43 protein-coding genes, 1 pseudogene and 1 riboswitch (1 of these 45 running past the window's edge) are annotated in these 45,850 nt (G+C 48.8%); of the genes and pseudogenes, 20 read left to right on the forward strand and 24 right to left on the reverse strand.

What is annotated here, in order from left to right; all coding sequences use genetic code 11:
- The 5 genes from alaS to B3A20_RS14100 form a co-directional block, all read right to left on the reverse strand.
- A protein-coding gene (gene alaS / locus B3A20_RS14080) for an alanine--tRNA ligase (protein WP_290766085.1) crosses the window boundary here: on the reverse strand, window positions 1-646 show its 5' portion. It extends 2,003 nt beyond the left edge of the window; only the first 646 of its 2,649 coding nucleotides appear in the window; its start codon is at window positions 644-646; the stop codon falls past the left edge of the window.
- Between the two features lie 113 nt (window positions 647-759).
- Window positions 760-1,245, reverse strand: coding sequence for a hypothetical protein (locus tag B3A20_RS14085; protein WP_290766089.1), 486 nt, complete (start codon window positions 1,243-1,245; stop codon window positions 760-762).
- 83 nt (window positions 1,246-1,328) lie between these two features.
- Window positions 1,329-1,847, reverse strand: a complete 519-nt coding sequence (locus B3A20_RS14090) for a hypothetical protein (RefSeq protein ID WP_290766091.1) — start codon at window positions 1,845-1,847, stop codon at window positions 1,329-1,331.
- Complete coding sequence (locus B3A20_RS14095) at window positions 1,847-2,335, reverse strand: hypothetical protein (protein WP_290766093.1); 489 nt, start codon at window positions 2,333-2,335, stop codon at window positions 1,847-1,849. Before B3A20_RS14095 ends, B3A20_RS14090 begins: the two co-directional genes overlap by 1 nt.
- Window positions 2,336-2,482: 147 nt before the next feature.
- Complete coding sequence (locus tag B3A20_RS14100) at window positions 2,483-3,457, reverse strand: family 16 glycosylhydrolase (protein WP_290766094.1); 975 nt, start codon at window positions 3,455-3,457, stop codon at window positions 2,483-2,485.
- Window positions 3,458-3,844: 387 nt separating this feature from the next.
- On the opposite strand from B3A20_RS14100, the gene pflB reads away from it, so the two are divergent.
- A complete protein-coding gene (gene pflB / locus B3A20_RS14105) occupies window positions 3,845-6,100 on the forward strand; it encodes a formate C-acetyltransferase (protein ID WP_290766095.1) in 2,256 nt (751 codons plus the stop codon).
- Window positions 6,101-6,253: 153 nt separating this feature from the next.
- On the opposite strand, the gene B3A20_RS14110 is transcribed toward pflB, so the two are convergent.
- Window positions 6,254-6,967 carry a hypothetical protein gene (locus tag B3A20_RS14110; RefSeq protein ID WP_290766097.1) on the reverse strand — a complete coding sequence of 238 codons (714 nt, stop codon included), beginning with the start codon at window positions 6,965-6,967 and terminating at the stop codon, window positions 6,254-6,256.
- A 99-nt stretch (window positions 6,968-7,066) separates the two neighbouring features.
- On the opposite strand from B3A20_RS14110, the gene pflA reads away from it, so the two are divergent.
- Window positions 7,067-7,846, forward strand: a complete 780-nt coding sequence (pflA, locus tag B3A20_RS14115) for a pyruvate formate-lyase-activating protein (RefSeq protein WP_290766099.1) — start codon at window positions 7,067-7,069, stop codon at window positions 7,844-7,846.
- A gap of 315 nt (window positions 7,847-8,161) precedes the next feature.
- On the opposite strand, the gene B3A20_RS14120 is transcribed toward pflA, so the two are convergent.
- Together B3A20_RS14120 and B3A20_RS14125 are read right to left on the reverse strand one after the other, a co-directional pair.
- Window positions 8,162-9,364, reverse strand: coding sequence for a type II secretion system F family protein (locus B3A20_RS14120; protein ID WP_173560917.1), 1,203 nt, complete (start codon window positions 9,362-9,364; stop codon window positions 8,162-8,164).
- 3 nt (window positions 9,365-9,367) lie between these two features.
- Window positions 9,368-10,435, reverse strand: coding sequence for a type IV pilus twitching motility protein PilT (locus B3A20_RS14125; RefSeq protein WP_088631124.1), 1,068 nt, complete (start codon window positions 10,433-10,435; stop codon window positions 9,368-9,370).
- A 51-nt stretch (window positions 10,436-10,486) separates the two neighbouring features.
- Here B3A20_RS14125 and B3A20_RS14130 point away from each other — a divergent pair, with 51 nt between their 5' ends.
- Window positions 10,487-11,005: a TlpA family protein disulfide reductase gene (locus B3A20_RS14130; RefSeq protein WP_290766104.1), complete on the forward strand. Its 519-nt coding sequence runs from the start codon at window positions 10,487-10,489 to the stop codon at window positions 11,003-11,005.
- 160 nt (window positions 11,006-11,165) lie between these two features.
- Here B3A20_RS14130 and epmA read toward each other — a convergent pair whose 3' ends face one another.
- Together epmA and B3A20_RS14140 are read right to left on the reverse strand one after the other, a co-directional pair.
- Window positions 11,166-12,137 (reverse strand): EF-P lysine aminoacylase EpmA, encoded by a 972-nt coding sequence (epmA, locus tag B3A20_RS14135; protein ID WP_088660795.1) that lies wholly within the window; start codon window positions 12,135-12,137, stop codon window positions 11,166-11,168.
- Window positions 12,137-13,516 (reverse strand): FISUMP domain-containing protein, encoded by a 1,380-nt coding sequence (locus B3A20_RS14140; protein ID WP_290766110.1) that lies wholly within the window; start codon window positions 13,514-13,516, stop codon window positions 12,137-12,139. Before B3A20_RS14140 ends, epmA begins: the two co-directional genes overlap by 1 nt.
- Before the next feature lie 199 nt (window positions 13,517-13,715).
- Between B3A20_RS14140 and B3A20_RS14145 the strand changes: the two genes are divergently transcribed.
- Window positions 13,716-14,939 carry an aminotransferase class V-fold PLP-dependent enzyme gene (locus tag B3A20_RS14145; protein WP_290766113.1) on the forward strand — a complete coding sequence of 408 codons (1,224 nt, stop codon included), beginning with the start codon at window positions 13,716-13,718 and terminating at the stop codon, window positions 14,937-14,939.
- Window positions 14,940-14,963: 24 nt separating this feature from the next.
- Window positions 14,964-15,797 carry a tRNA threonylcarbamoyladenosine dehydratase gene (locus B3A20_RS14150; protein WP_290766116.1) on the forward strand — a complete coding sequence of 278 codons (834 nt, stop codon included), beginning with the start codon at window positions 14,964-14,966 and terminating at the stop codon, window positions 15,795-15,797.
- 135 nt (window positions 15,798-15,932) lie between these two features.
- Here the strand turns inward: B3A20_RS14150 and B3A20_RS14155 are convergent, their stop codons facing one another.
- The 9 genes from B3A20_RS14155 to B3A20_RS14195 all read right to left on the reverse strand — a co-directional run bounded on the left by B3A20_RS14155 (window position 15,933) and on the right by B3A20_RS14195 (window position 21,960).
- Window positions 15,933-16,376, reverse strand: coding sequence for a hypothetical protein (locus B3A20_RS14155; RefSeq protein WP_290766119.1), 444 nt, complete (start codon window positions 16,374-16,376; stop codon window positions 15,933-15,935).
- Window positions 16,373-16,708, reverse strand: a complete 336-nt coding sequence (locus B3A20_RS14160; RefSeq protein ID WP_290766122.1) for an Rpn family recombination-promoting nuclease/putative transposase — start codon at window positions 16,706-16,708, stop codon at window positions 16,373-16,375. Before B3A20_RS14160 ends, B3A20_RS14155 begins: the two co-directional genes overlap by 4 nt.
- Window positions 16,709-16,779: 71 nt before the next feature.
- Window positions 16,780-16,929: a hypothetical protein gene (locus B3A20_RS14165; protein WP_170861499.1), complete on the reverse strand. Its 150-nt coding sequence runs from the start codon at window positions 16,927-16,929 to the stop codon at window positions 16,780-16,782.
- A 124-nt stretch (window positions 16,930-17,053) separates the two neighbouring features.
- On the reverse strand, window positions 17,054-17,755 hold the full coding sequence (locus B3A20_RS14170) for a hypothetical protein (RefSeq protein WP_290766127.1): 702 nt from the start codon (window positions 17,753-17,755) through the stop codon (window positions 17,054-17,056).
- 11 nt (window positions 17,756-17,766) lie between these two features.
- Window positions 17,767-18,003: a hypothetical protein gene (locus B3A20_RS14175; RefSeq protein WP_290766129.1), complete on the reverse strand. Its 237-nt coding sequence runs from the start codon at window positions 18,001-18,003 to the stop codon at window positions 17,767-17,769.
- A gap of 160 nt (window positions 18,004-18,163) precedes the next feature.
- Entirely contained in the window at window positions 18,164-18,829 is a 666-nt protein-coding gene (locus B3A20_RS14180) for an EcsC family protein (protein WP_290766131.1), read from the reverse strand.
- A gap of 11 nt (window positions 18,830-18,840) precedes the next feature.
- Window positions 18,841-19,464, reverse strand: a complete 624-nt coding sequence (locus tag B3A20_RS14185) for a hypothetical protein (RefSeq protein WP_290766133.1) — start codon at window positions 19,462-19,464, stop codon at window positions 18,841-18,843.
- Window positions 19,465-19,938: 474 nt separating this feature from the next.
- Window positions 19,939-21,225, reverse strand: a complete 1,287-nt coding sequence (locus tag B3A20_RS14190; protein WP_290766135.1) for an ATP-binding protein — start codon at window positions 21,223-21,225, stop codon at window positions 19,939-19,941.
- Between the two features lie 213 nt (window positions 21,226-21,438).
- Window positions 21,439-21,960: a phospholipase D-like domain-containing protein gene (locus B3A20_RS14195; protein WP_290766137.1), complete on the reverse strand. Its 522-nt coding sequence runs from the start codon at window positions 21,958-21,960 to the stop codon at window positions 21,439-21,441.
- Between the two features lie 392 nt (window positions 21,961-22,352).
- On the opposite strand from B3A20_RS14195, the gene B3A20_RS14200 reads away from it, so the two are divergent.
- The 14 genes from B3A20_RS14200 to B3A20_RS14265 all read left to right on the forward strand — a co-directional run bounded on the left by B3A20_RS14200 (window position 22,353) and on the right by B3A20_RS14265 (window position 37,281).
- Window positions 22,353-23,354: an Rpn family recombination-promoting nuclease/putative transposase gene (locus tag B3A20_RS14200; protein WP_290766138.1), complete on the forward strand. Its 1,002-nt coding sequence runs from the start codon at window positions 22,353-22,355 to the stop codon at window positions 23,352-23,354.
- Window positions 23,355-23,436: 82 nt separating this feature from the next.
- Entirely contained in the window at window positions 23,437-23,649 is a 213-nt protein-coding gene (locus B3A20_RS14205; protein WP_290766140.1) for a hypothetical protein, read from the forward strand.
- Between the two features lie 48 nt (window positions 23,650-23,697).
- Entirely contained in the window at window positions 23,698-24,450 is a 753-nt protein-coding gene (locus tag B3A20_RS14210; protein ID WP_290766142.1) for a helix-turn-helix transcriptional regulator, read from the forward strand.
- A gap of 440 nt (window positions 24,451-24,890) precedes the next feature.
- Window positions 24,891-26,177, forward strand: coding sequence for an O-acetylhomoserine aminocarboxypropyltransferase/cysteine synthase family protein (locus B3A20_RS14215; RefSeq protein WP_290766144.1), 1,287 nt, complete (start codon window positions 24,891-24,893; stop codon window positions 26,175-26,177).
- Between the two features lie 125 nt (window positions 26,178-26,302).
- Window positions 26,303-27,235 carry a cysteine synthase A gene (cysK, locus tag B3A20_RS14220; RefSeq protein ID WP_290766148.1) on the forward strand — a complete coding sequence of 311 codons (933 nt, stop codon included), beginning with the start codon at window positions 26,303-26,305 and terminating at the stop codon, window positions 27,233-27,235.
- Between the two features lie 241 nt (window positions 27,236-27,476).
- On the forward strand, window positions 27,477-28,583 hold the full coding sequence (gene mnmA, locus B3A20_RS14225) for a tRNA 2-thiouridine(34) synthase MnmA (RefSeq protein ID WP_290766151.1): 1,107 nt from the start codon (window positions 27,477-27,479) through the stop codon (window positions 28,581-28,583).
- Window positions 28,584-28,779: 196 nt separating this feature from the next.
- Complete coding sequence (locus B3A20_RS14230) at window positions 28,780-29,766, forward strand: PLP-dependent cysteine synthase family protein (RefSeq protein ID WP_290766154.1); 987 nt, start codon at window positions 28,780-28,782, stop codon at window positions 29,764-29,766.
- 111 nt (window positions 29,767-29,877) lie between these two features.
- Window positions 29,878-31,041, forward strand: coding sequence for a trans-sulfuration enzyme family protein (locus B3A20_RS14235; protein WP_290766156.1), 1,164 nt, complete (start codon window positions 29,878-29,880; stop codon window positions 31,039-31,041).
- Between the two features lie 2 nt (window positions 31,042-31,043).
- Window positions 31,044-32,264, forward strand: a complete 1,221-nt coding sequence (locus tag B3A20_RS14240) for a MalY/PatB family protein (RefSeq protein WP_290766159.1) — start codon at window positions 31,044-31,046, stop codon at window positions 32,262-32,264.
- A 136-nt stretch (window positions 32,265-32,400) separates the two neighbouring features.
- Window positions 32,401-33,345, forward strand: coding sequence for a LysR family transcriptional regulator (locus B3A20_RS14245; protein WP_290766162.1), 945 nt, complete (start codon window positions 32,401-32,403; stop codon window positions 33,343-33,345).
- A 164-nt stretch (window positions 33,346-33,509) separates the two neighbouring features.
- Window positions 33,510-33,938 carry a DUF4418 family protein gene (locus B3A20_RS14250; RefSeq protein ID WP_290766165.1) on the forward strand — a complete coding sequence of 143 codons (429 nt, stop codon included), beginning with the start codon at window positions 33,510-33,512 and terminating at the stop codon, window positions 33,936-33,938.
- Window positions 33,919-35,109 (forward strand): ABC transporter permease, encoded by a 1,191-nt coding sequence (locus tag B3A20_RS14255; RefSeq protein WP_290766168.1) that lies wholly within the window; start codon window positions 33,919-33,921, stop codon window positions 35,107-35,109. Before B3A20_RS14250 ends, B3A20_RS14255 begins: the two co-directional genes overlap by 20 nt.
- Complete coding sequence (locus tag B3A20_RS14260; protein WP_290766170.1) at window positions 35,109-35,792, forward strand: ABC transporter ATP-binding protein; 684 nt, start codon at window positions 35,109-35,111, stop codon at window positions 35,790-35,792. Before B3A20_RS14255 ends, B3A20_RS14260 begins: the two co-directional genes overlap by 1 nt.
- A gap of 70 nt (window positions 35,793-35,862) precedes the next feature.
- A complete protein-coding gene (locus B3A20_RS14265; RefSeq protein WP_290766172.1) occupies window positions 35,863-37,281 on the forward strand; it encodes a sodium:solute symporter family protein in 1,419 nt (472 codons plus the stop codon).
- A 91-nt stretch (window positions 37,282-37,372) separates the two neighbouring features.
- Here B3A20_RS14265 and B3A20_RS14270 read toward each other — a convergent pair whose 3' ends face one another.
- The gene (locus B3A20_RS14270) at window positions 37,373-39,490 is read right to left on the reverse strand and encodes a glutamine synthetase III (RefSeq protein WP_290766174.1); all 2,118 of its coding nucleotides are present in this window, start codon (window positions 39,488-39,490) and stop codon (window positions 37,373-37,375) included.
- Between the two features lie 386 nt (window positions 39,491-39,876).
- On the opposite strand from B3A20_RS14270, the gene B3A20_RS14275 reads away from it, so the two are divergent.
- Window positions 39,877-41,016 carry a sigma-54 interaction domain-containing protein gene (locus B3A20_RS14275; RefSeq protein ID WP_290766177.1) on the forward strand — a complete coding sequence of 380 codons (1,140 nt, stop codon included), beginning with the start codon at window positions 39,877-39,879 and terminating at the stop codon, window positions 41,014-41,016.
- A 41-nt stretch (window positions 41,017-41,057) separates the two neighbouring features.
- On the opposite strand, the gene B3A20_RS14280 is transcribed toward B3A20_RS14275, so the two are convergent.
- The 4 genes and pseudogenes from B3A20_RS14280 to B3A20_RS14295 form a co-directional block, all read right to left on the reverse strand.
- Window positions 41,058-42,134, reverse strand: a complete 1,077-nt coding sequence (locus B3A20_RS14280; RefSeq protein ID WP_290766179.1) for a hypothetical protein — start codon at window positions 42,132-42,134, stop codon at window positions 41,058-41,060.
- 71 nt (window positions 42,135-42,205) lie between these two features.
- Window positions 42,206-44,269, reverse strand: coding sequence for a TonB-dependent receptor (locus tag B3A20_RS14285; protein ID WP_290766182.1), 2,064 nt, complete (start codon window positions 44,267-44,269; stop codon window positions 42,206-42,208).
- 54 nt (window positions 44,270-44,323) lie between these two features.
- Window positions 44,324-44,559: riboswitch (cobalamin riboswitch) on the reverse strand.
- Window positions 44,560-44,584: 25 nt separating this feature from the next.
- Entirely contained in the window at window positions 44,585-45,547 is a 963-nt protein-coding gene (locus B3A20_RS14290) for a DMT family transporter (protein ID WP_290766185.1), read from the reverse strand.
- 31 nt (window positions 45,548-45,578) lie between these two features.
- Window positions 45,579-45,850 (reverse strand): annotated as a pseudogene (locus tag B3A20_RS14295) (hypothetical protein); the annotation flags it as partial.

Genomic DNA, 45,850 nt, shown 5'->3' on the forward strand with positions numbered 1-45,850 from the left:
GCATGAACACGTTATTCCAAATTTCGATGTAGCGGTCGTTTTCGCCGTTCACGCCCTTGATCGGGTCCTTGAACGTTTCGGCCTGCGTAGCAAGGTCACCGCGATCGTAATGGATTTCGGAGCAAGGACCGCACGGACCGGTGTCGCCCATTTCCCAGAAGTTGCTGTGGGCGTCAAAACGCATGATGCGGTCATCCGGGAGGCCGGACACGTCCTTCCAAATCTGCCAGGCTTCGTCATCGTCCTGATAAACGGTCGCAAAGAGGCGTTCCTTCGGGAGCTTCCAAACTTCAGTGAGGAGTTCCCATGCCCAGGAAATAGCTTCCTTCTTATAATAGTCACCGAAGCTCCAGTTACCGAGCATTTCGAAGAAGGTGTGGTGGTAGTTGTCGCGGCCCACGACGTCGAGGTCGTTGTGCTTACCAGAAACGCGGAGGCACTTCTGGCTGTTGCATACGCGCTTCCAGCCCTTCGGATTGTCGCCAAGGAAGATGGCCTTGAACTGGTTCATGCCCGCGTTCGTGAACATGAGCGTCGGGTCGTCATGCGGAACCACCGGCGAAGAACGCACGAAGAGGTGGCCCTTGGATTCGAAGAACTTGATAAAGGATTCGCGCACTTGCGCAGAAGTCATTTTTTCGGACATAGCTATTCCTTTGATTTTTTACGAGCCCAAATTTAGAAAAAAAGGAGATGCCCGCACGGAGGCGGGCATGACAAAGCACCAATAACTATTGACTAACGACTATTGACCAACTACTAGTACAGTTTTTTCATATCGGTGAGATGGCCTTCTTTTTCGTGGAAGAGCGTAAGCGAGCCACCCTGAATTTTTTGGAAAATCTTGGTGAGCTTCGCGACAGCGGCCGCCTCGTCAAATCCGACTTCGTTGTACGCCGTCTCGCCAATCACGACGCCCACGTTCATCATGTCCGGGGCCTTGCGGCGCAAGTAATTCAAGAATTCCTCGTCGCTATTGAGCACATCTGTCGGCGTGAGCTTTTCGAATTCCGACGGGTCGCGTGTACTCGCGTGCAGCGGGTACATGTCATCGGCCACAATCTGCCTAGAGTTCAAATAGAAAACGTTACCGACATACAAACTAATTGAATCATTCAGTACCTGACGCACTTCAATCAGCACATCGCTCGTAATCGAAGCTTCCTGAATGTCAAGCTTAGAAGGGGCGCAAGCCATAAAAGCGAGCGAAATTGCGGCAATAGCCGTAAGGAAAAATTTTTTCATGATTACCTCTATATTTAAAATCAATATATAAAAAAGGGCGAGCACACAGCCAGCCCTACTTTAACTTTTTCGAAAAACAGAATTTACATTCCACCGGCGATAAAGCCATCCTTCTGGAGCAATTCAATCGTCTTGTTTATTGAGCCATTGGCTGCATGGGTCTTACCAATACGGTTATAGGCTTCGTACTTAATTGTCGCTTTCCAGACAATCTTACGTTCAGCAATGGAGAGCAAAGCAAGTTCTTCATTAAACGTGTCGATGGCGTTACCGTAAAGGCCAATTTTTGCAAAAGTCTTTATCAAAACGTACTTTGCACGATTCTGCTTGGCAAATTCCGCCAGCGGGGATTCCGAAAGCGTCACTTCGTCGGTTTCGTGGAACGCAATGGCATTTACACCATACGCTCCGCCAAGCGAACTAGCCATCATATCCGCAACTTTATTTGCAAAGTCCCTGAGTGAACTGTTAGCGGTAGCCATAACGACAACCGTTTCGCCCTTGAGCGCATAAACTTTTTCAAAGTTCGATTGTCCGATATTCGTTATGGAACAACCAGCCAAAAGAAAGGCGAATAAAACAGCAGACAAAAGTTTTTTCATTATTTGCTCCTTACGATTTTATTGGTCTTGAAGTCATTAACGATTTCTTTGACCAAGTAATGCTTGGCAAAGCTGCCTCCGGTGCGAATGGACATTTTCCACACAACCTTACGGGTGTCGCAGTTGAACATCGTTGGCAAATATTCAACCGAAACAAGTGAATTCGTGGATTCAAGCCCCATGCCAAGCACCATAGCATAATTGCCGCCACAATTGTCGAGCACCTGAGAGATAGGCACCGGATTAATAGAAAGTTTTTCGTTATAAATAAATTCTGTTTCCAAGTCCAAATCGGAAGCATTCGCATTCCACACGGAATCTATCTTTTGCGTCAATTCTTCGTGCATGGCACGTTCGTTCACTAGTACGTACAACTTCTTCCCAGAAATTTCAAGACCCGGTTCCGAGACGCGGTGGACTTCGTTCGTAGCGCAGCCAAATAAAGCAAAGACAAGCAGAGCGATAACGGCATAATATTTAATTTTCATGTATTTTTCCAACTAGTTAAATGATTTATTACAAATTTTTCCGTTCAAAATAGAAAAAAAATAGATTTATCTATAAAACTTTATAAAAAACATATAAAAAAGCCTCCCGGATTGCTCCAGGAGGCCTCCTATTACACACCAAACTTGTTAGTTCGCTTCGTAGTCCAGGATGAGTCTGCAAACGCCGTTCTCAACAACGAGATTGCTTCGGCGATACGTCACGCGTTCCATTTCCCAGTCACCAGCTGTCCAACGACTCGGATCGATATCTTCACCATCGAAATCATCCTGCCAAGACAGCGTAAAGCCCTTGGTTGTGGGGTCGTAAGCATAGACGCGGACGTAGTCAATCTGCTGTTCAACCGGGAGGCCAATGCCGCCATCCCACTTGCCCGTCCAAGAAGCGGTATTAGATACCCAGAGATTGAAGCGGAGAGTTTCCTTTTCGGTCAAGAATGCCACCTGGTCTGCATCGGCGTGCTTGCCGCGGCTCATGCCAAGCGTATCGCGACGAACTTCGACACTGTCGATTTCCCAAGCCACATATTCCGGAGTCCAGACAATGGCATACAAATGGAAGTCTTGCGTAGCATCAAAGCCAAAAGCATGCAACGGTTTGCTTTCAGAAGCTGTAAGACCTTTGATGGAAGGATCACCTTCGCGGGTAAGAATGTTAGACTGCCAAGAATTCGGGTCCTTGCCAAGCACTTCGATATCAATTTCGTTCCACGGTTCTTCCCCCTTCATCCAGGAATTGTCGTAGTTCAAGAACATAGAACTCACAGAACCAGAGATTGCTGCCATTTTCATGCGTGCTTCAAAACGGCCATACATATACTGTTCCACGCCAGTAAGTTCTGCACCATAGAACGCATATTCCTTCGTCGGGTCAAGTGCAGTAAGCGGCGGAACAGCGTAAGTAAACTGCGGGGCTGCATTCGAGCTGGAAGATACACCCGGAAGGGCTTCTGCAGAGCTAGAGGATGCGCCAGTCGGTGGAACAACAGCATCGGAGCTGGAAGATGCACCAGCAACCGGAGCCGCCGGGAAGGTTGAATCATTGGATTCGGAGCATGCTGCAAGGAGCGCAACGGCAACCATCGGGATAAGAATCTTTTTCATAATAACCTCGTTCTTTCTGTCTATAAGATAGATTCAGACAAAGAAAAGCGTACGCTTTGCGACATGCAATTCAAAACAATCTGTATCAACCGTATCAAATAAAAAATTGATTTTTTTGCTTAATCTGTAAAATTTTCCATTTTATGAATAGCGATGTTTCAAAGATTGACCCGATATTATTTTCGTAAGTTTTTTGAAAGCGTCCAATCAGTTTAATTTGGTGCATTTCACACCTTGCCCACCCTCTTTTAAATATGTATATTGCGCTTTACATTAGAAAAGACAGAAAAAACAGGAAAATTCGTTGTAAGGCCTTTTTCCCCAACCCGAAAAGTTAAGTAATTTTTCAATTGGTTTTAACGGCTTTGCACGAGCAAAAGAGGCTATATGCAGGAAGCATGGACAGGCTTTAAAGGCGGTCGCTGGCAGGAAGAAATCAATGTCCGCGACTTTATCCAGAAAAACTACACCCCTTACGATGGCGACAAGTCGTTTTTGCAGGGTCCCACCGAAGCTACTAACAAACTATGGGCTGAACTGCAAGACCTTCAGAAGAGAGAGATTGCAAAGGGCGGCGTCCTTGACATGGATACAGACGTTGTCTCCACGCTCACAAGCCACCAGGCAGGCTACATCGCCGAAGAAACTAAGGATCTCGAAAAAATCGTAGGTCTCCAGACCGACAAGCCGCTCAAGCGCGCTTTCATGCCGTTCGGCGGCATCAAGATGGCTGAAGAATCTTGCAAGAACTACGGTTACACACCGAGCGAAGAACTTCACCGCATCTTTACGGAATTCCACAAGACTCACAACCAGGGTGTTTTCGACGCCTACACGCCGGCAATGCGCATGGCCCGCAAGGCACACATCATTACGGGTCTTCCGGATACATACGGCCGTGGCCGTATCGTCGGTGACTACCGCCGTGTTGCCCTTTACGGTATCGACTACCTCATCGCCCAGAAGAAGGCAGACAAGGCTCTGACCGACTCTACCGACATGCGCGAACACGTGATCCGCGAACGCGAAGAGCTCGCGGAACAAATCAAGGCTCTCGAAGGCATGAAGGTCATGGCCAAGATTTACGGCTATGACATTTCGAAACCGGCAACAAACGCCCGCGAAGCCGTGCAGTGGCTCTACTTCGGCTACCTCGCCGCCATCAAGACGCAGAATGGTGCAGCCATGAGCGTTGGCCGCGTCTCGACCTTCATCGACATTTACATGACCCGCGACCTGCAGAACGGCGTCATCACCGAAGCCGAAGCGCAGGAAATCATCGACCATTTCGTGATGAAGCTCCGCATGGTCAAGTTTGCCCGTATCACCAGCTACAACGAACTCTTCAGCGGCGACCCGGTGTGGGCGACACTCGAAGTTGCAGGCATTGGTCAAGACGGTCGCCATCAGGTGACCAAGAACGACTACCGTTTCTTGCACACGCTCGTGAACATGGGACCGGCTCCGGAACCGAACCTCACGATCCTCTACAGCCCGCGCCTCCCGGCAAGTTTCAAGAAGTTCGCTGCAGAAATCTCCGTGAAGACCAGCGCCATCCAGTACGAAAACGATGACACGATGCGTCCGATCTGGGGCGACGACTACAGCATCTGTTGCTGCGTCTCTGCAACTCAAACCGGTAAGGAAATGCAGTTCTTCGGCGCCCGCGCAAACCTCGCCAAGACTCTCCTCTACGCCATCAACGGCGGTAAGGATGAATGCCTCGTGAAGGGTACGCAGGTTGGCCCGGAATATCCGCCTATCACTAGCGAATACCTCAACTACGATGAAGTCGTCCACAAGTTTGAACTCTACATGGATTGGCTCGCTCACTTGTACGTGAATACTTTGAACTTAATCCACTACATGCACGACAAGTACTACTACGAAGCTGCCGAAATGGCCCTCATCGACACCAACGTCCGCCGTACGTTTGCAACGGGTATCGCAGGCTTCAGCCACGTTGTTGACAGCCTTTCTGCCATCAAGTACGCCAAGGTAAAGGTTATCCGCGACCCGGCAACAGGCCTTGCGCAAGACTTCCAAATCGAAGGCGACTTCCCGCGTTATGGAAACGACGACGACCGTGCAGACGATATCGCCGTTTGGCTCCTCAAGACGTTCATGGCCAAAATCAAGCAGACCCCGACTTACCGCGATTCCGAACCGACGACAAGTATCCTCACGATTACAAGTAACGTCGTCTATGGCAAGGCTACGGGCGCCCTCCCGGATGGTCGTAAGCAGGGCGAGCCGTTCTCTCCGGGCGCAAGCCCCAGCTACGGCGCCGAAAAGCACGGTCTCTTGGCATCGCTCAACTCTGTCGCCAAGATTCCGTACGAATACGCACTTGATGGCATCAGCAACACGCAGACCATCAACCCGGACGCTCTCGGTCACGATGACGAAGAACGCGCCAACAAGCTCGTGCAGGTTCTCGACGGTTACTTTGGTCAGAGCAGCCACCACTTGAACGTGAACGTGTTCGGCGTTGAAAAGCTCAAGGACGCCATGGAACATCCGGAGAAGGAAGAATACCAGAACTTCACTATCCGCGTTTCTGGCTACGCAGTGCGCTTCATCAAGCTTACTCGCGAACAGCAGCTCGACGTGATTGCCCGCCAGGCACACGGCGTGCTCTAATCGCTTGGAAAAGCGACACGATTGCGAAAGTCGCAAAATTTAAAAGGGTTCCCGAAAGGGGAACCTTTTTTGTTATTGGGGGAATGCCGATTTATGAGGAAATGCGCGCGTTGAGATGCGGCGAAATGCCGCGGAAATGGGAAGGCGACGGTTCTACGCCACAATGTAATTTTCGTTCTTCTGACGGCGAGCGTAAACGGATTCCAGGAACTGAATCACAGAAGTCTTATCGCGCACAAGTCCACGCTTATGGCTCAAGCAAAAACGCGTAGGTTTCAGCGACTTTAAAAGCTTTATTTGCTCGCCAAGGATTTGCACGTTATAGACGTCAGGCGCACCATGCCCCACCATCGGGTAAGTCGCATCGCCCAAGAAAACGTAATCGTCTACGATGAGCGCAAGCGAGCCTTTAGCATGGCTATTGGGCATCGGCAAGATTTGAATCTGCATGCCATCTTCAAACGCAAGCGGTTCCATCACGACGTTCTTCGCAACACCTTCAATTTCACCGAACGTTTTTGAAGTGTAGGCGCCCACGTAAAGTGCATCAATGTCTAGCGAAATCTCGTCACTGCACATGCGCTGGACATTCAGCAAATGGTCACGATGGAAATGTGATATGACAATGTTCTTAGCGAGTCGCGTGGCACTGTTACATACAAAAATATTCGTCGCATTCTCGCCCGCATCACGGTCCACAGGAATGCGCGACAACGCGTTGATAAACTGCGCCGCCTCATCACACGCGCCCACGTCAAAAATCCACCACGCACTATCGCCACGCACGGCAATGACATCCGCGCTCAGCGGGTCATTCGACATCTGCAAATAATGGATTCTATCAGTAAGTTTAACAATCTTGGGCACGGCGCCAAAGATAAAAATTTTCGCTTCACTGCTAGGGTTTCTTTTTTATAATCCAAAATATCTCTTTCATGCGGAGCAAGACTTTTTTATTTTTACACCATGACTCTTGGAAGAATCAACAAGCTCGAAACGTTCGGATCGGTCGACGGACCGGGAATCCGCTTTGTCGTATTTACGCAGGGCTGCCCCATGCGCTGCAAGTTCTGCCACAACCCGGAAACGTGGGATTTCGGCACAAAAAGTGCAAACGGAACCGCGAACGGATCGTTTGAAATTTCCGCAGAAGACCTGCTGAAAAAAGCCGTACGCTACAAGCCCTACTGGGGAACCGATGGAGGCATCACCGTAAGCGGCGGCGAACCTCTTGCACAAATCGACTTCATGATTGAATTCTTCGAAGCTGCAAAAGCGGCGGGAGTCCACACGTGCGTCGACACAAGCGGCATCACGTTCAGGCCCACAGGCAAACCGTTTGCGAAGTTCGAGCGGTTGATGAAATCCACTGACCTCTTGCTCGTGGACATCAAGCACATCGATGCAGACGCGCACAAGGAACTCACAGGCCACGGCAACGAAAACATCATCGAATTTTTCCGTTACCTCGACCGCATCCAAAAGCCCATCTGGATCCGCCACGTGCTCGTTCCAGGCATCAGTGACAATGACGAAGCGCTCACACGCACACGAGACTTTATCCGAACACTAGGGAACGTCAAGCGCGTCGAAGTCCTCCCCTACCACGCATTCGCCTTGAGCAAATACCAAGAACTCGGTATTGATTACGCCCTTAAAGACACACAAACCCCCTCCGCCGACCGCGTCAAGAACGCCAACGAAATCCTCGAAACCGCGAAATACACCGGATGGAAAGAGAAGTAGGCAGTAGACGGTAGGAAGTAGGAAGGGATTGTTATACGAAATGGAGATTCCGGCACATGGCCGGGATGACAGCGCAAAAAAGGAGATGCCCGCTCGTCCCCGTCAAGCGAGGACAGGCGCGAGGACAGGTAGGCGGGCATGACAATGCAAAAAGACGAGGCGCGCAGCTCCGTCTTTAAATTAATTCAAGATTATGCCTAAAGCCATTCAGCTTTCCAAATTTTGCTCAAAACCGAGCGAGACAAAGAACGCTTTGGCGTAGCGTATAACGTGAGCCAAAGCGTGACCGTATCGCGATGTGTTTTCAGCGAAATTTTAGCCCTTGATGGCGTCGCCCATCGAGAACATCGGCATATACATTGCTATGAGGAGGCCTCCGACGGCGCCACCCAAGAACACAATGATAATCGGTTCGATCATACTCACGACGGCATCAACTGCGGCGTCCACTTCTTCGTCGTAGAAGTCCGCAAGCTTCAAAAGCATACCGCCCAAGTTACCAGTCTTTTCACCAACGCCCGTCATCTGGATCACCATGGGCGGGAAAATGCCCACTTCTTCCATCGGCTCGGCAATAGACTTACCGCCTGCAATACCAATCGATATTTTATAAATAGCCTTTTCAACGACTTTGTTACCAGCAGTTGACGCAACGACCTTCAACGCATCCATCACAGAGACACCGGCATTCAAAAGCGTTCCGAGCGTTCTCGAAAAGCCAGCCGTAGCAGACTTAATCTGCAAATCACCTAGCTTTGGCAACTTCAACGTAAACTTATCCATTGCAAATTGCGCTTGCGGTATTCGCATAATCATCTTATAAGCAAAGATGACAATGATAAGCCCGATAAAGATGAACGCGCCGTTGTTTCGTATAAAATCAGATATATTCATCACAACCTGCGTCGGAGCAGGGAGTTCTGCATCGAGAGCAGCGAACTGTTCAGCGAATGTCGGCACCACGAACGTCATAAGGGCAATCACAACGAGAATACCCACAATGATAACCATGATCGGGTACGTCAAAGCCTTTTTCACCTTGCGTTTGAGACGCTGGTTGTTTTCGAGAGTTTCGGCCAGACGAGCCAAAATGCCTTCGAGAATACCGCCCGCTTCACCGGCGGCCACCATGTTGCAATACAAAGAGTCAAAAACCTTCGGATGCTGAGCCAAAGCATCAGCCAAAGAAGAACCGCCGTTAATCGACTGTGTGAGTTTATGCACAACGCTCTTGAGTTCCGGGTTTTCACACTGCGCTTCGAGAATGTTCAAGCACTGAAGCATCGGAAGGCCTGCCGAGCACATAGACGAGAACATACGCGTAAAACGAGTAATGTCTTCGGTCTTGATGCCAGAACCAATCTTAATCTTGATTTCGGTAGGCTTCTTTTTGAGGCTTGTAATAATCAGTCGACGACGGAGCAAAAGGGCTTCGGCTTCGGCCTTGTCCTTTGCTTCGAGCGTACCTTCAAAGTTATTGCCCTGCGAATTTTGGGCTTTGTACAAAAATTCAGCCATCGATTACACCCCTTCCTTCACAAACAACTGTTCCAACTGGTCCGGGCTCGACGAACGGGCAAGCGCATCGAAGCGGTCGACCTTGTGATTCTTGACGAGGTCGCACAGGCACATGTTCATCGTGTTCATGCCGAACTTCTGGCCAATTTCAATCATGGATTCAATCTGGTGCACCTTGTCATCGCGAATCAAAGCACGGATACCCGGCGTCACGTTCATGACTTCGTACGCCATCACGCGGCCGCCACCAATCTTTGGCAAAAGGGTCTGGCAGATGACGCCTTGCAGCACAAACGAGAGCTGCGTACGCACGGTCTGCTGTTCACCCTTCGGGAAGGCGTCGACCACACGGTTAATCGTCTGCACGCAAGAGTTTGTATGAAGTGTAGCAAAAGTCAAGTGACCCGTTTCGGCAATCGTAAGTGCCGAGCGGATTGTTTCCAAGTCACGCATTTCGCCGATGAGCACCACATCAGGATCCTGACGGAGAGCCATCTTGAGGGCCTGGGCAAAGCTGTGCGTATCGCTACCAACTTCGCGCTGGTTGATCATGCAACCCTGATGCTTATGCAAAAATTCGATCGGGTCTTCAACCGTCAAAATGTGGTCGTGACGTTCCTTGTTAATCTTGTCGATCATGGCAGCCAAGGTCGTGGACTTACCAGAACCGGTAGCACCCGTCACAAGCACGAGGCCAGAGGGACGTGTCGTAAATTCGGCCATAATCTTCGGGAGGCCGAGGTCCTTGAACGTCTTGATATCAAGCGGAATAATACGGAGGGCAAGCGCCACGCAGCCACGCTGCAGGTAGGCGTTCGCACGGAAACGCGCAAGATTTGCAATACCGAATGAAAAGTCGCATTCCTTTTGCTGTTCAAAAGTCTTTTTCTGGGCTTCATTCATCAAGCTGTAAGTCATACGCATGGTTTCGTCGGGCTTGAGCTTGTTCTCCCCGATGGGAGTAAGCTTGCCGGAAAGACGAATAAGAGGGGGTGCGCCGGCCGTAATATGCAAGTCGGACGCCCCACGTTTGACCATTTCTGCTAAAAGATCTTGAATGTTATATGCCATGCACTAGAATATAATTTAAAAAGCCCAAAAATTTCATAAATTCTTTATGCAATGCGTTCATCCACTTATAAAATCCTCGCATGGGTAGGGGCAATTATTTTCCTCGGTTTCGCGTTTTATGCGTTCGAGGCCAAGTCCCACTACAACCTGAACTTCCCGGAGGCCGTCGCAAACTTCACGGCGGACGATGTAATGGGAGGTAAATCGGACTACGCAAGCGAGAAGGGGACGGCAACACTTATTGTTTTGACCGCCTCCTGGTGCCCATCGTGCCGAGCGGAGCTCCCCATTCTCAAGCAGTTCAACGAAGAATTCGGGCCGAAGGGCCTTAAGATTTTGATGATTGACGAGGACGATTCCAAGAAGGTCGCCCGCAAGTACAAGAAGAGCATGGACATTCCATGGACGATGCTCCACTGGAACTACGACGCGCTCAAGGCGCTAGGGAATCCAGGTGTGATTCCCGTAAGCTTTGTGGTCGACAAGGACGACAAGATCCAGCACGTCGATGTCGGAGTGCTCAACGAGCTAAGAGTCCGGCACGAACTGAAGAGACTGCTGGGAAAGTAATTTAGACGAAAGATCGCTTCTCCACAAGGTGGATAACAACAACTAAGGCAACAAGTTGCCAAGTTTTGTATAGCTGATAGACGAAAGACGAGAGAAAAATAATGGCACTTCGTGCGTCTTTATAGGGCGGCTTAGCCGCGATTTCCTCTCTTTCGTCTACTCACGCTATCGGGCTTGGGAAGAGGATCACGTCGGCGATTTCTTCTTTGCCGAGGGCGAGCATGAACAGGCGGTCGAGCCCGAGAGCCACACCAGAGCAAGCAGGCATTCCCGATTCAAGAGCTGCAAGGAACCGTTCGTCAATAGGCGGTAAGGGCTTGTTCATCCCCTTACGAATTTCCAAATCAGCATAGAAACGACGACGCTGTTCCACCGGGTCCGTAAGTTCCGTATAGCCATTGCAAAGTTCCACCTGGTTCACGAAAAGCTCAAAGCGGCGAGCCCACGTGTAGCCTTCATCATCCACGTACGTCTGTGCGAGAGCCGCCTGCGAGGGCGGGTAATCCAAGATGAACTCGGGACCATTGCTTGCGAGTGCGGGTTCCACGAGGAAGACCATGAGATAGTCCCACCAATCTTCGCGCGTGAGCGTTTCGCTCTTTTCGGGCACAGGAATTTCGCGAGCGCGGCAAGCATCTGCAAAGTCTGTAAGCTTTTCGCAGAACGGATTCACGCCAGCGTAATTCTTGAAAGCATCAATCCAGCGGGTGCGGCGGGCGTTTAATTTGGTTCCAATGATTTCGCTCACGAGGTCTTCGACTTCGTCCATGAGTTTGTCCTGAGGCATACCCACGCGGTACCATTCCACCATCGAGAACTCGTTATTGTGGTGACCGCCAAATTCATCCTTGCGGAACGACTTTGTAATCTGGAAAATGTCACCGAACTTTGCAGCAAGCAAACGCTTCATGTGAAATTCCGGACTCGTCATCATGAACCGCTTCGGGTCTTCAATCTCAAAGTAATCGAGCTGCGGATCCGTTCCACCGTATGCAGAAAGCACAGGCGTCTCGACTTCGAGCGCATTACGACGAACAAAGAAATCACGGACGCGGGCCATCAGCGCCTGGCGCTTGACCCAAGTTTCACGCGTGCAAGTGGGCGCAAACGCGCCCGAGTTCAAATTTTCCATTACTCGTTAGCTCCGGCTACACAACGGACCGCAAGATAGAAACTCGGGTCCACGGAGATGGAGCCGACATCCTTATCGGAGCTGAACATTGTGCGGGCCTTGCCACGAGAATCCTCTTCAACATCGGCAGTCCAGAAATAGGCGCCCTCACCCATCGTCGTGCAGACGCCGGTCTTGTTGGCGTAGCCACCGAACATGGCCGTGAAGGCATAATCGTCGCTGCCGTTGCTCTTGAGCTTGAGTGCAGCAGAGCGTGCGCCACCGGCGTATTCTTCAAGCTTTTTCCAGTCCGCATCCGTGGCGAGATGGTAGCCTGCCGGGCAAGCCTTCTTGGCAGCTTCCTGCGTGTAGAGACGGCCGAACGTCTTGCAATTTGCATCGTCGCGGTCGTAGCAAATCGAGCCATCCGGATCGTTGTAGTTCAAGTTCTCGACGAACCAGTCTACGCCACCGATTTCCTTGACCTTGTAAACTTGTTTGTCTCGTTTGTCCACAAAGTTCTTAAACACCGGGCAGCGAGTGCTGAAGCCAGCTTCAGAAAGAATCGGATCGACTTTGCCCTTCCAGGCCGTGCAGAAGCGGAACAACTGACCGCCCGGGAGCGAAGCACCCTTATGCTTGGCGGCCCAAGACTTCACGTAATGGAGACCCGTCACAGCGGTATCGGGAATCGAGAGCACCTTGGCATACTTGCCAGCGAGTGCGGCATACGTACCGGCAACAGACATCGGAGCCTTCCAGAAGCCATCAGAAAGACCTTCGCGCAAGCTTGCAAAAACCGGAGACGGCTTGTAGACCTTAATCGTCTTGTCCACCATCTGTTCGGGTTTCGTCTTGCAGTTCACATCGTGGTCAATGGCCATCAATGAATTTGCATCCACCTTGCACTGGGCAATGCACTTTGTTCGTGCAGCGCCTTTCTTGGGGCACGGTTTCCAGACCGTGGTATCGACACTCACGAGCGACTGTTTTCCAAAAGCCTTCGTCTTCGTTGCCGCCTTAGCCACCTCGTCAAGCGTCTTGAGAGCCTTTGCACTCCCCTTCTCGCCATCGGCGAGCAAATACTTGATGACACCCGAGCAGGCATTCGCGGCATTCGCCATCGAGCACACCTTCGGACCAAAGCCATACGCAAACTGGGACGGGCAAGCAGCAAACGCTTCATCCGGCATCTGCTTAAAATGCTTGCCATAAATGTTCGTCGCATTCTTCGCAGACATCTTGCCGCAATAGATCTCTTCGAGCTCGCCGGAATTGACAATCTTTTTCACCTTTTTCCAGTTATTGGAATCAACGGCCTTGCGGAGCGCTTCTTGGGCAAAACCACCCTGCGCCAAAATTGCAGAACAAATCAAACTTGCTATAAAAAGATTCTTCATCTAAACCTCTTTTAAAACTTAACTGGATCCTTCGACTTCGCTCAGGATGACAAATCCTAAGTCGGGATGATACATGAATAGTTTTAATATATAACGAATTATAAACAATCCCTAATGAATAATCAAAAAAAATCTTGAACCCTAATAATATTTTACTTGAATTTGACTCCGGCTATAGAGGATTTCTATCTTTTGGGGCATGAACGCAGAAGTCTTACGCAATGAATTCCCGATGTTGGTCGCAGGCGACAAAGAAGCAAAGCCGCTCGCCTTTTTGGACAGCACCGCCACGACCCAGAAGCCCGCAAGCGTCATCGACGCGATGGACGATTTTTACCGCGAGCACTACAGCTCCGTGAAGCGCGGAGTTTACCGCCTGAGCGCACGCACCACAGAAGCCTTTGAAAAGACCCGCAAAGACGTTGCGAAGTTTATCAACGCAAAATCCGAAGACGAAATCGTCTTTACTCGCGGCACCACCGAAAGCATCAATCTCGTTGCCTGGAGCTATGGACGCAAGTTCTTTGAAGCGGGCGATGAGATTTTAATCAGCGGTTTGGAACACCACGCAAACATTGTGAGCTGGCAGCTCGTCGCCGAAATGAAGGGCGCAAAGATCAAGGTCATTCCCGTCCGCGATGACGGCGATTTGGACTTGAGCAAGCTCCCAGAACTTTTGACACCACGTACCAAGATGGTCGCCGTCGCCCACGTGAGCAACTCCGTCGGCACAGTGAACCCGATTGCAGAAATCATTGCAACCGTCCGCAAGCTTGCTCCGCAAGCAAAAATTTTGATTGACGCCGCCCAGAGTTCTAGCCACATCAAGATTGACGTGCAGAAGCTCGACTGCGATTTTCTCGCATTCAGCGGCCACAAGATGTACGGCCCGACTGGCATCGGCGTTCTTTACGGCAAGTACGACGTGCTCGACAGCATGCCACCTTGGCATGGCGGTGGCGAAATGATCAAGAACGTCACGTTTGAAAAGACGACTTACGCCGACGTTCCAGCACGCTTTGAAGCAGGCACGCCTGCCATTGCCGAAGTCATCGGACTTGGAAAAGCCATTGAATGGCTGAACAACGTCGGCCTCGACAACATCCGCAAGCACGAAGAACAAATTACGCAGTACGCTCTGAAGCAGCTCGCCGAAATCCCGCAAGTAAAAGTCCTCGGCAACCCGAAGGAACGCGGCGCGCTCATCAGCATTACATTGGACGGAATTGCCGTCGGTGATGCCGCCATGATTCTCGACGAAGAAAACGTCGCCGTGCGTAGCGGACACCATTGCGCACAACCGGTGATGGACCGCTTTGGCGTAGATGCCACGCTCCGCCTGAGCTTTGGCGTGTACACGCTCGAACGAGACATCGACCGATTTGTTGCAGGTATCAAGCGCGTTTTGCGTTTGTTCGGGTAAATTCCGCTAGTTTGCAGGATTCTCATGGGAATTGAAAAAGGGATTTTCAATCGTACATCGCTCCTTCTCGGGAACGATGTTATGGACCGTATCTATCAAAAACGCGTCATCATTTTTGGACTCGGCGGAGTCGGCAGTTGGTGTGCCGAAAGCCTGGTCCGTTCCGGCATCAAGGAACTCGTCCTTGTTGATTCTGACCGCGTGTGCGTTACCAACGTGAACCGACAGCTGATGGCGACCACCAAAACCGTGGGCCAAGTCAAAGTCGAAGTTCTCAAGAACCGCTTGTTAGAAATCAACCCGCATGCAAACATCATTGCGTTGCAAGACATCTACGAAGAAGCAAACACCGAGAAGTTCCAACTAGACACATTCGACTACATCATCGACGCGATCGACAGCCTCGAAAACAAGATGCAGTTGCTTTGGCACGCCACACGCACCAAGGCTACCGTATTCTCATCGATGGGCGCGGCTCTCAAGATGGACCCGACGCGAATCAAGGTTGCCGAATTCTGGAAAGTTGCCGGATGCCCGCTCGCCCGAGCACTGCGCGACAAGTTCAAACGCAAAAAGAAAAAGCTCGCCAAAAAAGTGTTGTGTGTCTACAGCGACGAACTCTTGAAAAACCGCGGTCAAAATTCTTCTTGCGGAACCGCCGCTTGCATGTGTCCTAAAGTCCGCCAAGAACGCAGTGAAGCGGAACTCAAGAACGCCGAACTTGTCGATCACGAATGGTGTAGCAGCAAGGCTCAAATCAACGGCACCATGGCACATGCCACGGCCATTTTCGGCTTTATGATTGCAGGTCTTGTGATGAACGACATTTATCAGAAAGCGTTAGCGCAATCTGAGTGATTTAACTTGCTCTTGACTTTTTTAACTTAATAAGTTAAAAACCAATCTTTCACGAAGCGGACGACAATCAATGTCGCCCGCAAAATCCCCTTAAATTTTTGATGAAGATGCCCCATAAAGGGCATCTTCCACGCATCATTTACTTGACGCCTTTTCCTGCATCGCCTTGGCTTCCTGAATTTTTTCTTCAGGAATTCCAAGCTTGCGCATAATGTCCAACGCATTATCGAAACCCTTTTCGAGTCCCTTTTCAAGGCCTTCTTCTCGACCGGCTTTTTCAGCGGCACGGCGGGCATCCCCGGCGCTTACAAAGCCCATCCTCTGTCCGATACTTTTCCATGCCATCTGAAGTTCCTCCACGGTACTTTCGTCAATATACTCTCCTAAATATAGTATGATTTTCTCAACAAGGGTAGCCTGCTCAGCGCTAGACATTTTACGAAGAATAGTTTCAACATTCGGGATAGCCGCCTTAAATCCTTCAGGACTGAAAGCGTACTTCATCGCCATCGCTCCGACAGCCGCCGCAGGGGAATCAGATTCAACACAGGCAATATCGTCAGCCAAGGCAAGATTCACAAGTACACACTCAAAAGGAAGCTCATTCCCCTGAAATTTAGCACGCTCTTCTCCTGTTTGGACTTGTGTTCCAAAAGAATGCCGACATTAATTTCACCGCCTCCCGAAAGATGTGCCTTGAACGCAATGTCCGCCTCGCCGCGTTCGCCAACTTCGCTGTAGGTGTCCGGCAGACGCACAAGCGTATCTAAGTTTACACCCGCAAGAATCCTATCAAGATCGCTATTGTTTTTACTGCAGATGTTCAACAGCGCCTTGGCATTCTTGGGAATGCTATACACATAGCGGAAGAATCCATCATGGTCACGCGAACGTGTTTTTTCTTGACTCATTTAGCCTCCTGATTAAAAAAGAAAAACATCCGATTTTTTCGGATGCCTGAGGCCATTTCAAGGGTCATGCATTAAAAGCTACCGTTCAGCCTCATCAAAATAATTATCACTTCCGCATACACCAGCATCTGTGCGTAATACCAAATTATCGCCATAGCAACAAAAACAAAAATAAGCTTGAAAAGCACTACAGGAGTCAATGGAACATTTTTCTTATTCATTTTCAAATCCTCGTAATGTTTTTAATCTAGCTTTGAGATGCGACAAATAATGTCGTCTGCAACAAATCCGTACAAAAAAACTGTTGCATTTTACCGCAACAGTTCAACCTTTTCAAAACAGCTATTATTTCAACCAGTTCTCTTTCAGCCAGCAGCAAAAGAAATCCCGCGAGGTCATGCCGCGAGCTTTTGTGTAGCCCGTCATCGGCTGATTCCAATGGACACTTGACGGATGTTTCGTATAAACGTACTCAATGTTATGCGAGCCAGTCCAATCCCAAAGTTCGCCACCAAAATATTTCGGATAATCAAAGCCCTCCGCCTGCTTGCAAACGCGAGAACTCAAGAACACAAACATATCCGGCTTCAGAATTTCTAGGACCTTGACGAAATTGCAAATAGCTTGTTCGCAGTCAATTTCCTTGCCGCCGTAAGCATTCCACAAATCTTCGATTCCAGTCGTGCAATCAGCAGGACGCAAAAAGTAATTGAGGAACGCCACCTGATGCCAGCCATTGCCTCCGCTCGGCAGCACCAAATTCAAGCAACGGTCAATCTCTTTCCCGAAACGCCCGCTCTTGCCCTCGCGAGTCCCGCGTGTATTGCACCAATTGCATTCATCTTCCGTAAGCGACGGAGTTCCATACCACGAATCCGCATCGTGATGCACCGTAGCACCTTCGGGTAAGTAAAAGCTCTCGCCCACAAGCAATAGCTTTTTATGCATCGAAGATTCATAATTATCCCCTACAAAGGGCATCATATACGGATGCGATCTGTAGAATGGGATGGATAGAAAGCGAGAATCGTAAGTAGTATTGGACATAGTATCTCCAATTACAGAGCCGGTTCGTGGCCGCCCCTCGAAGGACTTTTAACGCAACGGGCGTTCACCATAGCAAATATCGTCGGGAATTGCAGCCCGCAATACTTGCAAGTGTACTTAGACTTTTCAGAACCCTCGTACAGCACGTGATTTGCACCACCGCCCTGCTTTGCACAGCGAGCATGCACTAGCGCAAAAACCGAAGGGAAAGCGATTCCGCAATATTTACAGTAGAACTTTGGGGACATTGATTCATTTACAACATTTTAGTTCCATAAAAAATACCAAACTATTTCCGCAATTAGACCTACAATAAATGTACAGCCCATATCACCGCAAAAAAAAGCTACAGCAGCTAAAACAAGCCATATACAAACCACAAGGCAACTCATAAATTACCTCTTTGAATCAATCCTCATTTCGGTTCACAATAAAAGCTTCAATGGCGGCATTTCCTACAATATTAGTGGAGACCCCATCAAAAACAGCTCCAACCAAAGCACCTAAAAGTGGAATGCCCTTGCCCACATTAATAACGCCTTTCGACCCAAACTTTGTGATCAAACGGAAACCTACAGCCTGATTGATTTTAGTAAGCATTTTACCCGAAATCATCGGCATTAGCTTTTTCAGCGCAACTTTCTGAGCAATCTCAACACCCGCTTTTTTTGCAACACTAGAAACGCTTTCTCCCAACAAGCAACACTTAATTACAGTCTGTAGTTTATCGTCCTTTAAATCACGAACACCACCAATATAAGCAACAGCAGCGACCATTCGTATTTGAATAAACAACACGCTGGCAACATTAACCGGCAAAGTAGCAAGCATCGTCAAAAAACCGCCAAAACTAGTTACAGCACCATCGACAGCCGCTTTCGCATTTTGCCATCGAACAAGGGCATTTGCAGCATCTAAAGGATTCTTATATTCGGCCAAATAAGATTCAGCAAGTTCGGTAGCCGAATCCGTACCAGGAACTGAACCACTGACCACAGCTTCGTAAATCTTATCGATACCCTTCAAAACTACACTTTGGGATTGATCGTTTGTTTCTTCAGTTGTTGTTTTCATGATTTAATCCTTTATCTAGCTTGTTTAAAATCACCATTTTTCTCATCTCTTTTATACTCTGCTTTAGCTTCTTTCATAACATCCTTGATTTCATCTTTGCTACATACATCCTTAGCTACATTCTCTAAATCTTCGACACTCATTAGATTAATATCTTTTCCTGTTCTAAAAACATGAATAAGCAATTTTAAATAAACATATCCAGAAGTCAATGTCAAAACATAACACAATATTCCAAATGTTGTAACGGAAACTGCAGTTCCCACGACAGGAATAAACGACGCTGCAAAACCTAAAGCAAAACCCGCTAAATACCCAACGGCTCCAACGGCAAGATTCGTCGCAATACCCGATGCCAAAGTTTTCAAAATATTTGACGATATGGACAATCCAATATCACTATTTATTTTAACATACATACCCCAAATACAACCAGCAGAAATAGTTGCAGCAACAACACTTCCTGCACCTGGGAGAGCTCCAGCAGCAGCTGAAGCTATTGCAGCCCCTTTGGAACATGCTTTTACCGTGGACGCTATTTTATGTGGAAGGGCTGCATCAGCTTCTTTATCAATAGACTCAACTAGTTCCGTTGCTATTTTCAATAAATGATAGGCATGATGAATTTCAGACATATTGATATCCTTGTTATAAATTTTCCTTTTCGAGTCCTCACATTCATTCCATTAGTTTTGCCGATAGCCCCAATATAAAATGAGCAGACGACAATTGATGTCGTTTGCTCTCAGATTTCAAAATTCCACAAAAAAAGCGTGGAGTTAATGCGATTACCCTACAGCGGTTCGGCAAAACCTATACGGAATAAATGCAAAAACCCACGCCACGCGGCGTGAACCTATGCAACTCAGTTTTCCGTATATCAAAAATTTTGCCGATTTCTGTAGGAAGCCAAGAGCAAAGCTCAAATTGCGAGAGTCGCAGAAACCAAGCATGCTTGAGTTTATATGACCGAGCATGCCGAGCTTCTGCAAAGCTCAAACTTATGTCAATATGTTACTACTCGATAAAACCTCTTATTATAGTTTACGGTACAAATTTAAACTAAAAATGTAAGAATGGAGCAACAGCCTTCAAAAAAAAGCCAATTTCTACGCCTTTCCAGAGCCAAGGCTCCATTCCAGTGCATTTTTTATGTGAATGGTCTTGTCTTTCACGACTTCATCCCGACTTTCGTCGAAGCAAACTAAAGTCAATTCATTGCACTTGAGTGCGTCCGAAGCCTGGATCAAGGCCGAGGTTTCGCGATTAAACGCTTTGGTAGAATCAATCTCGTATGCGACTTGCACGAGTTCCTTTGCTTTATCTTGTCTGCAAATAACGAAATCAACTTCTTTAGATTGCGACGACGGCTTATAATAATACACGTCATCGAACTCCTTCGCGGCTCGACGCAACAGTTCGATGTAAACCATGTTTTCAAGTCGCCAGCCTAGATTCTCTTGCGAGAGGGCGTTTTCACGATTGGCAATAAATCCCGTATCAATCACATAAGCCTTGCTGTTACGGAGCCGGACTTTGCTCTTGAACGAATGTTTGCTCATCAGCCCAATCAAGAAAGCCTGTTTAAGATAGTCCACGTATTTTATTGCGGTCGTGGTGCTGTTCAGTCCAAAATTCTCAGCCAGGGATTTGTAATTGACCTCTTGGCAAGAATTGTTGATTATGTGATTCGCGATGGTACGGAGAACCTCGGCATGGCGAATTTTGAATCGACCCGCGATATCCTTTAGTATTATAGAATCGAATAAACTTTGTATGTAAGCACGTTTGTTGTTGATGTTTTGCAGTTCCGGGAACCCGCCATATTGCAGATATTCAAGGAAGGCCGATTTACGAGCAGCTTCTGCCTTAGTCGTAACATCTTGCAGATTCACCTGATGAAAGGTACAGTATTCCGCAAACGAAAGCGGATAAAGGCGTATTTCGTTGTAACGTCCGGTCAAGTGCGTTGCAAGTTCGCTACTCAGCAGCTTTGCGTTGGAGCCTGTAACAAACACGTGTAATCCCTGTCGCAAAAGACGGTTCACAAACAAATGCCATCCATCAACATTTTGAATTTCGTCGAGGAGAATGTACTGTAGGTCCGTACCATAGAGCTGATAAAGGCAAAGCAGAAGCGTGTTCAAATCTTCAACGGTAAGCGACATCAGTCGGTCATCGTCAAGATTCGCATAAGCATAATTGATGCCATGATCCTGCAGCACCTTGTGGCATATCGTCGATTTTCCACTGCGACGAACCCCGATGACCACCTGTGCAAGCGAACTATCCATTTCAAACAAGGATTCTTCGCTACGCGACACCCAGGAATTTCGCCTGACAGCAATTTCTTCTTTCTGTTCCGCAAGGACCTGTAGTATCTTTTTTTCGTCCATAAGGCACCTCTTAATGGACTAAAATATATATTTTTATCCATCAAAATGGACTAAAATACAGAAAATAGCCCTTCATAATGGACTAAAATACAATTTCAGCACATTTTTGGCGGAATTTAGTTAATTTCAGTTCTTCACTAGTGCTGGTCTCGGGCAACAGCAACATTCCCAAACCCCAAAGCTGGTTCGAGGCGTTCGAACAGTTGGATTGTATTACTTTATCCTATCTCCGCAGAATTCTTGGCGGCCGCATTTTTCGCAGTGGGCGCCCATCCAAAGCGTGTCAAATTGTTCTATAACGGGTTCGACAATTTCCGGGTCGTTCGTGAGGATTCCCGCTTCGAAGTTGCGACGGAGGGAGCTTTTCATGCCGATGCCGGCTCCAGTCAAGTTTGCAGAGCCGATGTAAGCGGTTTCGAGGTCGAAAATTATCATCTTGAAATGCACTCGCGGACACATGACGCGTTCGAGGTCGGTCGCGAGAATCTTATAGCGGTCGAAATCTTCGCGGAAGTTCGGGCCGGGTTCTTTTGCGTGAATGAGCCGCACGCCCACGCCGCGCTTGAGGAGTCCTGCGAGTTGTCCGAGCAGCGGTATGGAATCGCCGTTCTGCTTCACATATACGTCCTTGATGTCGGCGGTGCCAATCCAGAGCGTTTCGCGGACTGTCGCGATACGGGAAATCACTTCGGAATAGTGTTCTTCGTTTTGGATGTAATTGGTGAAGGTCGGCATAACATCAAATATACATTCCGCAAAAGGGTCTCTTGCATGCACCACAAATTATTTATATATTCATTTTCGTAGAGCATTAATCCCGCTGACCGTGTGTTCGAGCCGGGCGGGCTGTTTAACTCTCTGCTTGGCGTCGACCTCCCTTTGTTTGCTTGACAGGCACGCGATTCGAGGCAGCGTACACCCTATGGGGAAACTGGCCCCCTGACGATCAACGTAGAGCACCATCCATAGCCTTCGAGGCGTGGGAAAACAATCTGTCATAACAGGTTTGTGAATAGGTGTCTTGCGTTTATCTCGCGCCATCCATTCATAAACTATCAACGAATCACGGGAATCCATTCTATATGGATTTCTCACCAAACGCCGATTCATTCGGCAAAAGGAAATTTATGAATAGGGAACAATACGCAGAAATGCTCCGCACCATTAGCGAGGTACATAAGGCGGGAGGCGATATTCACAAGTGCATTAAGGAGTATCGCAAAAAATACAAATACGTCTATATTTACAACGATTCTATCTTTAAGATGTTGTTTGGAAATCCGAATAACATGAGGATGACGGCAAGCTTTTTGAATGCTATTCTCAAGTTGGATGGGGGCGACTGCATTGACAATCTTACTTTTGTGAATCCGGCGGTTGATGGGGCTTTTGTCAAGACGACCACTTCGGATATTGTAGCCGAGAACAAGCGTTTGGAGCGCATCGTTCTGGAGGTTCAGCATGTCGAAGACGAGACTTACAGCGACCGCTTGGTGTTCTATACGGCAAAGCACACGATTGCAAGCAAGCCCCGTGGCGACAGCTACTGGTTGCGGGATTTGAACCTCATCAGTTTGCAGATGTTCAACGGATTCCCAAATTCCAAGAATTACCGCCACAGCATCCGTCTCAAAAATCAGGACAACGAGGAATTTTTCAAGAAGCAGACGGTCACTCTTGTCGAAATTCCCAAGTTTCTCAAGGGCGATTATGCTTCAGATGAAAGTCTTTTGGCACAGTGGCTTAGGGTTATTGACGGGCTTAACAACGAGATTCCGGTTGCCGTGCCAGAAGAATCGATGCTCGGGCTATTGCAGAAAAAGGCGGAATTGAGTATCTTTACTGAAGAGTTTTTGGTAAGTGAGGCTATGGCTATGAGCGACCGCCAATATGAAATGTATGTAGAAAAGAAACACGCCCGCAAAGAAGGTCTTGAAGAAGGCAGAGCAGAAGGACGTGCTGAAGGACGCGCTGAAGGTCGTGCTGAAGGGCTGGCGGAAGGAGCAAATACCAAGGCTCGTGAAATGGCAAAGAAAATGCTTCAGAAGAATAAGCCTCTTGAAGAAATCATTGAATTTACGGAACTCTCCGAGACCGAAGTTCTTTCGATCAAGGCGTCTCTCGCCTAAAAACTTTCCTAAGAATATTAGCAGGCGACATTTATTGTCGTCTGCTTTTTTATATTGGTAAAAAAAGCAGAAGCGAGGTTTTATGGAAAATCCGGGTCGCGGTGAACGCATGGTGCGAATTTTTGTGTACCTGATGGCACACTATAACAATCGTTATAGCGTTACGGATATCATGCAGCATTTGGATATTCCCGCAAGTGAATTGCGAAGCGTGCAGCGCGATATGCAGGCATTGACAAATCTCGAAAGCCATTACATCCAACGCATTACCGACAGCGGCAAGACTTATTACTAGGCGGCGCTCGAACGTGCGAACAAGCTCGTATTCCCGGATTTTGGTGACATGGTTTTGCATTTCGTCTTTTTGCAGCGCATCGCAAACTTGTACCCGGCAACAGCAAGCCTTATCGATGACCTTACCAGAAGAATTACGCAGGATTTGCCCGCGAAACAGCAGGATATTCTGAAGAGCTATTCGAAAGAACTAAACGGTCGCATTCTCTTTATGGGGACTCCGCCAAATTACGACGAAAACGTGAGCAAGAACCTGCCGACTATTCTGAACGCGATTCGTCAAAAGCGTAAAGTACAGATAAAATATACTGACAATTGGGGAACACCGTCAAACAAGCTACGCGTTCCGCTGATGATCGCCATAAGTCATGGAGACATTTATATCGGTTGCGTTTCGCAGCACCACCCCGATAAAACTTACGCGTTAAAATTGCAACGCATTGAATCGGTGAAATTGCTGAAGGAAAATTTTGAAGAAGATCCGAAGGTGGTTGAATCACTGCGCAAGCGCATCCGCACGGGATCGTTGCTTTTGGGCGACCAGAATCCGCAAGAAGAAAAAGTCGTTATTTACTTCCCGAAGTACGCCAAAAACTTTTTGAAAGAACGTCCGTACCACCGTTCCATGAAAATGGAAAACGCGCCAGGCGACGAGATCCGCGTGACAATGAAAGTCGAGGTAAACGAGCTGCTTAAGCAGTGGATTATGTATTACGGGAACATCGCGACGGTCGAACAACCAAAAAAGCTAAAGCAAATGATACTGGAAACAGCAAAAAAGCTCGTGGAAAAGTACGAGTAATTAAGACTTTACTGGATCCTTCGACTTCGTAACTACGTTGCTACGCTCAGGGTGACTCATAAAGAGGCGTTTTTTCGTCAAAAAAACGCCTGCTATTATAAAAAACACGGTCTTGTTATAGTTTTTATTTATAGACAGGCTACTTTTCTTAAAAAAATTTATAATTCACGACTAAATCCTATTGATTTTATAGGATTTAGTTTTTAAATTATGCACATCAAACGAACGAGGCGACCCGCAAGGGAAAAGCCTGGAGGATTTCTCTATGAAATGTCGAATGTGTAACCAAGTCAAAGACGGGCGGGCATAATACCGCCACAAAATTCGCTGAGGCAAACGCCTAGCAAACGATAACTCTCGCGACGCCCATCGCCAACAGTTATAAAACGATCGGGCGATCGCGAAACTTCGCGCCAAGCGCAAAAAAGGATTCTAACAATATGACGACTCAGAACAAGCTCCATTTTGAAACTCTTCAGCTCCACGTCGGTCAGGAGACCGCTGATCCGGCAACCGATTCCCGCGCAGTTCCTATATACCAGACCACTTCTTACGTGTTCCATAACGCTCAGCACGCTTCTGACCGTTTCCACCTGAAGGATGCAGGCAACATTTACGGCCGACTCACCAACACCACGCAGGACGTTTTTGAAAAGCGCATTGCGGCTCTCGAAGGCGGTATCGCAGGCCTTGCGGTCGCTTCTGGCGCAGCAGCCCTCACTTACGCTATCACGGCTCTCGCTCGCAAGGGTGACCATGTTGTCGCACAGCGCACCATCTACGGTGGCACCTACAACCTCTTGGAACACACGCTCCGTCCGTTCGGCATCGACACGACTTTCGTGAACACTCGCGACCTGAAGGAAGTCGAAAGCTCCATCAAGGAAAACACGAAGCTCGTCCTTATCGAAACTCTCGGCAACCCGCACTCTGACATCCCGGATATCGAAGCCATTTCTGAAATCGCCCACAAGCACAAGATTCCGGTGCTCATCGACAACACCTTCGGCACTCCGTACTTGATCCGCCCGCTGGAACACGGCGCAGACATCGTGATCCACTCTGCAACGAAGTTCATCGGCGGCCACGGTACGACTCTCGGCGGCGTGATTGTTGACGGTGGCAAGTTTGACTGGGCTGCTTCTGGCAAGTTCCCGCAGTTCACCGAAACGAACCCGAGCTACGGCGTTCCGTTCACCGCTGCCGCTGGCGCTGCTGCATATATCGTCTACATCCGCGCAATTCTCCTCCGCGACGAAGGCGCTGCAATTTCCCCGTTCAATGCATTCCTCCTGTTGCAGGGCACGGAAACATTGTCCCTCCGTCTTGACCGCCATGTGGAAAACACCAAGAAGGTTCTCGAATTCCTCGTGAAGCACCCGAAGGTTGCAAAGGTGAACCACCCGAGCTTCAAGGACCATCCGGACCACAAACTTTACGAACGTTACTTCCCGAATGGTGGCGGTTCCATCTTCACGTTCGACGTGAAGGGCGGCCAGGCAGAAGCCTTCAAGTTCATTGACAGCCTCAAGATCTTCAGCTTGCTCGCAAACGTCGCTGACGTGAAGAGCCTCGTTGTTCACCCGTACACCACGACCCACTCGGAACTCACTCCGGAAGAACTCGCCGCAGCAGGTATCTCTCCGGCAACGATCCGTCTCTCCATCGGTACGGAACACTACGAAGACATCATCAACGACCTCGCACAGGCACTGGATAACATTTAATAAAAACATCAATAAGGTGATAGGTTGTAGGTGATAGGTTGTAGGTCAGTCAGGCGGCTTTGCCGCGATTATAAACCTAACGCCTAATCCCTAAAACCAAAACCCCTAACAAAAAGGATTCTACAATGTCTAAAATTTACGCATCAGCTGACCAGCTTATCGGTCATACCCCCCTCCTTGAAGTTTCCCATATCGAAAAGGAAAACAATCTTGGAGCCAAAATTCTCGCCAAGCTCGAGTACTTCAACCCCGCAGGTTCTGTCAAAGATCGTATTGCCAAGGCAATGATAGACGACGCCGAAGCAGCAGGCAAACTCAAACCGGGTTCCGTGATTATCGAACCGACTTCAGGCAACACGGGTATCGGTCTTGCTTCTGTTGCGGCCGCTCGTGGCTACCGCATCATCATCGTGATGCCGGAAACCATGAGTGTTGAACGCCGCCAGCTCATCAAGGCCTACGGTGCAGAAATCGTTCTCACTGAAGGCGCTAAGGGCATGAAGGGCGCCATCGCACGCGCTGCAGAACTTGCTCAGGAAATTCCGAACAGTTTCATTCCGGGACAGTTCGTGAATCCGGCAAACCCGGCAGCCCACAAGGCTACAACGGGTCCGGAAATTTGGGAAGACACGGATGGCAAGGTTGACATTTTCGTCGCAGGCGTAGGTACTGGTGGAACGGTCACAGGTGTCGGTGAATACCTCAAGTCCCAAAATCCGAATGTGAAGGTTGTCGCAGTTGAACCGGAATCTTCTCCGGTGCTTTCCAAGGGCACGGCTGGTCCGCACAAGATCCAGGGTATTGGCGCAGGCTTTGTTCCGGATACTTTGAACACCTCCGTCTATGACGAAGTGCTCCCGGTCAAGAACGAAGACGCATTTGCCGCAGGGAAGGCAATTGCCAAGGCTGAAGGCATTCTCGTGGGTATTTCTTCTGGCGCAGCTTTGCACGCCGCAATTGAACTCGCAAAGCGTCCGGAAAACAAGGGCAAGACGATTGTCGCACTCCTCCCGGATAGCGGCGACCGTTACCTTTCCACTCCGCTCTTCGCTGACTAATAATAAGTAGACAGTAGGAAGTGATTAGATAGATTGAAAGATATTCGGTAAGTGCTTCGCGGTTCCATTCGCCTCGCAGTAGAAACCGAAAAAACATTAAGATGATTCATTATTGAGTGAAAACGCTAGATGGTTCCATTCGCCTCCCTAGCGTTTATTTGTGTTTTATACATCATCCGCCGCTGTGCAATTCGAAATGCTTTTCGAGATGCGCGCCGGGTAAATTACCAAAGGCAACAAGATGTCACAAAAAAAGCGAGTCGCAGTAGGACTTTCTGGCGGTGTGGACTCCGCCCTTTCGGCGTATTTACTGAAAAAGCAAGGATACGAAGTTATCGGCATGACAATGGCGACGTGGGACGGCTCCGTAAAAATGCCTGTGGTCGAAGGCCGCGAAGGTTGCTACGGTCCGAGCGAAGACAAGAATATCGAAGAAGCAAAGCTCGTTGCCGAGCGTCTCGGGATTCCGCATTATGTTGTTCCGGTCGCCGAAGATTACAAGCGAGAAGTTCTTGACTATTTCCGTGCGGAATACCGCGCAGGGAGAACACCAAATCCGTGCGTCCGTTGCAATCAGAACATCAAGTTCGGAGCGCTACAGCATGCAGCGCGCAAGCTCGGGATTGATTTTGACTACTTTGCGACAGGGCATTACGCGCGTCTTGATTTCAAGAATCCCGATGTTCCGTTCTTGTACGAAGCATTGGACGAACATAAAGACCAGACATACTTTTTATCGAGACTCTCGGCAGAGCAACTTTCCACCGTGATTTTTCCGCTCGGCGGAATGCAGAAAGCAGACGTGAAAGCGCTCGCCAAAGAAATCGGCTGGGACGATTTTGCAACAAAGCGCGAAAGCCAGGACTTTATCGAGTGTGGCGATTACTCGGTACTGTTTGACGAGAGCGATAACGTTCCCGGAGATTTTATCGATGTGAACGGCAAGGTTCTCGGGAAGCACAAGGGCATTGTGCATTACACGATCGGGCAACGCAAGGGGCTTAACATAGGCGGGCAAGCAGAACCGCTTTACGTTGTCGCCATTGACGCGCACCACAATCAGGTAATTCTTGGACCGCGAAACGCATTGAGCTGTACAGAAGTTTCTGCTGTTGACTTGAACTTGATGGTTTCGGAAACATCGCCACTTTTAAGGCAGCCGCTCACAGCACATATTCGTCTCGGGCATAAAGGCGCGGTCGCTAGGATTACGTCTCTAGACACTGCCGCCGGTACAATCAGCGTGCAATTTGACGAACCGCAATTCGCATCGGCACCGGGTCAAGTACTCGTGCTCTATGCAGACAAGGGTGTCGTGGCCTCAGGGATAATCAGCAGCGGAACATAACAAATAAACGCTCACACTCCCGCAAGAACAATCTTGCGAGAGTTTTTTAGTATAATAGAAACATCTTATTGCACTCAATACGGCAAGTAAATTAGAATAAATTAAATTCACTATTTTTGCATTTTCAACAGCAAAAAAACTTTGATTTTGCGATTTTGATTTTTACCTTTTAAAAGCTTAAATCCGCGAGGTCACAATGTCAAACATCCATCATTCCATTACAGAACTTATTGGGCATACACCGCTTCTTGAGCTCCACAATTTTGAAAAGAACCACAACGCCAAAGCCCACATTCTCGCCAAGCTTGAATATTTCAACGCTACAGGTTCTGTCAAGGATCGCGCAGCGCTTAGCATGATTGAAGAAGCTGAACGCACAGGCAAATTGAAGCCTGGTGGAGAAATCGTAGACCTCACAAGCGGAAACACAGGCATTGCGCTTGCCGCTATCGTAGCCGCAAAAGGATACAAAGTAACGATTTTCTTTGAATCGGGTGGTTCCAAGGAACGCGTTCAAATCATCAAGACATACGGCGCTCAGCTTTTCGATTACAAGGACATTCCCGAATTAAAAAAAGCCCTTGAAGATGGCACCATTTCTGACAACCTCGTCATCGAGGCTATTACAAAGTACACAAAGGAACACAACGCCTTTTTCATCAACCAGTGCGAAAACGAATACAACCCGCTCGCCCACTACAACACAACCGGGCCTGAAATCTGGGAAGATACAGACGGCAAGGTCGATTTTGTGGTTTCCATGGCTGGCACAGGCGGCACACTGAACGGCCTTTCGAAATATTTCCGCGAGAAAAATCCGAATGTAAAAATCGTGGGCGTGCAAGCCACTCCTGATTCCAGATTTTTCACCCCGCTCTCCGAAAAACACGGAGTCATCGACGGCGTCGCCCCATTTGCAAATGTCGACACACCACCTTCGTTTTTAACCGATTCGTCCATCTACGATGAATACATTGAAGTATCCACACTGCAGGCAACCGGTGTCGCGCACGAACTCGCTGAACACGAGGGACTATTCCTTGGCACATCCGGTGCAGCCGGCATTTACGCTGCTTCAATTGTTGCGGCACGCCCCGAAAACGAAGGCAAGAACATCGTCGTCATCACAGCCGATAGCGGGTTCAAATACCTTTCCACAAAGGTTTACGCACTGGGTGAGTAAAATATAGGCGAAAGCTATAAAAAGCGCTAAAAAGAAAGTATTGGACAAAGACTCAATCGCCTTCTATATTTTGCATAAAAAAAAGTAACGTTATTTTAGCAAGGATTTTTAATGTCTCGATGTATTGAAACAGACTGCATTCACTTAAAAGACGACGAAGCCGTTGCATGTAAAAAGCATTACGGTTCCGTCAGTTTCCCGATTTATCAAACGGCAACTTTTGCACACCCCGCTGTAGGAAAATCAACAGGCTACGATTATTCACGGCTTCAAAATCCAACAAGAGAACAGCTCGAAAAAGTCGTGGCGAATTTAGAACATGGCATTGGTGCATTGGCTCTTAGCTCTGGAATGGCAGCAATTGCGCTCCTCTTTGAAATTTTCAAGCCGGGCGATCACATCATTGCCGATTCCGATCTCTACGGCGGAAGCATTCGTTTATTCGATAATATTTCTCGCAAGAATGGCTTAAAAATTACAAGCCTTGATTTTACTCGAGACAACGTCGAAGAATACATCGATCAAAACACACGCGCCATTTATCTCGAAACGCCGACGAATCCGATGATGAACGTGTACGACATTCGTGCATTCGCAAAAATTGCAAAACGTCACGGAATCTTGCTGATTGTAGATAACACATTCCTCTCGCCATATTTTCAGAATCCGTTGGATTTAGGCGCAGACATTGTCGTCCACAGTGGCACAAAGTATCTAGGCGGGCACAACGACACCATCGCAGGGTTCCTCGTCACGAACCGTGAAGACATTTTAGAGCAGTTCCGTTTCATCATCAAGACAACTGGCGCAGGGCTTGCACCATTTGACTCCTGGCTTGTTTTGCGCGGCATCAAGACACTTGCGCTCCGCATGGAACGCGCTCAAGAAAATGCCATCGCCATTGCAAAATTTCTCGCCAATGAGCCTAACGTGACCGAAGTCATTTATCCGGGACTTCCGCAACACCCAGGGCACAAAACGATAAAGCAGCAAGCACGCGGTTTTGGCGCCATGCTCACGTTCAAAGTCACAGACAAAGACATTGCACTTTCGATTCTTGAAAAAGTTCGCCTCATTCAATTTGCAGAAAGCCTCGGTGGTGTAGAAACACTCATTACATACCCCGTCACTCAAACCCATGCAGACGTTCCGCCCGAAATTCTTGCAAAAAACGGAATCACGGATGCGACATTGAGACTTTCCGTCGGTATCGAAAAAGTAGATGACTTGATTGACGATTTGCGAAACGCACTCAACGAATCACGCAGGGGGTAAAAATGTCAAATGCTCTCGAAGAAAAAAATTTAGACTTTGATACAATTATCGACCGTCGCCATACGAAATCGCTCAAGTACGATTTCTATGTGGAACGTGGTGCTGTAAAGCCGGGAGAAGACCCGTCCGGGCTACTTCCGCTTTGGATTGCCGACATGGATTTTAAGACAAGTTCATTCGTGCAAGATGCGTTAGTCCGTTCGGCCCAGCACGGGATATTTGGATACAGCGACACTCAGGACGATTATTTCCGTGTTCTGCAGGGATTCTACCGCCGTCGTCACAATTATGAAATTGAAAGCCCGGATTGGGTTACCAAAACGCCCGGCGTCATGTTCGTGCTCGGCTTGGCCGTAAAAGCATATACAAATGTTGGCGATGCCGTCATCATTCAGGAACCGGTCTACATGCACTTTGTCGATGTCATCAGAGATAATGACCGTAAAGTCGTCAGCAGCGATCTCGTTTACGGAGAAGACGGCCGTTACCATATAGACTTCGAAGATTTTGAAAAAAAGATTGTTGATAACAACGTGAAATTATTCTTGCTATGCAGCCCGCACAATCCGGTTTGCCGCGTCTGGACCCGGGAAGAGCTCTTGCGCCTCGGCGAAATCTGTTTAAAGCATCACGTCATTGTCGTAAGCGATGAAATCCACAACGATTTTGTCTTTGAAGGGACGCACACCGTATTCGCCACACTTGGGGAAGAATTCGCAAACAACTCCATCATCGTCACCGCCCCGACCAAAACATTCAACCTGGCCGGCGTTCAAATTTCGCACGCCATCATCAAGAACCCAACACTTCGCAACGCATTTCGTCATCAAATTGACGCCACGGGTTATAGCCAAGTGAGCATTCAAGGGATCCTCGCAGCCGAAGCCGCATACTCCAAAGGCGATGTATGGCTCGACGCCCTCCTCAAGTATCTCAAAGGCAACATTGACTACACCGAAAAATTTATTCGCGAAAACCTCAAAGGCGTAAAGCTCGTGCCGATGGAAGCGACATATCTCGCCTGGCTAGACTTTAACGGCACCGGACTCACGACTGAGCAAGTTGACGATCTTATACTCCACAAGGCCCGACTCTGGCTCAATAGTGGCACAAAATTTGGAAAGACCGGTGCAGGGTTTCAACGATTAAACCTCGCTTGTCCACGCAGCATACTAGAAAAAGCCCTCAACAGATTAAAAGTTGCACTCGAAGCCGTCCAATAGATGCAACGAGAACCCTTAGGATGCTTAGAATCCACCTGAGGGTTCTTCTTTTTTAATATTCCTATAATATACATAGGATTAGAACGCAAAATTTCCTATATTTACCATGCAATCAAAAAAAGGATATAAACAGACCATGACTTTACAACAATTACGTTACGCCATCGGGATTGCGAAAGTCGGCTCTTTCAACAAGGCCGCCGAATCGTTGTTCATATCCCAGCCCTCTCTCACAACCGCCATTCACGATCTTGAAGACGAGATTGGGATTACCATTTTTAACCGCACGAGCCGCGGCGTCACGCTCACCCCCGAAGGCGAAGAATTCATCGCCCGTGCAAACGAACTCTACAATCACTACGAATCTGTCATTGAGCGTTATAGCAAGGAAGAGCAGAAGAAAAAGCGTTTCGCTGTTTCAACGCAGCACTACTCCTTCGCTGTCAAGTCCTTCGTGAACATGGCAAAAAAATTCAACATCGATGATTATGAATTTGCCATCCGCGAAACAAAGACAAAAGAAGTCATCGACGACGTGACAAGTCTCCGCAGTGAAATCGGCATCATCTATTTGAGCGATTTTAACCGCAAGTACATCACGTATTTGCTCAAGGAACACGATCTCGTCTTCCAGAAGCTGATTGAATGCAAGGCCTACGCCTACATGTGGAAAAATAATCCTCTTGCAAACAAGCCCTACGTAAATCTCGAAGACCTTTCGGATTATCCGTGCCTTTCTTTTGAACAGGGTGAAAGCGGCAACTATTACTTCGCCGAAGAAATCTTGAGTACAAACGAATACCACAAGACAATTAAGGCAAACGACCGCGCAACAATGCTCAACTTGATGGTGGGCCTCAACGGCTACACGCTTTGCTCTGGCATCATTAGCGAAGAAATCAACGGTTCCGATTACGTCGCTGTACCGTTCAAAGACGCGAAAGGCGAAGACGACCGTTCCATGGAAATTGGCTACATCACCAAAAAGAACTTCATGCTCAGCACCATCTGCCGCATTTACATCCGCGAGATGGAAGAATACCTCAAGACATACACCGCCGAACACAATTCAAACGCTTAAGCAAAGCGTACAAACTCATTGCATCACGCCCATCATCGATGGGCGTTTTTTTTGTTATAGCAAAAAACAATAAAACACGCTAAAAATAAAGTATTGGACAAACTCATATTTGCCTTCTATATTTGGCTTCGAACAAAAACAAAAAAGTCAACTAGGAGGTCATTATGAAAAAAGGTATTTTATTCGGCGCAACAGCAATTGCATTTGGCGTACTCGTTTCGCTACTTTCATTTGTTCTGCTTCCATTTTGCTCGGGTCATGGAGACATGATCATGCGCTGCCAAAAGACCTCTAGTGTTGACGGATTTATCGGTATCGCCATCGCCATTTTTGGCATTGTCTATATCGCTATTCCCAAAGCACAAAAGGTTTTGTCGCTGGCAGTAGTTGCAGGCGGCGTTTTCACAGCCCTTGTGCCCACCGTGATTGTAGGCGTTTGCGCAGCACCCCACATGCACTGTCATTCCGTTTCTTCCCCGGTTTTGCAAATCACAGGAATCGTCATTGCGCTCGTTGGAATTGCCAACAGCATTTACTTATTGAATCGCAGTATAACGCGACAGGAGACCTTAAATGAATCAAATCATACTTAGAATTATTTATACAAACTTTTGGCGTCACCCGTTCCGAAGCATTGGGCTTGTCATTTTAACCGCAGTCGCTTCGGCAACACTTTTATCAAGCGCTCTTTTTTCAGAAAGCCTTGACGCAGGCCTAGAGCAACTTTCATCACGCATGGGCGCAGACTTGCTCATCGTCCCGCAGGGCAGCGAAGCAAAAGATCAGCCCGTTTTATTGCAAGGCGAATTAAGCCATCGCACGCTTCCTCGAGAAATTCTCGAATTTACACGAAAAGTTCCAGGAATCAAAATTGCCACATCGCAATTTTATTTTTCCACGCTCGGGTCAAGCTGCTGTGACAAGAAAGTCAACATTATCGGTTTCGATTCCAAGACCGATTTTACCATCAAGCCGTGGATTCGTAAGACCTACAAGAAAGACTTTCCCATTGGTTCTGTAATCGCGGGTAGCGACATTCAAGTCGATGAATCCGGAAAAATCAAGTTCTTCGATCAGGAATTTACCGTCGTCGCACACCTAGAGCGCATGGGCAACAAGCTTGACCAGGCAATTTTTGCGGATGTCGGGACTATCGAAATATTGCAAAAGGCAGCAAAAGCAAAAGGGGTCAATTTCATCTCCGAAGGTGAACCTTCCGCCATTCTCGCAAATCTCGAAAAAGGCGGAGACTTCGAAAAAATCTCGCAGACGCTTCATCAAAATTTCGAAGGCATTCACGTGATTCCGCGCAGGAACTTGTTCGATAGCGTTATCGCCACGGCAGGTTCCTTCAAGCTCATCGTCTGGGTGATAGCCGCATTCTTCTTGATTGTCGCCATCGCCGCCGTTTCAATAGCATTCTCGATTTCAGCAAACGAGCGCAAGCGCGAATTTGCAACACTCCGCGTCATCGGCTTTACGCAAAAGAGATTGGAACACATCGTTCTTGGCGAATCATTGCTCGCAACCATCATCGGCACTGTCGTAGGCGCGTTTATCAGCGTATTTGCAACGCTCTCGTTCCGCGTGTTCATTATCGACAGTTTATCCGTACCGTTCTTGCTTCCGAGCGCACTAACCATTTTTGCGATTATCATCGTTGCAATATTCATTCCCACAATCACAGGCACAGGAGCCGCCTATCGAATAGCTAAACAAGTTGGCCGTCTAGATGTTTACTCGGCTTTAAAGGAGGAAACTTAATGATACTCAATGGTAACAACATTACAAAAGAATATACCCGACGCGGTGAAAAGTTCCCAGCCGTCAACAACGCCGATTTCTTCGCTTGGTCAGGCGATTACACGGTCATCTTCGGAGAATCCGGAAGCGGCAAGAGCACGCTTTTGAACGCACTCGCAGGCATCAGCGCTCCAACTTCTGGCAGCATCGCCATTGACGGGCAACCGCTTTACACCTTGAACGACGAAGAACGTTCAAGGTTGCGCAATGAGCGCATCGGCTACATCCCGCAAAACGCCGCCTGTTTGCCCGCATTCACCGTGACCGAAAACATTGAACTTGCAGCAAGCCTTTACAAGCACCGCATTGACAAAGAGCAAATCCAGAGTCTCCTCAAAAAACTCGGCATCGCCCATTTGGCAAACGAATACCCCGCTAACTTATCCGGTGGAGAATTGCGCCGCGTTGCCATCGCACGTGCGCTTGTCAACAATCCCGATTTGATTATCGCCGACGAACCGACAAGCAATCTCGACGAAGACAACAGCCGCAAGGTTTTCAGCCTTTTCGGAAGGCTTGCAAAATCAGGCGCAGCCGTCATTGTCGCCACACACGACCGATCGGCATTTGGCTACAACAATCGCACGTACCACATGAAATCGGGTACGCTCATCCCTGACATTGGAGAATACGGCAATCTCTAAAATTTCTAATTTTACAACGTCGTAAACCTGTCATGCCCGATTTAATCGGGCATCGCCTTTTCATGTCGATATGAAACTATTACTCATTTACTTCTTTGTTCTCGGTTTCATCTGCATTCGAGACTTGTTTAAAGTCAAGAACTTTGATGATTACGTTGTTGCAGGTCGTAAGCAAAGCTCCCCGTTTGTATTCATGAGTCTCATGGCAACCGTCCTTGGGGCATCTGCAACAGTGGGCATTGCCGCACGTGCCGAGAGCATCGGTTTTGCCGCCTTTTGGTGGCTCGCCGTTGGAGCGATTGGGTTCTGGTTTCAAGCCGCATTTTTGAGCAAACCCGTTCACGATCTTGACGTGCGCACGCTCCCCGAAATTGCAGAAAAGACAGTCGGCAAAACAGGTCGAAAGCTTGTCGCTTTAATCATCGCCGTTTCGTGGATTGGAATTATCGCCGCGCAATTCGCAGCCGTCGCCGGGTTCATCGGGCTTGTGCTCGGTCACGATGCCGGTACGCAATCCGTATTGATTACCGCAGTGATCGTCATTGTCTATACGCTATTGGGCGGGCAACTTTCTGTTGTGCGCACCGACGCTTTGCAATTTGGAATTTTGACGCTCGGATTTTTCGCCGCCGCCGTTTATCTTTTCGGCGGATTCTCGGGCGCTGAAAACGCATCGCTCCAAACTGCGCAAGAAATCGCAAACGGGTCAGTCGCACTCGCAAATGGAACTGTCGCGCATCCCGCGGGTCTCGTAACTTTTGGCAACTTCAATCTTTTGAATGAAAAGTTCGGCATCAGCGATTTAGCCATTATGCTGTTCACTATCGGCGGAGCATACTTTCTCGGCCCCGATGTCATTTCCAGAAACCTCGTTGCAAAAGATGCAACATCAGCACGCAAGGCCGTTATCGCCGGCAGCTTTGCCATCCTCGCCTTTAGCGTGATTATCGTTTTACTCGGTATGTGGGCCGCCACTTACGCCCCCGCCACAGCAGGCTCCGCCACGAATCCGTTGTTCCGCCTCGCCTCCGGCGTGCTCCCGCTCCCGCTTGCCGCCCTCCTTTCCGTCGGGCTTTTGTCCGCACTTCTTTCGTCGGCAGACACATGCCTTATCAATTCCGCCGCCATTTTCGGGAGCGACATTCTGAACACGCACCGCATTTCTGTTGTGCGCATTTCAGTCGTTGTCATCGGCATTATCGCCACCTATCTTGCGCTCCAAGGCAAAGACATCATCGGGCTTTTGACAATGGCCTACTCCGTTTACACGCCAGGCATCGTTGCCCCGCTCGCGGTCGCCATCATCGCGCACAAAAAATTCAAAGTCAAGAAAACGCTCTGGTACACAGGCGTGATTATCGGCGGGCTCTTCGGGCTCATTCCGGCAATCCTCGCATCCACGGCAAAAATCCAAAGTCCCGCTTATTTGCCGCTTGTCGGGATTGCCATATCGCTTGTGTTCGCACTTACGAGCTTGAGAAAGAAATAACAGAAAAAGTCGCGAGGCATCCCCGCGACTTTTTTCAATTTCATTCAAACCATTAGCCAACAACCATTGACCAAGGACTATTGACTACTGACTAATAAATAAACAGCATTTCCCTATACTTCGGCAGCGGCCAAAGTTCGTTCGGCACAATCTTTTCGAGGCCATCCACTTCCTTGCGGAGAGCGGCAATCGCATCGACAATGCCTTCGTGGAGTCCACCGAGCGCCTTTTCCATCACGTCAATCGCAGCGAGCAAGCGGTTCATGCCTTCGCCGAGCGATTTGGCGTAGCCGTCAAGACTCGGAAAGCCCTGGTTAAGGGCCATTTCGTTTGTCTTGAGCGCCTTGGAGTAAGCCTCAACAACAGCAGGCAAAATGATGTTCTTCGCCATATCGCGGGCGATTTCACCTTCAATGTGGATGCGCTTGTGGTAATCTTCCACATTCACTTCGTAACGGGAAACCATTTCGGCACGGTTCATCACTCCATACTTTTCGAAGAGCGCAATGTTTTCGTCCTTCGTCAAAGCCTTGAGCGCTTCCATAGAAGTGCGGATGTTCGGGAGGCCACGCTTTTCAGCTTCCTTCACCCATTCTTCAGTGTAGCCGTTGCCATTGTAAAGAATGCGCTTGTGTTCCTTCACGATCTTTTGCAAAATCTTTTGCAGGCCCGTGTGGAAGTTCTTGTCATCAAGCTTTTCGAGCTGCTCAGAGATCATGTCGAAAGCTTCAGCGACAATCGTATTCAGAACAACGTTCGGTTCAGAGCAGCTCTGGCTTGAGCCCGGTGCACGGAATTCAAACTTGTTGCCCGTAAATGCAAACGGCGAAGTTCTGTTGCGGTCCGTAGCGTCACGCGGGAGCGGCGGGAGCGTATCAGAGCCAAGTTTCATGGCACCCGCTTGCTTGCTAGACTTCGGCACGCCTTGTTCAAGCTGTTCAATCACGTCCATAAGCTGATCGCCAAGGTAAATGGAGATGATTGCCGGAGGAGCTTCGTGAGCGCCAAGACGGTGATCGTTACCAGCACCTGCGCAAGTCATGCGGAGCAAATCAGCATGCGTATCGACAGCATACATGATGGCGCAAATGGCGGTGAGGAACACGGCGTTCTGATGCGGGTCCTTACCCGGATTGAGCAAATTGCCCTTACCGTAAGAAAGGCTCCAGTTGTTGTGCTTGCCAGAACCGTTCACGCCTGCAAACGGCTTTTCGTGCAACAAGCAAACGAGACCGTAGCGGTCAGCCACATTGCGGAGCGTTTCCATCACAAGCATGTTGTGGTCGCAAGCAAGGTTCACTTCTTCAAAGAGCGGAGCAAGTTCGAACTGGGCCGGAGCCACTTCGTTGTGACGAGTCTTTGCCGGGATACCAAGCTTCCACAGTTCCTTTTCCACATCGTTCATAAAGTTCAAGATGCGGCTCGGGATGCTGCCAAAGTAATGGTCATTCATTTGTTGGTGCTTTGCAGGAGTAGCACCGAAAATCGTGCGACCGGCCTGATACAGGTCCGGGCGTTGCAGATAAAATCTCTTGTCGATGAGGAAGTATTCCTGTTCGGCGCCGAGCGTAACAGTCGTCTTCTTCGGACCGGCCTTGAAGCAAGTCATGAGGCGGCGAGTCGACTTGGAAAGCGCTTGCAAGCTGCGGAGGAGCGGCGTCTTCTTGTCGAGAGCTTCACCGGTGTAGCTGCAGAATGCAGTCGGGATGCAGAGCGTAGCACCATTGCCGTGACGCTTGATGAAAGCCGGAGAAGTCGGGTCCCAAGCGGTATAGCCGCGAGCCTCGAACGTGGATCGCAAACCACCACTCGGGAAGCTCGAAGCGTCCGGTTCGCCCACAATCAAATTCTTGCCGCTGAAAGCCATAATGGCCTTGCCACCAGACGGTTCAATAAAACTGTCGTGCTTTTCGGCCGTCGAACCCGTCAAAGGCTGGAACCAATGCGTAAAGTGCGTTGCACCGCGATCCATTGCCCAGCGCTTCATAGCATGAGCGACATCACCAGCGATGCTCGGATCAAGAGCCACGCCCTCGTCAATCGTTGCGAGCAATTTTTCGCAAATATCCTTCGGGAGGTAGGTGCGCATGGCATCGGCATTGAAAACGTCTTCGCCATAGAAATCGACATTTGCTGGAGCGGCAGGCTTCACCGCAGTCACAGGAGCAGTTGCGATATCGTAGATGGCCTTATTACGACTATTGTTCATTTTTTACCCTATTCTATCAAAGTTTCTGTCCAGCCATCCCTTCTTCTTGTCATCCCCGATTTATTCGGGGATCTCCATCTCGTTTTTTGAAAAGGAGGTGCCCGCTTTCGCGGGCATGACAAAGCAAAACAATTAATCCAGAATAGCAGAACACTGACTTTTTGTTTTACGAACTATAAGTTAGCAATGCTTTTACCCCTTTGCACCGTACAAAATCGCCTATTTTCGTCTCGTTTCATTACATTTTTGTAAAATTATATCACTTTATTACATTTTTGTAATACAGGATCGCAATTTATTACTATATTAAACACGTTCATCTCTCCTAGAGCTGCGTCGGGTTACAGCAGGCCCGGCGCAGCAACAGAGATTTTCCGAAATGCAAAATGGATATCGAAGCTCTTGAAAACACGACTTTCGCGGCCATCGTCGAGAAAATCCAAAAGGTTCGCAAGCGTGGCGAACTCTTAGAGAGCATTCACGGGATTTTAAAAAAGAACTTTGAATCCATCGAAAACGAGCACCAAATTGAATGCCAGAAAATCCGCAACGTCATTGAAGGCATTCCAGGCGAACTCATCGGCAACACGCGCGAAATGCGCGAAGTGAGCAAGCTCGTCCGCCAAATCGCCCCCACCGCCGCAACAGTCCTTATCCGCGGCAAGGCTGGCACCGGCAAGGAATACGTCGCCCGCAGCATCCACGAGCTCTCGGAACGCAAGGATTCCCCGTTCGTAGCGCTCAACTGCGACGCCCTCACCGAAGGAGCAAACTCTTTTGAAAGCGAACTTTTCGGCTTTGAACGCGGAGCATTCACAGGTGCCACCAACCGCCACATCGGCAAGGCAGAACAAGCAAACGGAGGCACGCTCTTTCTAGATGAAGTCGCCGACTTGCCGCTCCCCGCGCAAATCAAGCTTTTGCAATTTATTCAAGAACAAAGTTTCAAACGCCTCGGTAGCAACATCGAGCAGCGCTGCAACGTGCGCCTTATCGCAAGCACAGGCAAAAATCTCGAAGCCATGATGCAGCACGGCACGTTCCGCGAAGACCTTTATTACCGCCTGAACATTTTCCAGATTTCGCTCCCCGAACTCATCCAGCGCAAAACGGACATTTTGCTTTTAGCGGACCATTTCATCGAAAAGATGAATTACAAATACGGCAAGAAAATTTTGCGCCTAAGCTCACCCGCCATCGACATGCTCATGAGCTATCATTGGCCCGGTAACGTGCGCGAACTCGAAAACTGCATCGAACACGCATGCCTTGCGACAACTGACGTCTGCATCAACGCCTACGATTTGCCGCCCACGCTGCAAACCGACGTCACGTCAGGCACCTCCGTACTCCCCGAAGGCAACAGTCCTCTCGCCACGCTAATGGACAGCTACGAGCGTGAAATCTTAAGCGAAGCGCTCCGCCGTCACGACGGCAACATGAGCGCCGCCGGCCGCGACCTTTCCGTAAGCCCGCGCATGATGCTATACAAAATAAGGCGGCTAGGATTAGCCGCCTCGAACTAAGCGAATTGTCACTCCGACCATTGCGCCGGAGCATCAATCAATTATCTCACGATCGTGATGTTGTAAACCGGAAGCATGTCCTTCGGAGCGTCAATCTTTGTGACCTTGCCTTCGTCATACTTGAAGAGACCACCCTTTGCGCCACGGTCACCGACGTAGAGCACACCGTCGACATCGTCAAAGTAGAGGGATCCTTCGGCATCGGCAATGTCAGAAACCTTCTTAACGGACTTTTCAGAAAGATTAACTTTCACCACTGGGACATCGCCAAAGCCCTTGTAGATAGCGGCAAAAGCAACACCTTCCGGGTCAACGGCAAATGCATAGACACCACCGCCGAGCTTTTCACCGTCAACAACTACAGAGGTTTTCTTCTTGTCGAAATCGACAACTTCGATACCGCGCTTGTCGTCAGCATCTGTGCCATAGCTTGCATTGTATTCACCCTGAGAAGCGATATAGAGTTTGCCCTTTGCAAAGCCCATGGCCATCGGGTTTTTCTTAGCAAGCTTAATCGTATCCAAGAGATCGCCGTTGCTAAGTTTGTACAAAGCGAGGAGCCCCGGAACCGGATAAGCATAGTTTTCAGAACGCTGGAAGAGGGCAAACAACGTATCACCGCTAATTTCAAAGTCTACGAGGTTCGGCGTAGATGCCTTGCCCTGGTTGAATCCGTCCGTCTTAACGGTTTTCACAACTTCGCCATCCTTCACGGAGACCTTCACAAACTTGGCAGCACCTTCCAAGGCAACCCAGACTTCGTCCTTGTTCGCCTTCACAACATCGCTCGGATTGGCGCCATCGCCCATGTCCTTCTGCCACGTGACCTTTTTGTTAGAAACATCCACGAGAGCAAGGTTATCTGCACCGTATCTTTCGAGAACGAAAAGGTTTCCGTCAACGCCGACAATCTTGGAATCCTGATTGAATTCTTTAGAATCTTCGGACACCCCGTCTTCAGAAACCCAGCGGAGTTCGCCAGTTTTGTAGTCAGAACCGAAGACGTAGACAGAGCCCGGCTTGAGCGGGTCGTCATCGGCAGAGGTGGAGTTGTCCGAGCAAGCCGTCATGTAGAGAGCAAGAGCGGATGCCGCCGTAAGTGTTAGGAATTTTTTCATAGTGGTTCCTTTTTATGTTTTTCGCAGACAATGTAAATTACACGTTTTGCAATTTTCATCCTGCGCGGGGTTTAAAACCCCTGTGTTAATGTTAATTTGTACTCCCGCCCCGGAGTCGGGAATGGAACATAGGGATTTCTATAAGTTTCATCCGTCAAGTTCCGGAGCGCAAAAACAAGTCGTGTTTTTTCAAAAGGTGTATAGCCAAGCGAGACATGATGCAAATCCACAGCAGGTTGCTTGATACGATTTGCACGGTCATCAAAAATCTCGGTGCGGTATTCTGAAGTCCATGTCAAGTCGAGATGGTACGGCAAATCAAACCTTGCCTCGGCATAGTACGAACGTGCAGGCTCATTCGGGAGCTTTTTGCCCGTGTAATATTTTTCCTTGCTGCCATCTTCTGCATCCTGGAACGTTGCACGTAAAATCACAGAAAGCCATTTTTTCGGTTTGCTTTCAAGTTCCGCTTCAAAGCCACGCACATGCGACTTGCCGATATTCTGCGGTTTCGAGAATCCGCCGCTCACTAGCCAGTAAATTCCGTTTTCAACATCCGTCTCGAAATACGTTGCACGAATGGCGGTATTGCTTTTTGGAATCATGTAATAGCCACCGACTTCAAAACGCAACGCCGATTCATCTTTCAAATCCGGATTCGAAAGCATCCCCGGGTGGACACCATAAAGTTCCATCAGTTGCGGGGTACGTACAAAGCGCCCAAAGCTCACGTTGCCGCCATAGCGGGAGTCAGGCGCATCATAGCGCAAAAAGCCGCGTCCCGTCCAAGAAACATTGCGATCCTTCGCCGATTTTAAAGTCTTTGAAGCAGTCGGATGCACAAATTTTCCGCCATGCAAATCATCCTTGACAATCAAGGCCGAAGCTTCACCGCCCACAGTGAGATTCTTGACAAAATCATACTCGACATCGAAAGAGACATTCGTCGCCACGCGAGCCAAGTTCCATTTACTCGATGTCGTTCCACGCTTTTCGTAATACGAAGCATCCAGAGACATGCGCAAATTTGCATTCAAGCGGTCTCCCGAATAATTCGCAACAACTTCAGGAACAAGGCTATACCCCGCCGAACCGTACTCCTGCAAACCCGGCAAATCATAGCCCAGATGGTCTAGCGGATAATACGAATGCGAAGTCGCCTTTTCAAACTTTCCCGTGAGAGACATTTCAAGCCATAGCCATCCCAAGAGTTGCGGCAATTCCGCACGGTAGGTCGCCTGCGCAAATTCGCCCTTGTAGCCAGCCACAGACGTCTGGTAATCGTCTCGACCGGGATTTCCGCCTTCCGAACGGCTAAAGTTCATATTCAAAGTCGAGAAAACGCCATTTGTATGCAACACGCGCGCCTTGAAAAGCCCAGAGTATTCCGTAAATTCCGCATTGCGGCGTGTGTCCTTGAAATCATCATTAGGGTTGTAAGGCGTTCCATTTTGGCTATCAAATTCGTAATCATTATCGCTATGCCGCGCCGACAGAGACGCACTCACCGAGGCGCTATCCGTCAAGCGAGAGAGCAACTGCGTCGAAGCCTCCCACGTGTTGTGGCTACCATAGCTCAAAAGCACTCGGCCCGACTTTTTATCTTCCGGCTTGAGCACAGCTTCCGCAGGCTTTGAACCTTTGGTGACAAAGTTTATAGCACCGCCGATTCCTCGACCGCCAAATTTCGCAGGCACGCGATCCTTGTAGACTTCAATTTTTTCGACCTGATTCAAGTCAATCGAACCAAAATCAACCGCACCGCCCGACGCATCGTTCAGCGGAATCCCATCCATGCAAACGACAATATTCTTTGCAGAAATTCCGCGAATGCTCACGGTCTGGAAACTCCCGACACCGCCCTGGCGCGTGTACTGTACGCCCGGCAAAGAAGCCAAGACTTCAGCCGCCGAAAGCGAACGGCCTTCCCATACTTCGGGCAAAACTTCGGCATAGCTCGAAGACGCCTGCAAAGGCTTTACGTTTTCGGATGCCACTCCATAAACGGAAGACTCACCTAAATCTTGAACAAACTCTTCGGAAAAACCAGAAACGCTCGCAAGCAGTACGCCCGCGCACACGCGAACGCCCAAGAGACCGCTAGAACAACTGCACGCAGTCAAACACCCACGCAAACGCGTGGCTATGCAAAGCGATGTCTTTCGCACCGTTTAACAACCCGTGGCGCAAAACGCCCGTTGTGCCTTACAGTTCTTCTGACTCGGGGATCACTCTACTTCCAGCCCCTTCACACCCACCTTGCGGCAAGCATTGGTTTATGCTGGTTTCGTCCTCCCTTACAGCGGCGAGACCGTTCCCGGATTTGCAACATTGCAGACCGCAAAGCGCAGCACGGGATTCTCTTATATCGCGCCTTTGACGACACGATACAGCGTTTTACCGCATAAGGCATTACCTATGAAAAATATAGTAAACAATTCGGGGCGTTGTCATCCCCGCGGTTTCCACTCCGCAAGGACCATGCCCGCAACGATGGCAACAGCACCCGCAATCGCGACCGACGTGATGCGTTCCCCAAGAGCAATCACCGCCGTAATAATCGTCACCAGCGGAATGGCGTATATATAATTGCTTGCCAAAACCGTCCCAAGTTGCTTTAAAACTTTATTCCAAATCAAGTAGCCAAACAGCGACGAAAAAACCGTGAGGCAAAGGAAGTTGAGCGACACGACAGGTTTCGCAAAGTTCGGCCACGGAACTCCGAGGAACCGCCCCGCACCCGCTGCATTTGGAGCAAAAGCCGTTTCGCCAAGCATAATAATTATTGACGAGAGCGCGCCATAGAAAAACATCTTTCGCGTGATAAACAACGTAGAATATTTTCCGTTGAGGGGCCGGACAATCAAGGAATAAATCGTCCACATGCATGCCGAACTGAACGCGAGCAAATCGCCAACCGGCGAAAGCTTTAGAATAAACTTTCCATTCAACACAACAAGCACCATCCCGATAAACGTAATCACACACCCGAAAATCTGTCGCTTGCAAAGGCGTTCGCTCTTGTAAATGAGCCCGCCAAAAATCATCGTCAAAAGCGGATTCGTGCAGACAATCAGCGACACATTGCTCGACGGCGAAATCGTAAGCGCCGTATTCTCCGCCCAAAAGTAAAACGTGCACCCCGTCAGTCCGCACAAGCACAAAACCACTTCGTGCTTCCAGTTTTCGCAACGGAACTTTTTATGAGTCATTGCAAGCAGCAACAAGTACGTCACCACAAACCGCAACGTAAAAATCTGCACCGCCGAAAAGTCGTGATTCAAAAGCACCTTCGTGCTCACAAAACTCGTGCCCCAAAATGCAATCGTTCCAATCGCAAGGACATGCCAAAGCGCAAGACCGCGCGAAGCGTTTGCAGAAGATTCAAAATCTTTAATCGGAGCCGGTTTCATCAACCGCAAAGATAGTTTTTTTCTAAAGCCGTCAATCTATAACGGTTGGTTCCCCATATCGCACAGGTTCCACACGATTTACATCTTTATTCGATAAAAGACAATCAATCGTCTCCCTCGTAGCTGTGCTAAGAATGACAGATCGGTCCAATGCGGCATCCTCGCCTTTGCAAGTTTTCACAATTTCTTTGCAAGCATCCATTGAGACATCTTCCCAGCAGCCGACAACAATTTCAAGAGACACATCTTCAACAACCCAATGCGCCCCCGTGTAATCAAATTCCAGCTTTGTCGTATCATCAA

Source organism: Fibrobacter sp. UBA4297 (genome assembly GCF_002394865.1).
Lineage (GTDB): Bacteria > Fibrobacterota > Fibrobacteria > Fibrobacterales > Fibrobacteraceae > Fibrobacter.

What these genes read in the sequence shown, in the direction of transcription:
- B3A20_RS14085 (WP_290766089.1), bottom strand. Translation starts at nt 1,245, where the DNA reads ATGAAAAAATTTTTCCTTACGGCTATTGCCGCAATTTCGCTCGCTTTT.
- B3A20_RS14090 (WP_290766091.1), bottom strand. Translation starts at nt 1,847, where the DNA reads ATGAAAAAACTTTTGTCTGCTGTTTTATTCGCCTTTCTTTTGGCTGGT.
- B3A20_RS14095 (WP_290766093.1), bottom strand. Translation starts at nt 2,335, where the DNA reads ATGAAAATTAAATATTATGCCGTTATCGCTCTGCTTGTCTTTGCTTTA.
- B3A20_RS14100 (WP_290766094.1), bottom strand. Translation starts at nt 3,457, where the DNA reads ATGAAAAAGATTCTTATCCCGATGGTTGCCGTTGCGCTCCTTGCAGCA.
- pflB (WP_290766095.1), top strand. Translation starts at nt 3,845, where the DNA reads ATGCAGGAAGCATGGACAGGCTTTAAAGGCGGTCGCTGGCAGGAAGAA.
- pflA (WP_290766099.1), top strand. Translation starts at nt 7,067, where the DNA reads ATGACTCTTGGAAGAATCAACAAGCTCGAAACGTTCGGATCGGTCGAC.
- B3A20_RS14120 (WP_173560917.1), bottom strand. Translation starts at nt 9,364, where the DNA reads ATGGCTGAATTTTTGTACAAAGCCCAAAATTCGCAGGGCAATAACTTT.
- B3A20_RS14125 (WP_088631124.1), bottom strand. Translation starts at nt 10,435, where the DNA reads ATGGCATATAACATTCAAGATCTTTTAGCAGAAATGGTCAAACGTGGG.
- B3A20_RS14130 (WP_290766104.1), top strand. Translation starts at nt 10,487, where the DNA reads ATGCGTTCATCCACTTATAAAATCCTCGCATGGGTAGGGGCAATTATT.
- epmA (WP_088660795.1), bottom strand. Translation starts at nt 12,137, where the DNA reads ATGGAAAATTTGAACTCGGGCGCGTTTGCGCCCACTTGCACGCGTGAA.
- B3A20_RS14140 (WP_290766110.1), bottom strand. Translation starts at nt 13,516, where the DNA reads ATGAAGAATCTTTTTATAGCAAGTTTGATTTGTTCTGCAATTTTGGCG.
- B3A20_RS14145 (WP_290766113.1), top strand. Translation starts at nt 13,716, where the DNA reads ATGAACGCAGAAGTCTTACGCAATGAATTCCCGATGTTGGTCGCAGGC.
- B3A20_RS14150 (WP_290766116.1), top strand. Translation starts at nt 14,964, where the DNA reads ATGGGAATTGAAAAAGGGATTTTCAATCGTACATCGCTCCTTCTCGGG.
- B3A20_RS14160 (WP_290766122.1), bottom strand. Translation starts at nt 16,708, where the DNA reads ATGAGTCAAGAAAAAACACGTTCGCGTGACCATGATGGATTCTTCCGC.
- B3A20_RS14165 (WP_170861499.1), bottom strand. Translation starts at nt 16,929, where the DNA reads ATGAATAAGAAAAATGTTCCATTGACTCCTGTAGTGCTTTTCAAGCTT.
- B3A20_RS14170 (WP_290766127.1), bottom strand. Translation starts at nt 17,755, where the DNA reads ATGTCCAATACTACTTACGATTCTCGCTTTCTATCCATCCCATTCTAC.
- B3A20_RS14175 (WP_290766129.1), bottom strand. Translation starts at nt 18,003, where the DNA reads ATGTCCCCAAAGTTCTACTGTAAATATTGCGGAATCGCTTTCCCTTCG.
- B3A20_RS14180 (WP_290766131.1), bottom strand. Translation starts at nt 18,829, where the DNA reads ATGAAAACAACAACTGAAGAAACAAACGATCAATCCCAAAGTGTAGTT.
- B3A20_RS14185 (WP_290766133.1), bottom strand. Translation starts at nt 19,464, where the DNA reads ATGTCTGAAATTCATCATGCCTATCATTTATTGAAAATAGCAACGGAA.
- B3A20_RS14190 (WP_290766135.1), bottom strand. Translation starts at nt 21,225, where the DNA reads ATGGACGAAAAAAAGATACTACAGGTCCTTGCGGAACAGAAAGAAGAA.
- B3A20_RS14195 (WP_290766137.1), bottom strand. Translation starts at nt 21,960, where the DNA reads ATGCCGACCTTCACCAATTACATCCAAAACGAAGAACACTATTCCGAA.
- B3A20_RS14200 (WP_290766138.1), top strand. Translation starts at nt 22,353, where the DNA reads ATGAATAGGGAACAATACGCAGAAATGCTCCGCACCATTAGCGAGGTA.
- B3A20_RS14205 (WP_290766140.1), top strand. Translation starts at nt 23,437, where the DNA reads ATGGAAAATCCGGGTCGCGGTGAACGCATGGTGCGAATTTTTGTGTAC.
- B3A20_RS14210 (WP_290766142.1), top strand. Translation starts at nt 23,698, where the DNA reads ATGGTTTTGCATTTCGTCTTTTTGCAGCGCATCGCAAACTTGTACCCG.
- B3A20_RS14215 (WP_290766144.1), top strand. Translation starts at nt 24,891, where the DNA reads ATGACGACTCAGAACAAGCTCCATTTTGAAACTCTTCAGCTCCACGTC.
- cysK (WP_290766148.1), top strand. Translation starts at nt 26,303, where the DNA reads ATGTCTAAAATTTACGCATCAGCTGACCAGCTTATCGGTCATACCCCC.
- mnmA (WP_290766151.1), top strand. Translation starts at nt 27,477, where the DNA reads ATGTCACAAAAAAAGCGAGTCGCAGTAGGACTTTCTGGCGGTGTGGAC.
- B3A20_RS14230 (WP_290766154.1), top strand. Translation starts at nt 28,780, where the DNA reads ATGTCAAACATCCATCATTCCATTACAGAACTTATTGGGCATACACCG.
- B3A20_RS14235 (WP_290766156.1), top strand. Translation starts at nt 29,878, where the DNA reads ATGTCTCGATGTATTGAAACAGACTGCATTCACTTAAAAGACGACGAA.
- B3A20_RS14240 (WP_290766159.1), top strand. Translation starts at nt 31,044, where the DNA reads ATGTCAAATGCTCTCGAAGAAAAAAATTTAGACTTTGATACAATTATC.
- B3A20_RS14245 (WP_290766162.1), top strand. Translation starts at nt 32,401, where the DNA reads ATGACTTTACAACAATTACGTTACGCCATCGGGATTGCGAAAGTCGGC.
- B3A20_RS14250 (WP_290766165.1), top strand. Translation starts at nt 33,510, where the DNA reads ATGAAAAAAGGTATTTTATTCGGCGCAACAGCAATTGCATTTGGCGTA.
- B3A20_RS14255 (WP_290766168.1), top strand. Translation starts at nt 33,919, where the DNA reads ATGAATCAAATCATACTTAGAATTATTTATACAAACTTTTGGCGTCAC.
- B3A20_RS14260 (WP_290766170.1), top strand. Translation starts at nt 35,109, where the DNA reads ATGATACTCAATGGTAACAACATTACAAAAGAATATACCCGACGCGGT.
- B3A20_RS14265 (WP_290766172.1), top strand. Translation starts at nt 35,863, where the DNA reads ATGAAACTATTACTCATTTACTTCTTTGTTCTCGGTTTCATCTGCATT.
- B3A20_RS14270 (WP_290766174.1), bottom strand. Translation starts at nt 39,490, where the DNA reads ATGAACAATAGTCGTAATAAGGCCATCTACGATATCGCAACTGCTCCT.
- B3A20_RS14275 (WP_290766177.1), top strand. Translation starts at nt 39,877, where the DNA reads ATGGATATCGAAGCTCTTGAAAACACGACTTTCGCGGCCATCGTCGAG.
- B3A20_RS14280 (WP_290766179.1), bottom strand. Translation starts at nt 42,134, where the DNA reads ATGAAAAAATTCCTAACACTTACGGCGGCATCCGCTCTTGCTCTCTAC.
- B3A20_RS14290 (WP_290766185.1), bottom strand. Translation starts at nt 45,547, where the DNA reads ATGAAACCGGCTCCGATTAAAGATTTTGAATCTTCTGCAAACGCTTCG.